The sequence below is a fragment of the Bacillus niameyensis genome, from assembly GCF_001375535.1.
GTDB lineage: Bacteria > Bacillota > Bacilli > Bacillales > Bacillaceae_C > Lederbergia > Lederbergia niameyensis.
In genome coordinates this window covers 2,998,493-3,056,163 of the sequence record NZ_LN831197.1, presented here as the reverse complement: position 1 = coordinate 3,056,163, position 57,671 = coordinate 2,998,493, and the positions used below count along the sequence as shown (strand labels likewise).

General features: G+C 39.6%; 46 protein-coding genes, 9 tRNA genes, 6 rRNA genes and 2 pseudogenes (1 of these 63 cut by a window edge). 32 read left to right on the top strand and 31 right to left on the bottom strand.

The features are described 5' to 3' along the window. From BN1243_RS14505 to rpsF, 12 genes are all read right to left on the bottom strand, one after another. A protein-coding gene (locus tag BN1243_RS14505) for a carbohydrate ABC transporter permease (protein ID WP_062107929.1) crosses the window boundary here: on the bottom strand, positions 1-824 show its 5' portion. Its footprint begins 73 nt before the window's first position; the window shows 824 of its 897 coding nt (coding positions 1-824); the start codon lies at positions 822-824; the stop codon falls past the left edge of the window. Positions 825-839: 15 nt separating this feature from the next. After that, the gene (locus BN1243_RS14500; protein ID WP_062107927.1) at positions 840-1,805 is read right to left on the bottom strand and encodes an ABC transporter permease; all 966 of its coding nucleotides are present in this window, start codon (positions 1,803-1,805) and stop codon (positions 840-842) included. A 282-nt stretch (positions 1,806-2,087) separates the two neighbouring features. Beyond that, positions 2,088-3,560, bottom strand: coding sequence for a gluconokinase (locus BN1243_RS14495; RefSeq protein WP_062107926.1), 1,473 nt, complete (start codon positions 3,558-3,560; stop codon positions 2,088-2,090). 63 nt (positions 3,561-3,623) lie between these two features. Continuing rightward, positions 3,624-4,424, bottom strand: coding sequence for an ATP-dependent sacrificial sulfur transferase LarE (gene larE / locus BN1243_RS14490; protein WP_062107923.1), 801 nt, complete (start codon positions 4,422-4,424; stop codon positions 3,624-3,626). A gap of 23 nt (positions 4,425-4,447) precedes the next feature. Beyond that, positions 4,448-5,218 (bottom strand): SDR family oxidoreductase, encoded by a 771-nt coding sequence (locus tag BN1243_RS14485; RefSeq protein WP_062107921.1) that lies wholly within the window; start codon positions 5,216-5,218, stop codon positions 4,448-4,450. 18 nt (positions 5,219-5,236) lie between these two features. After that, a complete protein-coding gene (locus BN1243_RS14480; RefSeq protein WP_062107919.1) occupies positions 5,237-6,505 on the bottom strand; it encodes a nickel pincer cofactor-dependent isomerase, group 22 in 1,269 nt (422 codons plus the stop codon). 238 nt (positions 6,506-6,743) lie between these two features. Beyond that, positions 6,744-7,193, bottom strand: a complete 450-nt coding sequence (gene rplI / locus BN1243_RS14475) for a 50S ribosomal protein L9 (protein WP_062107917.1) — start codon at positions 7,191-7,193, stop codon at positions 6,744-6,746. Further along, positions 7,190-9,163, bottom strand: a complete 1,974-nt coding sequence (locus tag BN1243_RS14470; protein ID WP_062107914.1) for a DHH family phosphoesterase — start codon at positions 9,161-9,163, stop codon at positions 7,190-7,192. The genes rplI and BN1243_RS14470 overlap by 4 nt, the downstream gene beginning before the upstream one ends. 61 nt (positions 9,164-9,224) lie before the next feature. Further along, entirely contained in the window at positions 9,225-10,163 is a 939-nt protein-coding gene (locus BN1243_RS14465) for a YybS family protein (protein WP_154669863.1), read from the bottom strand. A gap of 135 nt (positions 10,164-10,298) precedes the next feature. Then, the gene (gene rpsR / locus BN1243_RS14460) at positions 10,299-10,535 is read right to left on the bottom strand and encodes a 30S ribosomal protein S18 (RefSeq protein ID WP_062107912.1); all 237 of its coding nucleotides are present in this window, start codon (positions 10,533-10,535) and stop codon (positions 10,299-10,301) included. A gap of 110 nt (positions 10,536-10,645) precedes the next feature. Further along, positions 10,646-11,149 carry a single-stranded DNA-binding protein gene (gene ssb / locus BN1243_RS14455; protein ID WP_062107909.1) on the bottom strand — a complete coding sequence of 168 codons (504 nt, stop codon included), beginning with the start codon at positions 11,147-11,149 and terminating at the stop codon, positions 10,646-10,648. A 55-nt stretch (positions 11,150-11,204) separates the two neighbouring features. Beyond that, positions 11,205-11,492, bottom strand: coding sequence for a 30S ribosomal protein S6 (gene rpsF, locus BN1243_RS14450; RefSeq protein WP_062107907.1), 288 nt, complete (start codon positions 11,490-11,492; stop codon positions 11,205-11,207). 170 nt (positions 11,493-11,662) lie between these two features. Between rpsF and BN1243_RS22150 the strand changes: the two are divergent. After that, positions 11,663-11,791, top strand: a pseudogene (locus BN1243_RS22150) (IS3 family transposase); the annotation flags it as partial. 49 nt (positions 11,792-11,840) lie between these two features. On the opposite strand, the gene BN1243_RS14445 reads toward BN1243_RS22150, so the two are convergent. Together BN1243_RS14445 and ychF (BN1243_RS14440) are read right to left on the bottom strand one after the other, a co-directional pair. Continuing rightward, positions 11,841-12,179, bottom strand: coding sequence for a DUF378 domain-containing protein (locus BN1243_RS14445; protein WP_062107903.1), 339 nt, complete (start codon positions 12,177-12,179; stop codon positions 11,841-11,843). 243 nt (positions 12,180-12,422) lie between these two features. Next, a complete protein-coding gene (gene ychF, locus BN1243_RS14440) occupies positions 12,423-13,523 on the bottom strand; it encodes a redox-regulated ATPase YchF (protein ID WP_062107900.1) in 1,101 nt (366 codons plus the stop codon). Positions 13,524-13,836: 313 nt separating this feature from the next. On the opposite strand from ychF (BN1243_RS14440), the gene BN1243_RS14435 reads away from it, so the two are divergent. Together BN1243_RS14435 and BN1243_RS14430 are read left to right on the top strand one after the other, a co-directional pair. Further along, positions 13,837-14,406 (top strand): helix-turn-helix domain-containing protein, encoded by a 570-nt coding sequence (locus BN1243_RS14435; protein ID WP_062107905.1) that lies wholly within the window; start codon positions 13,837-13,839, stop codon positions 14,404-14,406. Next, a pseudogene (locus BN1243_RS14430) lies at positions 14,400-15,233 on the top strand (IS3 family transposase); the annotation flags it as partial. The gene BN1243_RS14435 and the pseudogene BN1243_RS14430, both read left to right, overlap by 7 nt. Positions 15,234-15,282: 49 nt before the next feature. On the opposite strand, the gene BN1243_RS14425 reads toward BN1243_RS14430, so the two are convergent. The 3 genes from BN1243_RS14425 to BN1243_RS14415 form a co-directional block, all read right to left on the bottom strand. Next, on the bottom strand, positions 15,283-15,621 hold the full coding sequence (locus tag BN1243_RS14425) for a DUF378 domain-containing protein (RefSeq protein ID WP_062107903.1): 339 nt from the start codon (positions 15,619-15,621) through the stop codon (positions 15,283-15,285). A 243-nt stretch (positions 15,622-15,864) separates the two neighbouring features. Further along, a complete protein-coding gene (gene ychF, locus BN1243_RS14420; RefSeq protein WP_062107900.1) occupies positions 15,865-16,965 on the bottom strand; it encodes a redox-regulated ATPase YchF in 1,101 nt (366 codons plus the stop codon). Between the two features lie 232 nt (positions 16,966-17,197). Next, on the bottom strand, positions 17,198-17,401 hold the full coding sequence (locus tag BN1243_RS14415; protein ID WP_407638861.1) for a DUF951 domain-containing protein: 204 nt from the start codon (positions 17,399-17,401) through the stop codon (positions 17,198-17,200). A gap of 257 nt (positions 17,402-17,658) precedes the next feature. On the opposite strand from BN1243_RS14415, the gene yyaC reads away from it, so the two are divergent. Next, positions 17,659-18,279, top strand: a complete 621-nt coding sequence (gene yyaC / locus BN1243_RS14410; protein ID WP_062107898.1) for a spore protease YyaC — start codon at positions 17,659-17,661, stop codon at positions 18,277-18,279. Between the two features lie 2 nt (positions 18,280-18,281). Here yyaC and BN1243_RS14405 read toward each other — a convergent pair whose 3' ends face one another. The 12 genes from BN1243_RS14405 to rpmH form a co-directional block, all read right to left on the bottom strand. Then, positions 18,282-19,130 carry a ParB/RepB/Spo0J family partition protein gene (locus tag BN1243_RS14405; protein WP_062107896.1) on the bottom strand — a complete coding sequence of 283 codons (849 nt, stop codon included), beginning with the start codon at positions 19,128-19,130 and terminating at the stop codon, positions 18,282-18,284. Beyond that, positions 19,123-19,884: a ParA family protein gene (locus tag BN1243_RS14400; RefSeq protein WP_062107894.1), complete on the bottom strand. Its 762-nt coding sequence runs from the start codon at positions 19,882-19,884 to the stop codon at positions 19,123-19,125. Before BN1243_RS14400 ends, BN1243_RS14405 begins: the two co-directional genes overlap by 8 nt. 274 nt (positions 19,885-20,158) lie before the next feature. Next, a complete protein-coding gene (gene noc, locus BN1243_RS14395) occupies positions 20,159-21,016 on the bottom strand; it encodes a nucleoid occlusion protein (protein WP_062107892.1) in 858 nt (285 codons plus the stop codon). A gap of 183 nt (positions 21,017-21,199) precedes the next feature. After that, positions 21,200-21,916 (bottom strand): 16S rRNA (guanine(527)-N(7))-methyltransferase RsmG, encoded by a 717-nt coding sequence (rsmG, locus tag BN1243_RS14390; RefSeq protein WP_062107889.1) that lies wholly within the window; start codon positions 21,914-21,916, stop codon positions 21,200-21,202. A 17-nt stretch (positions 21,917-21,933) separates the two neighbouring features. Further along, the gene (gene mnmG / locus BN1243_RS14385; RefSeq protein WP_062107887.1) at positions 21,934-23,823 is read right to left on the bottom strand and encodes a tRNA uridine-5-carboxymethylaminomethyl(34) synthesis enzyme MnmG; all 1,890 of its coding nucleotides are present in this window, start codon (positions 23,821-23,823) and stop codon (positions 21,934-21,936) included. Positions 23,824-24,010: 187 nt separating this feature from the next. Continuing rightward, positions 24,011-25,396 (bottom strand): tRNA uridine-5-carboxymethylaminomethyl(34) synthesis GTPase MnmE, encoded by a 1,386-nt coding sequence (gene mnmE, locus BN1243_RS14380; RefSeq protein WP_062107885.1) that lies wholly within the window; start codon positions 25,394-25,396, stop codon positions 24,011-24,013. Between the two features lie 277 nt (positions 25,397-25,673). After that, complete coding sequence (locus BN1243_RS14375) at positions 25,674-27,536, bottom strand: LTA synthase family protein (protein WP_062107883.1); 1,863 nt, start codon at positions 27,534-27,536, stop codon at positions 25,674-25,676. Beyond that, a complete protein-coding gene (locus BN1243_RS22145; protein ID WP_230200208.1) occupies positions 27,533-27,679 on the bottom strand; it encodes a hypothetical protein in 147 nt (48 codons plus the stop codon). Before BN1243_RS22145 ends, BN1243_RS14375 begins: the two co-directional genes overlap by 4 nt. Positions 27,680-27,873: 194 nt before the next feature. Next, the gene (jag, locus tag BN1243_RS14370) at positions 27,874-28,494 is read right to left on the bottom strand and encodes an RNA-binding cell elongation regulator Jag/EloR (RefSeq protein ID WP_062107881.1); all 621 of its coding nucleotides are present in this window, start codon (positions 28,492-28,494) and stop codon (positions 27,874-27,876) included. Continuing rightward, positions 28,491-29,282 (bottom strand): YidC family membrane integrase SpoIIIJ, encoded by a 792-nt coding sequence (gene spoIIIJ, locus BN1243_RS14365; RefSeq protein WP_062107879.1) that lies wholly within the window; start codon positions 29,280-29,282, stop codon positions 28,491-28,493. Before spoIIIJ ends, jag begins: the two co-directional genes overlap by 4 nt. 116 nt (positions 29,283-29,398) lie before the next feature. Further along, positions 29,399-29,737: a ribonuclease P protein component gene (gene rnpA, locus BN1243_RS14360; RefSeq protein WP_062110644.1), complete on the bottom strand. Its 339-nt coding sequence runs from the start codon at positions 29,735-29,737 to the stop codon at positions 29,399-29,401. 143 nt (positions 29,738-29,880) lie between these two features. Continuing rightward, positions 29,881-30,015: a 50S ribosomal protein L34 gene (rpmH, locus tag BN1243_RS14355; protein WP_062107878.1), complete on the bottom strand. Its 135-nt coding sequence runs from the start codon at positions 30,013-30,015 to the stop codon at positions 29,881-29,883. A gap of 563 nt (positions 30,016-30,578) precedes the next feature. On the opposite strand from rpmH, the gene dnaA reads away from it, so the two are divergent. The 10 genes from dnaA (at position 30,579) to perR (ending at position 42,371) form a co-directional block, all read left to right on the top strand. Continuing rightward, the gene (gene dnaA, locus BN1243_RS14350) at positions 30,579-31,922 is read left to right on the top strand and encodes a chromosomal replication initiator protein DnaA (RefSeq protein WP_062107876.1); all 1,344 of its coding nucleotides are present in this window, start codon (positions 30,579-30,581) and stop codon (positions 31,920-31,922) included. A 186-nt stretch (positions 31,923-32,108) separates the two neighbouring features. Continuing rightward, on the top strand, positions 32,109-33,245 hold the full coding sequence (dnaN, locus tag BN1243_RS14345) for a DNA polymerase III subunit beta (RefSeq protein WP_062107874.1): 1,137 nt from the start codon (positions 32,109-32,111) through the stop codon (positions 33,243-33,245). A gap of 119 nt (positions 33,246-33,364) precedes the next feature. Continuing rightward, positions 33,365-33,580: a S4 domain-containing protein YaaA gene (gene yaaA / locus BN1243_RS14340; protein ID WP_062107872.1), complete on the top strand. Its 216-nt coding sequence runs from the start codon at positions 33,365-33,367 to the stop codon at positions 33,578-33,580. 63 nt (positions 33,581-33,643) lie between these two features. Beyond that, positions 33,644-34,762 carry a DNA replication/repair protein RecF gene (gene recF / locus BN1243_RS14335; protein ID WP_062107870.1) on the top strand — a complete coding sequence of 373 codons (1,119 nt, stop codon included), beginning with the start codon at positions 33,644-33,646 and terminating at the stop codon, positions 34,760-34,762. 10 nt (positions 34,763-34,772) lie between these two features. Beyond that, positions 34,773-35,027: an extracellular matrix regulator RemB gene (gene remB / locus BN1243_RS14330; RefSeq protein WP_062107868.1), complete on the top strand. Its 255-nt coding sequence runs from the start codon at positions 34,773-34,775 to the stop codon at positions 35,025-35,027. A gap of 45 nt (positions 35,028-35,072) precedes the next feature. Continuing rightward, positions 35,073-36,995: a DNA topoisomerase (ATP-hydrolyzing) subunit B gene (gyrB, locus tag BN1243_RS14325; protein WP_062110642.1), complete on the top strand. Its 1,923-nt coding sequence runs from the start codon at positions 35,073-35,075 to the stop codon at positions 36,993-36,995. Positions 36,996-37,090: 95 nt separating this feature from the next. Beyond that, positions 37,091-39,586: a DNA gyrase subunit A gene (gene gyrA, locus BN1243_RS14320; protein ID WP_062107866.1), complete on the top strand. Its 2,496-nt coding sequence runs from the start codon at positions 37,091-37,093 to the stop codon at positions 39,584-39,586. Positions 39,587-39,783: 197 nt separating this feature from the next. Continuing rightward, positions 39,784-40,869, top strand: coding sequence for an HD-GYP domain-containing protein (locus BN1243_RS14315; protein WP_230200207.1), 1,086 nt, complete (start codon positions 39,784-39,786; stop codon positions 40,867-40,869). 424 nt (positions 40,870-41,293) lie between these two features. Next, positions 41,294-41,857 (top strand): cob(I)yrinic acid a,c-diamide adenosyltransferase, encoded by a 564-nt coding sequence (locus tag BN1243_RS14310; protein WP_062105441.1) that lies wholly within the window; start codon positions 41,294-41,296, stop codon positions 41,855-41,857. Positions 41,858-41,933: 76 nt separating this feature from the next. Next, entirely contained in the window at positions 41,934-42,371 is a 438-nt protein-coding gene (perR, locus tag BN1243_RS14305; RefSeq protein WP_154669812.1) for a peroxide-responsive transcriptional repressor PerR, read from the top strand. A gap of 79 nt (positions 42,372-42,450) precedes the next feature. Here perR and BN1243_RS14300 read toward each other — a convergent pair whose 3' ends face one another. Together BN1243_RS14300 and BN1243_RS14295 are read right to left on the bottom strand one after the other, a co-directional pair. Next, positions 42,451-43,071, bottom strand: coding sequence for a YesL family protein (locus tag BN1243_RS14300; RefSeq protein WP_062105439.1), 621 nt, complete (start codon positions 43,069-43,071; stop codon positions 42,451-42,453). A 162-nt stretch (positions 43,072-43,233) separates the two neighbouring features. Further along, complete coding sequence (locus tag BN1243_RS14295; RefSeq protein WP_062105438.1) at positions 43,234-43,587, bottom strand: YgzB family protein; 354 nt, start codon at positions 43,585-43,587, stop codon at positions 43,234-43,236. Positions 43,588-43,733: 146 nt separating this feature from the next. On the opposite strand from BN1243_RS14295, the gene BN1243_RS14290 reads away from it, so the two are divergent. From BN1243_RS14290 to BN1243_RS22360, 18 genes are all read left to right on the top strand, one after another. Further along, complete coding sequence (locus BN1243_RS14290; RefSeq protein ID WP_062105437.1) at positions 43,734-44,597, top strand: nucleotidyltransferase-like protein; 864 nt, start codon at positions 43,734-43,736, stop codon at positions 44,595-44,597. A 257-nt stretch (positions 44,598-44,854) separates the two neighbouring features. Continuing rightward, a 16S ribosomal RNA gene (locus BN1243_RS14285) occupies positions 44,855-46,402 on the top strand. Between the two features lie 90 nt (positions 46,403-46,492). Beyond that, positions 46,493-46,566 (top strand) — tRNA-Ile (locus BN1243_RS14280). Between the two features lie 43 nt (positions 46,567-46,609). Further along, positions 46,610-46,685: transfer RNA gene (locus BN1243_RS14275), tRNA-Ala, on the top strand. Between the two features lie 229 nt (positions 46,686-46,914). Next, positions 46,915-49,868, top strand: a 23S ribosomal RNA gene (locus tag BN1243_RS14270). A gap of 130 nt (positions 49,869-49,998) precedes the next feature. Then, positions 49,999-50,114: ribosomal RNA gene (gene rrf, locus BN1243_RS14265) — 5S ribosomal RNA — on the top strand. 12 nt (positions 50,115-50,126) lie between these two features. Beyond that, positions 50,127-50,202, top strand: a tRNA-Val gene (locus BN1243_RS14260). A gap of 9 nt (positions 50,203-50,211) precedes the next feature. Continuing rightward, positions 50,212-50,287 (top strand) — tRNA-Thr (locus BN1243_RS14255). Between the two features lie 6 nt (positions 50,288-50,293). After that, positions 50,294-50,369: transfer RNA gene (locus tag BN1243_RS14250), tRNA-Lys, on the top strand. Between the two features lie 37 nt (positions 50,370-50,406). Continuing rightward, positions 50,407-50,488: transfer RNA gene (locus tag BN1243_RS14245), tRNA-Leu, on the top strand. A gap of 35 nt (positions 50,489-50,523) precedes the next feature. Next, positions 50,524-50,598: transfer RNA gene (locus BN1243_RS14240), tRNA-Gly, on the top strand. A 39-nt stretch (positions 50,599-50,637) separates the two neighbouring features. Beyond that, positions 50,638-50,714: transfer RNA gene (locus BN1243_RS14235), tRNA-Pro, on the top strand. 16 nt (positions 50,715-50,730) lie between these two features. Beyond that, a tRNA-Ala gene (locus BN1243_RS14230) sits at positions 50,731-50,806 on the top strand. A gap of 171 nt (positions 50,807-50,977) precedes the next feature. Further along, positions 50,978-52,525, top strand: a 16S ribosomal RNA gene (locus BN1243_RS14225). Between the two features lie 437 nt (positions 52,526-52,962). Next, positions 52,963-55,916, top strand: a 23S ribosomal RNA gene (locus tag BN1243_RS14220). A 290-nt stretch (positions 55,917-56,206) separates the two neighbouring features. After that, positions 56,207-56,322, top strand: a 5S ribosomal RNA gene (gene rrf, locus BN1243_RS14215). Together the 16S, 23S and 5S rRNA genes with 9 tRNA genes alongside form the textbook arrangement of a ribosomal RNA operon. Positions 56,323-56,803: 481 nt before the next feature. Further along, positions 56,804-57,265 carry a CtsR family transcriptional regulator gene (locus tag BN1243_RS14210; protein WP_062107729.1) on the top strand — a complete coding sequence of 154 codons (462 nt, stop codon included), beginning with the start codon at positions 56,804-56,806 and terminating at the stop codon, positions 57,263-57,265. A 19-nt stretch (positions 57,266-57,284) separates the two neighbouring features. Then, positions 57,285-57,671, top strand: a 387-nt coding sequence (locus BN1243_RS22360; protein WP_062107862.1) for a hypothetical protein, incomplete at its 3' end; no start/stop codon positions are given.

Genomic DNA, 57,671 nt, shown 5'->3' with positions numbered 1-57,671 from the left:
GGTGCAGCTGAAACAATCATTACAGCGTATTTAATAATATCGGCTATACGAGCATGTTTACTAATCGCCTCGGCCGCTCCACTCTGTTGCAATAATTCAGCCGTGATTTTTTGTTGAACTAATATCTCCCTTAAAAAGAGTTGTAAAGGAAATAAGCTTCTTTCATGTAAATAAATCAATGCTCCGAAATATTGATTCCAATGACCAACACCATAAAATAAGGCCATTACAGCAATAATAGGTGCAGATAACGGAAGAACAATTTGGAGAAAGGTTCTAATTTGAGAAGCACCATCCATTTCAGCCGCTTCCTCCAATCCTCTTGGAATCGTTACTTTAAAAAATGACATCGTCACAATGATATTCCACATTGCAGCTGCACTTGGAATAACCATCGACCAAATTGTATTAATCATCCCAAGATCACGTACTAGTAGGTATGTTGGAATTAAGCCTCCATCAAAAAACATAGTAAATACAAATAGAGTCATGATTAATTTTTTCCCTATTAAATCTTGTCTTGATAAGGCGTACGCACATGGTAAAGTAACAACCAAATTAATGAATGTTCCTAGCAGTGTATAGAAGATCGTATTCCGATAGCCCACCCATATTTCGCTGCTTTGAAAAACCCGTTCAAATCCTTCAAACGTAATCCCCTTTGGAAATAACCACATGGCACCAGAATTTACATAAAAAGGGTCACTTATTGAGGCACTAACAATATAAATCAACGGATAGGAAATGATGATAATGAAAAACAAAACTAAAAGTTTATTACATAAATTAAATATTTGATCAGACCTAGTTTCCTTTATATTCATATGGGATACCCCTCTTTACCATAGACTTGTACCCGTCCTCCTTGCCAAGCGGTTAAAGAATATTAAAATAAGGAAATTTACAATCGAATTAAATAAACCAACAGCTGCAGAATAACTATATTGCCCATGTAGTAAACCCGCTTCATACACATATGTTTGGATGACTTGGGATGATTCTAGATTTAAAGGATTTTGCATTAATAATATTTTTTCAAATCCAATCGATAACATATTTCCCATATTTAAAATTAATAGAATAATAATCGTCGGTAAAATACTCGGAACATTCACATGCCAAATACGTTGCAGTCTAGTCGCACCATCCACTTTTGCTGCTTCATGCAGCTGTGGATCGACTCCTGCTAGTGCTGCTAAATAAATAATGGCTCCCCACCCGAGATTTTGCCATTCGTTGGACCATACAAAAATGGATTTAAACCAAGCTGGTATCGTCATAAAACTAATAGGTTCAATACCAAATTTTCCGAGCAGGTTATTAATAATTCCTGTTGAAGGATCCAAGAAAGCGATGATCATTCCAACAAATACAACAACGGAAATGAAATGTGGGGCATATGTTATCGTTTGTGCGGTTTTTTTAAATTTGCCATCTCGCAATTCGTTTAGAGAGAGAGCAACAATGATTGAAATTGGAAATAGCGCTAGAGCGTATAAATTAATTCCTAGAGTATTTTTTATTAAGTCCCAAAAATAATGAGTATTAAAAAAGCGAATAAAGTGCTCAAATCCTACCCATTTACTTCCTAAAATTCCATCTATCGCGCGAAAATCCTTAAAGGCAATTTGTACACCATACATTGGATAATATTTAAATATTAAAAAGTAAATAATAGCTGGAGTTAATAAAACGTATAGTTGCCAATTTATCTTTATTCTTCTCCAATTATAACGACGTTTTTTCCTTGAATTTGGTGAAGGATCTAATTTGTTAAGATGATGGGAAACACTATGATCTTCCATACTGAAACAACTCCTCTTGGAAAACTAGATCTTAACTTGAACAAAACAACCGAACCCATTAAACTTAACTCCCTTTTTCATCATCCTAGTCGAAATCACCTCGCTTTAAAAAAATTCCATCTGTATTGAAATAATGATCTTATAGAATCTATGGCGATATAAAACTTTAATTTATATAGTATATTATCCACTTGTACTAATATTTCGGGTAATCCCTTTATTGTCGAAAAAAAAATCTACCACAGTCTAAATGACTATGGTAGATCAGAGTATCTTCACTATTTAAAAATATGCAGCTAAACCTTTTGCGATCTTCTCATATTTAGAGAATAATTCTCGGTACTTTTTATGATTTTCTAGGTTAGGCTGGACAACTTTACCGACTGGGATGTTCTCTTTAATTTTGGAAAATGATTCTGCTGCACCGATTCCAACAAGCGATGTCCATGCAGCACCCCAAGCTGCACTATGATGTGATTCAGAAAGTTGAATTTCTCGCCCAAAAAGATCAGCCATAATTTGTACCCATAGATCAGATTTCGATAAACCGCCATTTATGCAAATCCTCTTTGGTTCCCCTGCTAATTGTTCTAAAGACTTTCCGATTTGGAATAAATTAAAGGCAATTCCTTCTAGAACAGCCCTCACAACATGTTCTCGCTTATGCCCGATTTTCAGGCCAAAAAAGTTTCCTCTCGCTTGTTGATTCCATAAAGGTGCCCTTTCTCCATTCACATATGGGAAAAATAAAATTCCCTCTGACCCAATTTCAATATTTTCAGCATCGGCAAGAAATTCCTCGTGCGAACCTTTGTATTCGAATAAATCCTTTATCCATTGCAAGACAATGCCGCCATTATTTGTAGCCCCTCCGATAATAGAAGTATCGTCCGTAAATAAATATGTAAAAGTTTCCTCGCTTTCGTTCACATTTGTTCCTTGAATAAATTGCCTTATCGCTCCACTTGTTCCAACGGAAATAGCGACTTCTCCAGGTAAGATCGCTCCGTCTCCAAGATTAGCTAATTGACCATCACATGCACTAAGAACAAACGGAATTGAATCAGATATCCCAATCTCCTCCGCAATTGTTTTTTTCAAACATGGTAATACCATTGTGGGAGGAACAATCTCCGATAACTGATTTCTTTTAACCCCTGCTAGCTTTAATACCTCTTCATCCCAGTCAAGTGTTTGTAAATTTAACAGTCCTGTCGCAGATGCCATTGAATAATCAATCCAATGCTGACCAAACCATTTTTTTATTACATATTCCTTAATCGACATAAAATAACTTGCTTTTTTATAAGGCTCATACTGATTTTCTTTCATCCATAACAACTTTACAAATGGATTCATTGGGTGAATAGGGGTACCTGTTTTTAAGAAGATTTCCTTTCCAATTGTCTTTTTAAGCTTATCAGCTTGATCACTACTTCTTCCATCTGACCAAATAAGCATATTTGATAATGTTGCTCCATTCTTATCAACACAAATAAGCGAGTGCATAGCCGAGGAAAAGCCAATTGACAGCAATTCTCCTTCTTTTACTTCAGCCTTCTTGATGACATCCTTAAGAACAAATCTACAAGACTGTTCAAGTTCGTTTGGATCCTGCTCAGCCCAATTTGATTCTGGATAAAATGTAGTAATTAATTTTTCTGCTTCTGCAATAAACTTTCCATTTTTGCTAAATACAACCGCTTTTACACTTGTTGTACCAATATCTAGTCCAATGACGAGTTCTCTTAACATGAGTTCACATCCTTCATCGAGTAAAAAGACTTTGGAGTATAATTCCCCAAAGTCCTTATATCCTTAAGATAAAACCTTATTCATACTTCCACTTTTATAACCCGCTAAATCTAATGTAATATATTGATAGCCGAACTCCTGTAATTTTTTGGAAATTTGCTCGTGATTCTCCATAATAATAGCCATATCATTAGGCTCTACTTCTATTCTAGCCATATCCTGGTGGGTTCTTACTCGAACTTGACGTATGCCTAATGATATTAAATAAGCTTCAGACTTATCGACCTTTGTTAGTTTTGCTTGCGTAATAGTCTCACCGTAAGCAATTCTTGAAGATAGACAAGCAAAGGATGGTTTATCCCAAGTAGGCAAATTTCGTTCCCGAGACAACTCCCTAATCTCTTCCTTAAATAAATTTGCCTCTTGTAATGGCCCGCGTACACCCTTCTCTTTTGCCGCCTTCATACCTGGACGATACTCATTGAGATCATCTGCAATTACACCGTAAACAACATTTTCAAATCCTTGCCTTTCCATAATAGGGATCAAATGTTCAAATAGACTATTTTTACAAAAATAACAACGGTTTCGATCATTTTCAATATACCCAGGTATAGCTAACTCAGAAGTTTCAACGACCAAATGTTGGGCACCTATTAATTTAGCAAGCTTTCGGGCTTCCTCTAATTCTCTGCTCGGATATGTTTCCGAATCAGCTGTAACAGCGAGTACATTTTCTTGCCCTAATGTATCGACTGCTGCTTTTAACAAAAAGGTGCTGTCTACTCCACCTGAAAAGGCCACAACTACTTTCTTTAGCTCGCGGAGAATCGATGTTAACTTTTCATATTTTTCGTTAAGCAAGATTCTTTCTCCTCTCTGAAACTTTAAATTGTCATACTGCCAAATCCGCCATCAACACGGAGCAATGTCCCTGTGACAAATCCCGACGCCTTATCTGACGCTAAATAAATAGCCGCTCCTTGCAGTTCTTCCGGCTCCCCAAATCGCTCCATTGGGGTATGATTCATAATCGATTCAATCCGATCCGGACTTAAAATTTTTCGATTTTGTTCTGCAGGGAAAAAGCCAGGAATAATCGCATTAACACGAATCCCGTAAGGAGCAAATTCTCTTGCCAAAAATTGTGTTACACTATTAACCCCCGCCTTTGATGCCGAGTATGTAAATACTTTTGATAAAGGTGTCGTAGATGAAACTGAGGAAATATTAATAATACTTCCCTTTCTTCCTTGCTCAACCATCCGTTTTGCAAAAATCTGTGTAGTAAAGACTAATCCTTTTAGGTTCACATCCATGATGTCATCCCACTCATCGGTTTCTAACTCAAAAAATGGTGTTGTACTGTTTTTTCCCGGTGCATTTAGGACGATGTCCCAACCGCCAGCCCACTCCTCAATGGCAACCGCTACCTGTTTAATAGACTCTAAATCACTTACATCAGCTTGAAAAGACTTTGCCACCCCACCACTATTCTCAATTTCCTTCGTTATAGCTTCAGCCTTCTCCATATTTCTCCCAACAACAGCTACCTTCGCTCCATGGGCTGCCAACCCTTTTGCCATTGCTCCACCTAAGACACTATTACCACCAACAGCAACGGCTGTCTTGCCTGTCAAATCAAATAAGTTCGTCATTTGTTTCTCCTCCCTACGCTAAAATAGATTACCTTGTTCATCAAATCTAAACTCGTATAAATCGGATGCTTGCTTAAGGTGTTCATGTTCTTTTACATATTCGAGAAGTGCTTCGGACACTTCTATTTCACCTATTTCTAATGTATTCTTGATTCGGACCAATTTGACCTTTGTAAAATCAAGAATATTACATGTTTTAATAGCTGCCTGAATGGCAAGCTGATCATTTGGTAGAGTAGTAGAAATATGAGTAGGACCAACAACAGTTGACGTTAATCCATTAGCATATGTAGCCTCTCTATCCATTTTGTCCACTAGACGCTGGGTTGTGAAATCAGCCGTCCCTACTCCATTTGCATTTCCTTCTGTTTCATCTGTTAAATCAAGTACAACCATTTTAGCCACATCTGGTCCACCATACGCATACGGGGTTGGATAACGGCCTGTTATATTGGGGTCCATCCCATCTCCACTAATGTTCTTCCCAATCTTATCAATGACAAGCACATCAATTTTGTCAAAATGCAGTTTTGGCAATAATTGCTTTGCTAGCTTTAAAAGTTCGATCTCCCTAGATTCTATATTTTCTGGTTTTAAAACTTCTATTTTAGCAACTTTATCAAAGGCATTTTCTACAGATGCTACCGCAAAAAGTATCGGCATTTTATCCATAATTAGCCTTGCCATCGCTGGCACATGTTCCGCCATATGTTTGAATCCTAACTGATGGCATGCCTCAGCACCCTTTTGCTTTCCAAGACCAATACTAATCATCTTCATAATGCCACTCTCAATCGATCCGCGAAATGCAGTATGTGGCTTCACACGATTGATCACAATAATACCATCTGCCTCTGATGCCATTTTATCAATATAAACGGGTAATCCATTGGACAGTTCCCCTAATTTGATAACATCCATTGACGAGCGTATTTCCGCATTTACACTTTCTTCCGTAATGCCTAAATGGGCTAAGACGGCTTTTTGCCCCTCAGCAGTTGCACCACCGTGGCTTCCCATACATGGGACAATAAAAGGCTTTGCTCCTAAACTCTGTAAAAATTGGATCGTCACCTTCGTCATTTCGACAACTCGATCCAATCCTCTACTGCCAACTGCAACAGCTATCTCCATTCCAGGTTGAATAATCGCTTTAATATCTTCTTTATTTAATTCCATTTGTAACGCATCAGAAGTGTTATCTATTTGAAAGCTATCAAACTTTTGCTCTACCTTTATTAATTTGGGAATTGGAATATCCTTTAATAATTCTTGGAGTATACCCATTCAATAAAACCTCTCCTTCTAAAAATCTTTAAGAAACCCCTTTCATTTCATTATACAAATATCAATCTAGTATATAAAGGAATTAATCTCCGAAATATTATAATAATTAAGTTTACAGTAAGGAAAGGAGTTTAATTACTCTAAAAAGACAAAAAACCGCCTATTCTAGCAAAATGGAGCTTGTCACTCCAATTTCACAGAAAAGACGATTTATCTTAATTGCTATTTAAAATCTTACTTATTTCCCTTCTTTTACATGAACATCCACTGTAGCAGTGACTTCATGGTGAAGCTTCATTGGTACTTTTGTAACACCTAATGAGCGAATGGCATCATCCAATAAAATTTTCCGTTTATCCATTTTAATGTTGTGAGTTTTTTTCAATTCATCTGCAATTTGCTTACTCGTAATCGAACCGAAAAGACGCCCACCTTCTCCTGCTTTAGCCGTTAACTCGATTGTTAAATTCTCTAATATTTTCTGAAGCTTTTTAGCCTCTTCCAACTCCTCATGGGCTGCTTGTTCTGCCTTCTTCTGTTGATTTTCCAGTGACTTCATATTTCCCGAAGTTGCCTCGATTGCCAAGCCTTGCTTGAATAAAAAGTTCTGAGCGTAACCAACTGCAACGTCCTTTACTTCGCCCTTTTTCCCTTTACCTTTTACATCTTTTAAGAAAATAACTTTCATGATTCCTCGCTCCCTTCCAAATATTGATCAATAACCTGTTTCAATTTTAACTCTGCCTCTACAACTTTATCTCCTTCAAGCTGTGCAGCAGCATTAGTTAAATGTCCTCCTCCACCTAAAGTTTCCATTATAAGTTGGACATTAACTTCTCCTAAAGACCTAGCACTAATACCGACAACATCATCATCTCTTCTAGAAATAACAAAAGAGGCTAAAACACCATTCATTGTGAGCAGTGTGTCTGCTGTTTGTGCAATCGTAACTGGATCATATAATTCATCTTCCAGCCCACTCGCAATAGCTATCCCATTTCGATATAATTCAGTTGTTTCAATCAACTTTGAACGCTTAATAAATTTATGAATATCCTCTTTTAAAAACTTTTGGACCATGATAGTATCTGCCCCTTGCGTCCTTAAATAAGAGGCAGCATCAAATGTTCTAGATCCTGTTCTAAGTGTAAAACTCTTTGTATCAACAATGATTCCTGAAAGCAATGCTGTAGCTTCTAATGCATTCAATTTTCCAGCCTTAGGTTGGTATTCCAATAATTCGGTTACAAGCTCAGCAGTTGACGACGCATACGGCTCCATATAGACTAACAGAGGCTTTTTAATAAAATCCTCACTCCTGCGGTGATGGTCAATGACAACCACCCGCTCTGTTTTCGTTAATAGTTTCTCTTCAATAACGAAAGATGGTTTATGAGTATCCACGACAACGACTAAAGAGTTTTCCGTCACAATTTCCAATGCTTCTTCTGGTGAAACCAACCTCGAATAAAGTTCAGGATATCCCTTCATTTCCTCTATTAGACGTTTTACAGATGTATCGATATTCGTAAAATCAACAACGATGTAACTTTCTTTATGATTTAACTCTGCTGTCTTTCGAATGCCTATTGATGCACCAATCGCGTCCATATCAGGAAACTTATGACCCATAACAATCACTTTGTCACTTTCCGTAATTAGATCCTTCAATGCATGAGAAATGACTCTAGCCCTTACTCTAGTCCGTTTCTCCATTGGATTCGTTTTACCACCATAAAATTTCAATTTACCATTTGGAAGTTTTATCGCAACCTGATCTCCTCCACGGCCAAGAGCCAAATCTAGACTGGATTGAGCAAGTGTCCCTAATTCTGGTAGAGTTTCAGCACCTAATCCAATCCCAATACTAAGAGTCAGTGGGAAATTATCTTTTGCCGTTGCTTCCCTTACCGCATCTAAAATGGAGAACTTATTCTTTTCCAACTCACGAAATATCTTTTCATTTAATATCGTGATAAACCGATCCGAAGAAGTTCGCTTTAAGAATATTCCATGTTCTAACGCCCAATCATTTAGAATAGAAGTAATAAGGTTATTTAACCCACTTCGAGCTTGGTCGTCCATTCCCTGCGTAGCATCATCATAATTGTCCATTAGAATAACGGCAAGAACATTTCTTTCATCCTCGTACCTTTTTTCCAACTCAATTTGCTCGGTTATATTGAAAAAGTAAAGTAACCTTTCTTCTGGCCTCAGAATAACACGAAACTTATGATTATGTATTGTAACAATTTCTGTTTCAATCTCTTGCTTAATAAGCGGAACAATTTGTTCTCCAACCTCGTATAAGGACTTGCCAATGAGATTACTTTCATTAAAACATGTTGCCATATATGGATTGGACCATTCTATATAGCCTTCATCATTAATGAGTAATATTCCAATTGGCATTTCTAGCAATGCCTCCTCACCCACCTTTTTTATTCGGTGGGAAAGGGTTGAAATGTATTCTTTTCTAGCCTTTATCGTCTCTCTCTCTAAATAAACCGTTATTAAGAACAATGCCAAGAGCAAGAAGGCACCAATCAAAGCTATCCATAGATTTTCAAAACCAATGTATATAAGTAAAACAGCTGTTAATGCTATTATACCATACAGCGGATAGTGCACTTTGTGCTCCTTTAAAAATGAAGGCATTCCTTCAGCTCCTTTTCCCTACATTTGCCAGTGTTTCTTTCCTTAATTATAGATGTTAATCTCAACTTTGACTAAGGCGCTGTCTTAAATTAAACCCTATATCAATTATACCCAACACACGAACAATTGAAAGGAAAAACGGTAGAAAAAGCGTTAATACAACAGCAATAATAGGAATAGCCTTTGACCATTTTTTCAAGTGAGCAAAGTAGAAAATGAATGATAATCCTTGAATAACAAGTAAGCTTTGCAAAATAAAACTAGCATTTAAAATAGCCATTTGCCAAAATGAACCTGAATCGTTATTTACGATAAACGATAATAGAATAACAAGTAAATAAATCCAGACTATACTTTTTGGAAAATTCAAGTTACGAAAAGGACTAAACTTTGGCACTTCAACTCCAAGACGTTTAGCAATCGGGAAATTCACAACTATAATTACAATGACATTTATGAAGGCCGTACCTACCATCAATGTCGGCGCCATCAAGCTCAAAATTTGGACCATTTCTCTTAATTGTTCTTGTAATTCAAGAGGTGGTGATTGCCCAAGCGTTTTCAATGCTTCTATATACTGATCAATAGATGTTTGAAAAATCCGCTGATATTCAGTAAGGAAATTCAAGTTAAAAAATAAAGCTGATATTACGAAAATTAGCACCAGACTAAAAAGAAATACTACACTGGAGGCTAAATAAATAGTCCGTTTACTTTCCTTCCTTTTAATACAATATCCCATCATTAACCCTGTTGTGCCATAAAGAAATGCAAAAAGCAAGCCAACAAAGGATCCTAATATAAAGGATAGAAGCATAGCACTGATTCCCAAAATAATGGAATACTTAACAGAATGTTTACTACTATATAGAAGGAACGGCAATATTAGAAACAGCTGTATAATAACTCCTAATATTGGAACAAATATCATCACAAGGATCATGACAATAAAAATGGCCAACATAAGGGCTCCTTCTGTCAACATTCGTGTTTTTCCCACTTTGTCACCTCTTTTTATTATCCGTATATCTTTCTCATTTTACAGAGGATTTAAGATACGTTCAACTTTACAATCTATATTTATAAAAAAAGAGCAGTAAGGATTACTCCCCTTCTGCTCTTTTTAAAGATCTAATTATTCACCCGAAACAAACGGAAGTAATGCCATTTGTCGAGCACGTTTAATAGCAACTGTTAATTTACGTTGATATTTCGCGCTAGTACCTGTTACACGTCTAGGTAAAATCTTTCCACGTTCAGAGATGAATTTTTTTAGTAATTCAATATCTTTGTAGTCGATATGTGTAATACCGTTTGCAGTAAAGTAACAAACTTTCCGACGTTTACGTCCGCCTCTGCGTCCACCTGCCATGATAACGACCTCCTATTCATTAATTTTTATCGTACTAGACATTAAAATCCGCTAATGGATTATCATTCTAGCTAATGTTTTCGTTCAATATAAAAGATGTCCTACCATTATTAAAACGGTAGATCATCATCCGATATATCAATAGGTTCCCCATTATTTGCAAATGGGTCATCATTTGTACGGGTGTATTCATGGTTGCTACGCTGATTCTGATTTGGGTCGAAAGAATGGCTTTGATTTCTTTGATTACCACCAAACCCTCCGAAGTCTCCTCCTCGATCAGTAGGTGCAGCATTTCTCGGTTCAAGAAATTGAACACTATCTGCAACGACTTCAGTCACGTATACGCGTTTTCCATCCTGTCCATCATAATTACGAGTTTGAATGCGGCCATCCACACCTGCAAGACTACCTTTTTTAAGGAAGTTGGCGACATTTTCCGCCGGACGGCGCCAAATAACGCAATTTATGAAGTCAGCCTCACGTTCACCCTGTTGATTTGTAAAAGTACGGTTAACAGCTAGAGTAAATGTTGCTACAGCAACTCCGTTTGGAGTATATCGCAAATCTGGATCTTTTGTTAATCGACCAACCAGCACAACCCGGTTCATCATCAGCATCAACCTCTTCCCGATTTACTTCTTTTTTTAAAATGTTTCACGTGAAACATTATTTTTCATCTTTAACAATAATATGACGAATAATATCATCACTGATTTTCGCAAGACGATCGAATTCCTGAACAGCTTCAGGAGTTGCATTTGTTTGGATAATCCGGTAGAAACCGTCACGGAAATCCTCAATTTCATATGCAAGACGTCGCTTACCCCAATCTTTTGATTCGATGACTTCCGCACCATTAGATGTAAGAATGCTATCAAAACGCTCGATTACAGCTTGCTTTGCTTCATCTTCAATGTTTGGGCGGATAATGTACATAACTTCGTACTTTTTCATCGTTTGGTCACCTCCTTATGGTCTATACGGCCCTTTTCGAAAAATAAAGGACAAGGAGCAATTTTCATTACTCACAATGATACATTTTACCATATAAACTTGTCCGTTGCAATGTTTCCCCCATTCTTTTTTTGCAATCAGAAAAAGTGCAACTGTCTTATACTATACACACATATGAGGAGCTCAAACGGACTATTGAAGCTTATATCGAGTACTACAACAACAAACGGATAAAACAGAAATTGGCTGGCATGAGCCCGGTTCAATACCGTCTTCACACCAGCCAGTTAGCTGCATAATATAAAACTCTAACTTTTAGGGGTCACATCACACTCGTTGGGATGTTTTTCACCATTCCTCTTCTTCATCTTCGCCCTCATATGCTTCTAAAGAAGGATTATATAATCGATCTATATCCGGCTCTTCTGCAAACTCTGTAGCGAAGTCGGCATGAGCTAAACTATGGTTATCTTCTAGCTCTGAGTGCTCCGCTTCATTTTGTTCAAAGAAAAGAGGTAGACAAAGTATGCTGCTTATACCGACTAATGTATAAATAATCCTTGAAATTAAAGATGCTTGTCCACCAAAAATAGAAGCGACCAAATCAAACTGAAATAAACCGATCAATCCCCAATTTATAGCCCCTATAATAACTAAAGCTAAAGCAATCCGGTGCATAGTCCTCATTTAATATGTGCACCCCTTTCTTCATCATTCATTTTCATTTTTTGAAGAAAAGGGTAGAAATATACATATGGAAAAAATAAGATATGCGTATGTCATGTAGAAATAGAAAATGGCTGTTGTGACAAAACCATTGTCACTAACATTCTAAAGTGCTCGCTACGGAAACGTTTATATTTAATTTGCAGCACTTAAAAATTGAAGAAATACCCTAATTACGTAATAAAAGACATCCAATTGGATGCCTTAAACATTAAAGCGAAAATGAATAACATCGCCATCTTGTACAATATAATCTTTACCTTCCAATCTTACCTTTCCTGCTTCACGTGCTGCTGTCATTGAACCTGCGCTTAGCAAATCTTCGTAAGAGACAGTTTCTGCCCGAATAAATCCACGTTCAAAATCTGTATGGATGATACCAGCACATTGCGGTGCCTTCATCCCCTTTTTAAATGTCCAAGCACGAACTTCCTGAACACCTGCTGTGAAGTATGTGGCAAGTCCCAAAAGGCTATAAGTCGCTCTGATCAATTGATCTAATCCTGATTCTTTAATTCCTAATTCTTCAAGAAACATCGCTTTTTCTTCATCATCAAGTTCAGCCATTTCTTCTTCAATTTTTGCACAAACAACGATCACTTCTGCTCGATCTTTTTCAGCAAATTCCCGAACTTTTTGAACATATGGGTTATTTTCAGAATCGGCAATGTTATCTTCATTGACATTTGCTACATATAAAACAGGCTTACTCGTTAATAGATGCAGCCCCTTCACAATTTTCATTTGTTCTTCTGAAAATTCGACTGATCTAGCTGGCTCTTCAGCTTCAAAAGCTGTTTTTAACTTCGATAATATCTCAAATTCAACCATCGATTCTTTATCTTTTTGTTTCGCCATTTTTTCTACTCGACCAATTCGCTTATCTACTGTTTCAAGATCAGCTAAAATTAATTCAAGATTAATTGTTTCTATATCGTCAATCGGGTCCACTTTCCCGGAAACATGGGTAATATCTTCACTAGCGAAACAACGGACAACATGACAAATGGCATCGACTTGACGAATATGGGAAAGAAATTTATTTCCTAGTCCCTCTCCCTTACTTGCACCCTTTACTATTCCTGCTATATCAGTAAACTCAAAAGCTGTTGGAACTGTTTTTTTAGGCTGAACTAACTCTGTCAATTGTTGAAGCCGATCATCAGGAACCTCAACAATTCCAACATTCGGATCGATCGTGCAGAATGGATAATTAGCCGCTTCTGCCCCTGCTTTTGTAATGGCATTAAATAAAGTCGACTTTCCGACATTTGGTAATCCTACAATTCCTGCTGTAAGTGCCATAGTATTCACTCCTCTTTCCTGCTATTACTTCTTCTATACTCGATATTTTATTTTACATTTATTTTGATAAATCCTTAACCAATTATAGTGACTAAGTTTTTAAAATACAAATTATAATTAAAGCGGAAGCTCATTGCCCAATGGTACAAAACTCCAGCTTCTTCCTACGATATGAGCTAGCAACTAAAAGCGCTCCCCACGTTGAACCAAGGCTAGAAGAAAAGCACGAGGGTCATTCCTCATGCTTTTCTAAAACCTNATGAAGTGCACCCCAAAAGTTAGAGTCAAAATCTAACTTTTGGGGTGTTTTATTATGGCTAAATATACAGATGATTTTAAGGTGATGGTGGTGCGTGAATATCTAGAAGGAAAAATAGGATATAAACGACTGGCAGAAAAACATGGCGTGAAGTCGAAGAAACAGGTCATCAATTGGGTCAACGCATACAAGAAATTTGGCATGGAGGGATTATTCCGAAAGAAAAAGAATGCATCTTATTCTGTTCATTTCAAGTTGGATGTATTAAGCTTTATGAAAAGAACAGGCGCTTCACAGACAGAAACAGCACTCCATTTCGGATTGACGAATCCTTCGATGCTCGCTGATTGGAAGAAGAAATTCCTCGAAGGCGGTACTGAAGCCCTGAGCAACCCGAAAGGACGACCGATTATGCCTGATAAAGTGAGGAACGTTAAGAAAATCCAAAAGCCAACAGCACAGGATAAAATGACACGTGAACAGAAATTAGAACGGGAAAATGAGCTACTCCGTTTGGAGGTGGAGTACCTAAAAAAGTTGCGAGCTTTTCAGATAGATCCGGACGGTTATCTCGAAAAGCACAAGCAGCGTTATCATTCGAACTCAAAGAAAAATTTCAATTGAAGGATGTACTTCAGATCGTGGGTATTCCCGAGTCATCTTATCACTATCATGTAAAACGATTGAAGCAGGGGAATCCTCATCAAGAGCTAGAGAACACAATTCAATCCATCTTTAACGAGCACAACGAGAACTATGGTTATCGTAGAATTCAACTAGAATTAAAAAATCGCAGCATCATAGTAAATCACAAAAAAGTGCAACGCATAATGGGAAAGCTGGGACTGAAAGGCAATAAGTTCACCCGAAAATCACGTCGTTACAGTTCGTACAAGGGGAGTATCGGTACAGTGGTGAAAAACCGAATTCACCGCAGATTCAATACTTCAATCCCCTATCAAAAACTAACTACAGATATTACAGAATTCAAATGTTCAGATGAGGTAAAACTCTATCTTAGTCCAATAATGGACATGTATAATGGGGAGATTCTATCGTATGGCATAAGTATGCGTCCGACACTTGACCTTGTGATGAAACCCCTGGAGGAAGCTCTTGACGTTGTAAAGAATGCCAAATACAGGACTACCATTCACTCAGATCAAGGCTGGCATTATCAGCATGGTAAATGGGTGTCGACCTTGAAAGAACACAAAGTATTTCAAAGTATGTCACGGAAGGGAAACTGTCTGGACAACGCTCCTATGGAGAATTTCTTTGGTTTATTGAAACAGGAAATGTATTATGGCGAATCACCACGCACATATGAGGAGCTCAAACGGACTATTGAAGCTTATATCGAGTACTACAACAACAAACGGATAAAACAGAAATTGGCTGGCATGAGCCCGGTTCAATACCGTCTTCACACCAGCCAGTTAGCTGCATAATATAAAACTCTAACTTTTAGGGGTCACATCACACTCGTTGGGATGTTTTTCACCATTCCTCTTCTTCATCTTCGCCCTCATATGCTTCTAAAGAAGGATTATATAATCGATCTATATCCGGCTCTTCTGCAAACTCTGTAGCGAAGTCGGCATGAGCTAAACTATGGTTATCTTCTAGCTCTGAGTGCTCCGCTTCATTTTGTTCAAAGAAAAGAGGTAGACAAAGTATGCTGCTTATACCGACTAATGTATAAATAATCCTTGAAATTAAAGATGCTTGTCCACCAAAAATAGAAGCGACCAAATCAAACTGAAATAAACCGATCAATCCCCAATTTATAGCCCCTATAATAACTAAAGCTAAAGCAATCCGGTGCATAGTCCTCATTTAATATGTGCACCCCTTTCTTCATCATTCATTTTCATTTTTTGAAGAAAAGGGTAGAAATATACATATGGAAAAAATAAGATATGCGTATGTCATGTAGAAATAGAAAATGGCTGTTGTGACAAAACCATTGTCACTAACATTCTAAAGTGCTCGCTACGGAAACGTTTATATTTAATTTGCAGCACTTAAAAATTGAAGAAATACCCTAATTACGTAATAAAAGACATCCAATTGGATGCCTTAAACATTAAAGCGAAAATGAATAACATCGCCATCTTGTACAATATAATCTTTACCTTCCAATCTTACCTTTCCTGCTTCACGTGCTGCTGTCATTGAACCTGCGCTTAGCAAATCTTCGTAAGAGACAGTTTCTGCCCGAATAAATCCACGTTCAAAATCTGTATGGATGATACCAGCACATTGCGGTGCCTTCATCCCCTTTTTAAATGTCCAAGCACGAACTTCCTGAACACCTGCTGTGAAGTATGTGGCAAGTCCCAAAAGGCTATAAGTCGCTCTGATCAATTGATCTAATCCTGATTCTTTAATTCCTAATTCTTCAAGAAACATCGCTTTTTCTTCATCATCAAGTTCAGCCATTTCTTCTTCAATTTTTGCACAAACAACGATCACTTCTGCTCGATCTTTTTCAGCAAATTCCCGAACTTTTTGAACATATGGGTTATTTTCAGAATCGGCAATGTTATCTTCATTGACATTTGCTACATATAAAACAGGCTTACTCGTTAATAGATGCAGCCCCTTCACAATTTTCATTTGTTCTTCTGAAAATTCGACTGATCTAGCTGGCTCTTCAGCTTCAAAAGCTGTTTTTAACTTCGATAATATCTCAAATTCAACCATCGATTCTTTATCTTTTTGTTTCGCCATTTTTTCTACTCGACCAATTCGCTTATCTACTGTTTCAAGATCAGCTAAAATTAATTCAAGATTAATTGTTTCTATATCGTCAATCGGGTCCACTTTCCCGGAAACATGGGTAATATCTTCACTAGCGAAACAACGGACAACATGACAAATGGCATCGACTTGACGAATATGGGAAAGAAATTTATTTCCTAGTCCCTCTCCCTTACTTGCACCCTTTACTATTCCTGCTATATCAGTAAACTCAAAAGCTGTTGGAACTGTTTTTTTAGGCTGAACTAACTCTGTCAATTGTTGAAGCCGATCATCAGGAACCTCAACAATTCCAACATTCGGATCGATCGTGCAGAATGGATAATTAGCCGCTTCTGCCCCTGCTTTTGTAATGGCATTAAATAAAGTCGACTTTCCGACATTTGGTAATCCTACAATTCCTGCTGTAAGTGCCATAGTATTCACTCCTCTTTCCTGCTATTACTTCTTCTATACTCGATATTTTATTTTACATTTATTTTGATAAATCCTTAACCAATTATAGTGACTAAGTTTTTAAAATACAAATTATAATTAAAGCGGAAGCTCATTGCCCAATGGTACAAAACTCCAGCTTCTTCCTACGATATGAGCTAGCAACTAAAAGCGCTCCCCACGTTGAACCAAGGCTAGAAGAAAAGCACGAGGGTCATTCCTCATGCTTTTCTAAAACCTTTTTCATTTTCCTTGCAAATTCCCTGCGTGGTAACAAAACACTATGTTCACAACCTTCACATTTTATTCGAATATCCATCCCCATTCGAATAATTTTCCAACGATTTGTCCCACATGGGTGCGATTTTTTCATTTCGACAACATCATGAAGATTGAATTCTTTATTTTCCAATTTCATTCCCCCTGATGACAAATTCCACATTTTTATATGATTATTTTATCAGTTGTATTGCATTTTTAATAGCTTTAGATATTTTCAGCTATTAGATGTATAGAAAGGAAAAGTCTTCCGTATAATGGTAAGGATAAGAAAAGCGAAGGTACTATTTAACGCTGTACGTATCGATTTACTTATTGTAGCCATAACCGGATGTTTGCAACACAACTTTCTGTTCGTCGAGCTGGATATATTTCTTCTAGAAAGGAGCCATACTCATGAAACTAGATCCACCCTTTAACTTTAATAAACAGAATGAAGTACACGTCAAATTTGATGATCCTTTATCAAGTTCAAAGGTTTCCAAAGGGATTTTAAGTTTTCTCCCCTTTGATACAGAAACACCCCTTGTTATCGTCTGTATCGGAACAGACCGTTCTACCGGGGATTCATTTGGCCCATTAATCGGCAGTTTCCTTCAAGAATCATCTTTAAATAACTTTCATGTGTTTGGTACTTTAGAAGATCCTATTCATGCTGTTAATATGCAAGAAAAAATCAGTTATATTACTGACCAATTTTCAAACCCTTTTATTATCGCAATTGACGCCTGTCTTGGCAGAGTCAAAAATATAGGTATGCTTAAGGTAGGAAAGGGACCTGTTAAACCTGGCGCCGGTGTAAAAAAGGAATTACCGTCTATCGGTCACATCCACCTTACAGGTGTTGTCAATGTTAGTGGATATATGGAGTTTTTTGTATTACAAAACACCAGACTAAACCTTGTTATGGCAATGGCCAAACAAGTAGCAGCTGGGATTATTAAGGCTGATCAACTTTTTTCTAAAAATCTACCGTATCATCTGGACTTGGATTATAAAAAAGAAACATTTTTATAATCTTATCGAGAATTCTCGAGCAACCCTAGAATTCTTTCAAGATCTTCATTAGATAAAAACTCAATTTCTATCTTGCCCTTTTTCTTAGTTTTCTTAATAGTAACAGTTGTTCCAAATTTTTCTCGGAGAGTATTTTCCCTCTCAACGAGAAATACATCCTTTTTAGTAGAAGCTCTCTTTGTTTCACGTGGAACATTTGAGTTTAATTGTTGCACTAATTGTTCAAGCTGTCTAACATTTAAACCTTCCTTGATAGCCTGTTCAGCTACTTTTTCTATTTGTTCTTTCCCTTTGAGTCCAAGTAGTGTACGACCATGCCCCATTGATAACTTTCCCTTTGTAATATGAGTTTGAATACTCTTTGGAAGCGCCAATAAACGAATATGATTCGCGATATAAGGCCGACTTTTCCCTAACCTTTTGGCTAATACTTCTTGGGTTAGTTCTAGCCTTTCCATTAATGTTTGATAAGCTGTTGCCTCTTCAATGGGCGTTAAATCTTCACGTTGCAGATTTTCAAGGACTGCTAATTCCATCATCTGTTGATCAGTAAGTTCTCTCACAACAGCAGGAATAGTCTTCAGCTTAGCTTCCTTCGAAGCACGATAGCGGCGCTCCCCTACCACTATTTCATAACCTTTTATGTTTTTCCTAACTATTATCGGCTGTAATACACCATGTTCCAATATTGATTCCTTTAATTCAGTAATAGCCTCTTCCGAAAATACCTTTCGAGGCTGATAGGGGTTTGGTGTAATTTCAATTAATTCAATTTCGCGTACCGTTTCATCGTTATTTATTTCCATATTTGCAAATAAAGCATTAATCCCTTTTCCGAGACCTTTAGCCATTGATAGCCACTTCCTTTGCAAGATCTAAATATACTTCCGCACCACGCGATTTTGGATCGTAGACAATGATCGGTTCACCATGACTTGGTGCCTCACTCAATCTAATATTACGCGGAATGATCGTTTTATAAACTTTGTTTTGAAAATATTTCTTTACTTCTTGGATGACTTGAAGGCCAAGATTCGTTCGTGCGTCGAGCATTGTTAAAAGTACACCTTCTATCATTAATTGATTATTTAAGTGTTTTTGCACGAGACGAACTGTATTTAATAATTGGCTTAGTCCCTCTAAAGCGTAATACTCACATTGAACGGGGATAATTACTGAATCTGAAGCGGTTAATGCATTAAGTGTCAGTAAGCCAAGCGATGGTGGACAGTCAATCAGAATATAATCATACTCGTCCCTCACTTGATCAACCGCTCGTTTTAAACGAACTTCCCTTGATATCGTAGGAACTAGTTCCACTTCAGCACCAGCAAGCTGAATCGTTGCTGGAACAGCAAAAAGGTTTTCAACAGCGGTTTGTTTAATTACCTTTTTAATCTCCATATCATCTACTAACACATCATATATACAGTTTTGGACATCTCCCTTATCAATGCCAGAACCACTTGTCGCATTTCCTTGGGGGTCTATATCTATAAGTAATACTTTTTTTCCTATATAAGCTAAACAAGCTCCCAGATTGACAGAGGTAGTCGTTTTTCCGACTCCTCCCTTTTGGTTGGCTATGGAAATTACTTTTCCCAACGATGTCACCTACCTTTTTCCATCAAAATAGCAATCATGTATTCTATTTTATCAAATTATCAACCGAAAAACTCTGTGAATGGAAAAAAGTTTTTTAAAAGAATCGTATGATCACATTTTATTCATACTTAAACACTATATGAGCGTTGAAAATGAAGCTGGGTGTTAACTATTACCAAAAAACTAACCCATGCTATTATTTGTTTCGCAAAAAAAAGAGAAACTTCTTTATAAGCTTCTCCGTTTCCTCATCTCATAATATAAACAGTAGTAATTAATTTTGGGCTTTCTTCTTCGGTATCTTGATAGTGATTTGATAGTATTCATCAAAATCCTCTTCTTCTGAATCTAATTTAATGCCACTATCAGTCACCATTGAAAGAGATTGACGAATTGTATTAACAGCAATTCTCATATCTTTACTAATTGCCTTTCGCCGCTTCTTAGGCTTATCAACTTTAGTTAATAATTTTACTACTTGTTCTTCAGTCTGCTTTACATTCAAATTCTTTTCTATGATAAGATTCATCAATTGAATTTGTTTCTCAAAATCCTTTAACGGTATTAAAGCTCTTGCATGGCGCTCCGTTATCTTTTTTTGCAGCAGACCTTCTTGGATTTCTTGCGGGAGCTTAAGTAACCGCAGCTTATTAGCAACAGTTGATTGCCCTTTACCGAGACGTTGAGCTAAAGCTTCCTGTGTTAAATTATGAATTTCTAATAACTTTCCGTATGCCATTGCTTCTTCAATCGGTGTTAATTCTTCACGTTGAAGATTTTCAATAAGTGCAACAGAGGCTGTTTCAGTGTCATTTAAATTCTTTATAATAGCTGGTACTTCTGTCCAGCCTAATGATTGAATCGCTCGATACCTACGTTCTCCTGCAATAATTTCAAATTGACTATTCTCTATTTCTCTAACTACGATCGGCTGAATTATTCCATGTGTATGGATTGTTCTAGCTAATTCTTCTATTTTCGTCTCATCAAAGATTGTTCTTGGCTGGAATCGATTAGGGACTATTCTCGAAACAGAAATATTTTTAACCTCTTCCGTCTCCTCTGCCATCTCTTTTTCTATCGGCAACTCTTTATCCCCCATGCCAAACAAACGAGAGAAAGGATGCTTCATCCTTCGACACCACCTTCTGAAAACTCCCCTATGTTTTGAAACAGTTGCAATATATAAATAAAGACTATCCAAGAAAGTAAATCAATTTAGAAAAATTTAATCTAATAAACATATTACTGTAATAATACTTACTATTACATTCTATCCTTTTTTTAAATATCCTGCTATCCCCTAAATTGTCTATCACTCAAGAGGTAATTTATTTGGTGTACCTGGCTTTCTTGGAAACCTTTTAGGAGTATTTTTCACTTTATTGAGAACAACAATATTCCGTTCACTCTCTTCAATTGGAAGTTCAAATGAATGAATGGAAGCCAATTCTCCTCCTAATTGATGAATAGCTTTATGAGCAGCTTTCAACTCATCTTCTGCATTGGCAGCCTTCATTGCAATAAATTGTCCACCTTTTTTAACAAGTGGAAGGCAAAGCTCACTTAACACTGACATTCTAGCTACCGCTCTTGCCGTCACAACATCAAACTGTTCTCTAAATTCTACTCTTTTTGCAAAAGTTTCTGCACGATCGTGATAAAAGTATGTATCCTTTAAGTTTAATTCATTTGATAGATGTTCGAGAAAACGAATTCGCTTTTGCAATGAATCAACAATCGTAATTGAAAGATTGGGAAAACAAATTTTTAAAGGAATGCTTGGAAATCCTGCTCCCGCGCCCACATCACAAATCTTCATTTCCCCTTTAAAATCAATGTAAAAAGCGGCACTTACCGAATCATAGAAGTGTTTAAGGTATACCTCCTCTTTTTCAGTAATCGCTGTCAAGTTCATTTTTTCGTTCCATTCAACCAATATTTGAAAATAACGTTCAAACATGTCAAGCTGAAGGGAATTCAGCTGAATTCCCTTCTCCTCTAACATGCCTTGAAACTGTTCAACATTCATATTATTCATTCCTTATCTCATCCAGATATTCTGGCGATTTTCCCTTGTTCGATATAGACAAGCAGAATAGAAATATCAGATGGATTAACTCCGGAAATCCGAGATGCTTGCGCAATCGATAATGGACGCACTTTATTCAGCTTTTGACGTGCCTCCGTAGCAATCCCGTTAATAGCATCATAATCAATATTTTCTGGGATCCTTTTATCCTCAAGTTTTTTCAACTTTTCTACTTGTTGTAAGGACTTCTCAATATATCCCTCATATTTGACTTGAATCTCAACCTGTTCAATTACTTCTTTAGGTGGTTTTACTTCTGTTGGAGCTAATTCCCAAATTTGTTGATAATTCATCTCAGGACGCTTTAACAAGTCAGATGCTCTAATACCATCTTTTAATGGGCTTCCCCCTGCTTCTTTAATCATTGCTTGTGTTTTTTCATTAGGCTTAATAATTGTGGAACGGAGACGGCCAATTTCTGTTTCAATTGCTGCCTTTTTATCCTTATACATTTCATACCGTTCCTCAGAGATTAAGCCAATTTGATGACCAAGCTCAGTCAAACGCAAATCTGCGTTATCATGACGAAGTAGCAGACGATATTCTGCTCTAGAAGTTAGCAAACGATATGGTTCATTCGTCCCTTTTGTTACAAGATCATCGATTAAAACCCCGATATAGGCATCAGAGCGACTTAAAATGACTTCTTCTTTTCCAAGTATTCTTCTTGCCGCATTAATTCCTGCCATAATCCCTTGAGCTGCTGCTTCCTCATATCCAGAAGTCCCGTTAATTTGACCAGCAGTATAAAGGTTTTTGATTGCCTTCGTTTCTAGTGTTGGCCATAGTTGTGTTGGAACCATCGCATCATATTCAATAGCATATCCAGGACGCATCATTTTAGCATTTTCAAGGCCTGGAACCGTTGCAATCAATTGATGTTGCACTTCTTCTGGAAGACTAGTAGATAGACCTTGTACATAAACTTCATTTGTATGACGTCCTTCAGGTTCAAGGAAAATTTGATGTCTTGGTTTATCGTTGAAACGGACAACCTTATCTTCAATCGATGGGCAGTAGCGGGCACCTGTTCCTTTGATCATGCCGGAAAACATAGGGGAGCGGTGCAAATTCTCATCGATAATTTGATGGGTGCGTAAATTTGTATACGTTAACCAGCATGGCAGCTGATCAGTTATAAATTCCGTCGTTTCATAACTGAATGCTCGCGGTTCTTCATCACCAGGCTGAATTTCCGTTTTACTATAATCAATCGTTTTGCTATTAATACGAGGTGGAGTGCCTGTTTTAAAGCGTTCCATTTCAAAGCCAAGTTTTTCAAGGGATTCCGCTAATTTAATAGATGGTTTTTGGTTATTCGGTCCGCTCGAATACTTTAGTTCACCTAAAATGATTTCCCCTCTTAGGAACGTTCCAGTTGTGATAACAACCGCCTTCCCACGGAAAATAGCACCCGTATTTGTTACGACCCCTTTACATTCTCCATCTTCCATTACTAAATCATCAACCATCGCTTGAAGCAATGTAAGATTAGGTTCACTTTCCAAAGTGTTTTTCATTTCTTGTTGATATAAAACTTTATCGGCTTGTGCCCGTAGAGCTTGCACAGCAGGACCCTTACCAGTATTAAGCATTCTCATTTGAATATACGTTTTATCGATATTTTTGGCCATTTCACCGCCGAGAGCATCAATTTCCCTTACTACTACACCTTTAGCTGGTCCTCCGAGTGAAGGATTGCAAGGCATAAAGGCAACCATGTCGAGGTTTAATGTTAGCATAAGTGTTTTAGCACCCATTCTAGCAGCTGCTAGACCCGCTTCACAGCCGGCATGGCCCGCTCCCACTACAATAACGTCATATTGGCCTGCCTCATATTGTTGCATGTTTTTAAACCTCCTAAAATATATTGTTAAATTAAACGAGCTTTATCACCTTTTGTCTATCCCCAGCCCGTTCTTTGCTGTGTTTCCTTTATCTTAGACCAACAGGACGTTGGTCTAAATGGCGCGTCTTAGCGGTTCATCTTTTTTATAAAAGTTTGGACGTCGCTATACGCCGCCTTCCGCTTTTCTATTTCCCTAAACAAAACTGGGAGAATAGTTGGTTGATAAGACTTTCTTGGACGGTATCGCCAATAATTTCACCAAGCAATTCCCATGTGCGAGTTAAATCAATTTGAATAATATCGATTGGTGTTCCAAAGTCAATTCCCGCAAGCACATCTTCAATAGCTTGGATAGCTTGGGTCAAGAGGGCGATATGGCGGCTGTTTGATACATATGTCATATCGTTCGCTTCAACCTGCCCTTGGAAGAACATCTCGCTTATCGCCTCTTCAAGATCATCAATTCCTTCCTCTTCCAATAAAGAAGTCGTTACGATCTGATGATCCCCGGCACTGACACGGACCTCTTCCATATCAATCTTTTGAGGTAAGTCTGTTTTATTAGCGATCACTATGACATCCATGCCTTCTACCGCAGCGAATAATTGTCTATCTTCTTCAGTAAACTGATCCGCAGCATTTAATACTAATAAAATTAAATCGGCCTTTTTTAGAACTTCCCTAGACCGCTCTACTCCGATTCTTTCCACTATATCTTCTGTTTCCCTAATTCCAGCTGTATCTACTAATCTGAGCGGGACACCACGGACATTGACATATTCTTCGATGACATCCCTTGTTGTTCCTGGTATATCTGTTACAATCGCCTTGTTTTCTTGGACAAGACTGTTTAATAATGATGACTTTCCGACATTCGGTCGCCCAATAATGACCGTTGACAAGCCTTCTCGCAAAATCTTCCCTTGCTGTGAAGTACGCAACAATTTTTGCAATTCTTCTCGAATATAACTAGCTTTCTCTAATAATAATCGATGGGTCATTTCTTCCACATCATCATATTCCGGATAGTCAATATTTACTTCAACATGGGCGACCACTTCCAAAATTTCTTGACGCAATTCTCCAATCAATTTTGAAAGGCGCCCTTCCATTTGTCCCAATGCCACATTCATAGCCCGATCTGTCTTCGCTCTAATCAAATCCATAACAGCTTCTGCTTGTGACAGATCAATGCGTCCATTTAAAAACGCCCGCTTCGTAAATTCACCGGGCTCAGCCATTCTTGCTCCTGCATTCAAAGCTAATTGCAGCACGCGATTAACAGAAACTAATCCACCATGACAATTAATTTCTACAACGTTCTCCCTAGTAAACGTTTTGGGGGCCTTCATCACACTTACCATAACCTCTTCTGCTATATCACCAGTGTTTGGATCGATGATATTTCCATAATGAATTGTATGGCTTACAACATTCGTTAATTTTTTTCCTGCTGGACTTTGAAATATTCGATCAGCAATCTCAATCGCTTCATCTCCGCTCAGACGAACAATAGCAATTGCTCCCTCACCCATTGGTGTCGATATGGCAACAATCGTATCAAACTCCATTGTTTCCCCTCCTCTCTATTTCAATTGATATATTTTCACGATCTAATAAGTCTTATATGAAATTATCCACAAAATAATAGAATATCAAAATTTTATAATCCACAAAAGGAATTTTTGACATTTAAAAAATTATCCACATACAAAAGCATTCGTACTCCTTATTTTAACTTATCCACATGTGAATAACAATAACCCAATTTCCTCCTATCATTATGAAAATTTTTCTAGGATGTCGGACATTAAAAAAAGAGACTTAGCTCTTTGAAAGCCAAGTCTCTTATTTATCGTTCTCTAGAAATCGAAATAGATCTCCAAATATAATTTGATCTGAATAATTTAATTCGGTCTGTACTTTTTCAAAATAAGGGGTGCAGTAGTTCCTTTTTACCCTCTTACCAGTTTCTTTGTTATAGCAAGTATTTTCAACAAATGTATAATCCTTTGTAGTAAAAGAACCATCTCTAAAAGCAACTACCCGATCTTCTTTATTCGCTAGTAAGCTAGTACCAAATGACAAAGATCCTTTAGGTTCCTCAATCCCTAATAAATCAAAAATTGTCGTACGTAAATCAACCTGGCCACCTACAGCATCTATTGTCATTCCAGTTACACCAGGTATATGAATAAATAACGGAACTTTTTGTAATTCCATTTCGTCATTTATCGTAATTTCATGGCCTAATACTTCCTCAAGGGCTTCATTATAGCTAGTTGAAATACCGTAATGATCCCCAAACAAGACAAAAATACTATTCTCATACAATTCTGTTTCTCTTATTTGTTCAAAAAAGGTTTTTATTGCTTCATCTTCATATCTAACTGTCGTAAAGTAACGATTCACTAGCCCTTGATCCGTTTTCGCTTCTTCAATCCATTGATCTTCAGGCTCTAACAAAAAAGGAAAATGATTCGTTAACGTCAAAAACTTTGCATAGAAGGGTTCTGGTAATTCATTAAGATATGGGAGTGATTGTTCAAAAAACGGAATATCCTTTAAGCCATAATTAATCGAGTTTTCCTCTGTAACCTTGAAATCATCTTTTGAAAAGAAACGATCATAGCCCATTGCCTCATAAGCCTTTTCGCGATTCCAAAAATAAGCATCGTTCCCATGAAAAGTAGCAGAATAATATTGATGCTCTTTCAATATCGTTGGCATGGCATAGTATTTATTATTAGGTTTTCTAACAAATAGGGATCCCCCAGATAATGGATACAAACTGTTATCTAAAATAAATTCCGCATCTGATGTCTTCCCTTGAGCTGTCTGATGATAAAAATTAGGGAAATACAAACTTTCACTTTTTAATTGATTTAAAAACGGAGTTACCTCTTGGTCATCTATCCGATGATCAATGACAAATCCTTGAGTCGATTCAAGAAAAATAACAATGACGTTTTTCCCTTTAGCAATTCCATGTAAGTTAGATGGCTTTACATTTTCATTTCGCTTTTGCAAATAATGTTCAATTTTTTTCACTTCACTGCCATCGGCCATTACTCGTTTAATTGAGGATCTTGAGTTTTCATAGATGTCAAAAATATGATAATAATAAAGACCAAGGGACTGTACAATCAATTCTTTATCATATGATTTATTCCAAAAACCTGCATTAACAATCCCAGTGATCAGCAATGGAACTACCATTATCGGTGCTAATACTCGGAATCCCATTCTTTTTGTAAACTGAAAACTAGTCTTTATTGCCCATTTATATTTAATGAGAATGAAAAGAATCAAGCAGTCAACAAAAAAAGATATATCATAAATCTTAAGTAATTCGATCGTGCTTTGACCTAAACCACCGACATTTTTAAATTGAAAAAGAATGGGCACCGTAACAAAATCAATATAAAACCGATAATAGAGAACATTTCCATATAAGATACCAGTTAAAATCAAATGAATAATAAAAAGGATAAGTGGCCGATTTTTTTGTTTAGCAAAAAATCCAGTTCCTAATATTAGTGCAGCTGAACTTAACGAAACTACTGCTAATAAAAGGGATTCCCCAAAGGTTTGGGTAGAAACATGAAAAACCCACCGATATAACACACACATTTTTATCCAAAGCAAGAAGACAGCAACGACATAAATAAGGCTTGAACGATTTCCTCCTGAGCGTACAACTCGAATCATTTAACCACTTCCACAATCAATAATAGTACTTCCATATTACCATTATTATCATGTTGAAAACATAAAAACTTCGATCTCTCTAAATTATCTATAAAGTATGCATCCAAAAATACGAGATCAAGTAGTGAATGGTAGATTTTCAAACCACCGATGAGAAGTATTCTCGTAAGCACTTTGTTCTGATCCTTTATGCGGATACGCCATAGTAGAGATGCTTTTCACTAACTTTTACATGTAAAAATGCCACGAGAGTGTTCTCGTGGCATTTTCATAGTTTATAAAATTTGGATGACTTGTTGGGGAAGCGTTCAGCTAACGGATAGCCTTCTCTAATTCATTATAATGGTTTAATAACAATGTACCGATTCGGCTCTTCCCCTTCCGAAGCCGTTTTAATATTTTTTTGTTCGGATAAAGCAGTGTGAATGATTTTTCTCTCATAGTTTGGCATCGGCTCGAGTTGAACAGGCCTTTTTAGCTGATTTGCTTTAGCTGCAAGCCGTTCAGCTAATTGAATTAGTGTTTGCGCGCGCCGCTCCCGGTAATTTTCGGGATTCAAAATAACTGTTACATAACGTTCTGAATGGCGATTAGCAGCAAGTTGTGTTAAATACTGCAAGGAATTAATGGTTTGTCCCCGTTTTCCTATCAAAAGGCCCATCTTTTCACCAGAAATATTAAACATAACTTGCCTTTCATTTTCTTTAACTACTTCAATGTTTGCTTCTATGTCCATATTCGATAAAACATTTCGTAAAAAATCCAATGCTCTTTCAGCAACGTCAGGCTTAACTATAACCTTGACGATAGCTGGCCTTGAACCAAATAAACCGAGTAAACCCCTTTTTCCTTCATCCACAATGCTAATATCAATGCGATCTCTAGTTGTGTTTAGTTGAGCCAATGCGGATTCTACTGCTTCTTCAACGGTTTGTCCCGTAGCAGTGATCTCTCTCACTTTTTAGCTCCCCTCACTTTAAGATTATTTGTCTTCTCAGTTTGAATGACCGGTGGCTTAATGAAATATGTTTGGACAATCATAAAAATATTTCCTACTACCCAGTATAAAGCAAGTGCTGCTGGAAAGTTAATAGCAAAAATTAAAATCATTACTGGCATAATATAAAGCATCATTTGCATTTGCGGATTGGCATTCCCCGTTCCAGCCATCATAATCTTCTGTTGAAGGAAAGTTGTGGCTCCTGCAATAATAGGTAAAAGGTAATATGGATCTGGAGAGCCAAGTTCAAACCAAAGAAAGCCACCAGATTTACCAATCTCCTCTGTTCTTATAATCGCTTGATAAAACCCAATTAAAATCGGCATTTGTATTAAAAGTGGAAAACAACCAGCAAGCGGATTCACATTATGTGTTTGGAAAATCTTCATCGTTTCTTCTTGAAGTTTCTGCTGTGTTTTAGCATCCTTAGAACTATATTTCTCTTTTAATTTCGCCATTTCAGGTTGAATTGCCTGCATTGCCTTCGAATTTTTTGTTTGTTTAATCATAAGAGGCAACATTGCAAGACGAATTAAGATCGTAACGACAATAATAGATAAACCATAACTATTTCCTAACCATCTTGCAAAGGATGTGATAAGCCATGAAAGTGGATAAACAATATACTTACTCCAGAAACCTGTAGTTTCAGAAGTAATATAATTGGGATTGTCAATAGTAGCGCATCCTGCCAAAATGGTCACTAAAAAAAGAATAGTCATTAACCATAATATTTTTTTATTCAAACGAAAAGTTCCTCCCTGCTCTTTAAAATCTAGTAGTATGTACATTATTCTTCGGCTATTTTACCATTTTTCTTCCAAGAAAGTTAGCAAAAAAAGAATTCTATTTACTCTTATATTTATTTTAAAATTTTTCCAAGGCGAAGTACGTGTTGTAAACTCTTTTTCACTTGATGAAAGTCCATTTCAGCGACAGGCTTTCTGGCAATAATAACATAGTCCTTCCCGCATTTGATCTCATCATGAAGTTCATGGAAAACTTGCCGTATGTAACGTTTAATTTGATTTCGAGTTACAGCATTCCCAATCTTCTTACTAACGGATAATCCAATCCGAAAGTTCCCTTGCTGCTCCTTTTTTAATATGTAAATCACAAATTGTCTATTTGCAACTGAATATCCTCTTTTAAAAGCAGCTTGAAATTCAACATTTTTTTTTATTCTATATCCCTTTTTCATACTATTCACCTTGTATGGATCATTATATTTATCATCGTTTACTACCGTGGCTATCATCTAGCAAATTTCTACGTTTCCTCCTACGATAAGTCAACGTTTTCTAATTTCTTGTTAAAAAAAGACCACTGAGACGTTTCAGTGGTCTACGCTGATAACACTTTTCTTCCTTTGCGACGACGTGCAGCCAGAATTCTTCGGCCTGTTTTTGTGCTCATGCGCTTACGGAAACCGTGTACTTTGCTTCTCTTACGTGTATTTGGTTGAAATGTTCTTTTCATGTACGACACCTCCCTGAGGTCAAAACAAAATTTCCAATAGACATACTCATTAATTATAAGGAGCTGTCTTTCTAATGTCAAGAGTCCTTCATATTTGTATTATCCCCAATTAAAGGAATTTATAGGCCAATTTGGTACTTTTTTATCCGCGACACCTTATTGTGGATAATTTCGACAGCCTTTTTTATTATCCACAATATTTATCGACAGGTTTTTCACAAATAAACGGCATGTTTATAACTTTTCTAGTTAATTAATTGATATTGTGGATATTTTAGGTATACGTTGATAAGTTAATCTTTATCTGATATGATTATGTTGTTTTCACTCTGAATACTTTCTGTTGATAACAGCTTTATCCACAGATGTGGATATCTTGTGGGTAACTTATCCACTTAAGGAAGAATAACCTTGTCCACATATAGTGGATAATGTCGAAATCTGCCTTTCTTCCTATTATATAGTTTTCCACATTCATAGGTATGTATATTTATAAATTTCCATCAAATTAAACCTAAACTGTTATATAACTGTTTAAAATTAAAGGGTAAGGAGGTAAGAACTTGGAGAAATTAGCTGATCTTTGGGACCAAGTTTTGATACAAGTCGAAAAAAAGGTCAGTAAGCCCAGTTTCGATACATGGCTTAAATCTACAAAAGCGCACGCTCTACAAAAAGACACAATGTTTGTAACAGCTCCAAATGAATTCGCTAGAGACTGGCTAGAAGGACACTATACAGGCTTAATATCTGGAATTTTGTACGAGATTCTTGGTGAAGAACTATCAGTGAAATTTATTATTCCCCCCGAACAAGAGGAACTTGAAAATCCAGCTACAACTCCTCCAAAAAAGGAGAAGAAAAATCTTGGGGATTTCCATCAAAATATGCTAAATCCAAAATATACGTTTGAAACATTTGTCATCGGAGCCGGTAACCGTTTTGCGCACGCGGCTTCTTTAGCTGTGGCTGAAGCACCAGCCAATGCCTATAACCCGCTATTTATTTATGGTGGAGTAGGGATGGGAAAAACACATTTGATGCATGCAATCGGACATTATGTCGTTGAACATAATCCTGATGCCAAAGTCGTTTACTTGTCCTCAGAAAAGTTCACTAATGAGTTTATTAACGCCATTCGTGACAATAAAGCTGTTGATTTTCGCAATAAATATCGGAGTGTAGATATCCTACTAATTGATGATATTCAATTTTTAGCTGGGAAAGAATCTACACAGGAAGAATTCTTCCATACATTCAATACTTTGCATGAAGAAAGTAAGCAAATTGTTATCGCTAGTGATCGCCCTCCGAAGGAAATTCCTACATTGGAGGATCGCTTAAGATCTCGTTTTGAATGGGGCTTAATAACAGATATTACTCCTCCGGATCTAGAAACTAGAATTGCCATTTTAAGAAAAAAGGCAAAAGCAGATGGCCTAGATATTCCTAACGAAGTGATGCTTTATATTGCAAATCAAATTGATACGAATATAAGAGAGCTAGAAGGTGCACTTATTCGGGTCGTAGCCTTCTCATCCTTAACGAATAAAGATATTAATGCTGACTTAGCTGCAGAAGCATTAAAAAATATCATCCCAGGTTCAAAACCAAAGGAAATCACAATTTTTGATATTCAAAAAACAGTTGGAACCGAATATAACATTAAATTAGAGGATTTTAAGGCTAAAAAGAGGACAAAATCAATTGCCTTCCCTAGACAAATCGCCATGTACTTATCACGTGAACTAACTGATTTTTCATTGCCTAAAATAGGGGAAGAATTTGGTGGTCGTGACCACACAACTGTGATCCATGCCCACGAAAAAATATCTAAACTTATTGAAACCGATCAGGATTTTAAAAGTAAAATTGAAGATATTCGTGAGGTTCTAAAAAATTCATAATGGGGATTTTGTGTATAACATGTACGCACTCGCACACAGGATGTCCACATGTTCATAACTTGAGTTTCCAGTCATGCACAGACTTATCCACATATTAACAGGCACTACTACTATTATTACTATTTTTTATTCTTTAATTATATAAATATAACCTCAAATCTATAACATTTTTTAAGGAGGTCCAAAATGAAATTTATTGTTCAGCGTAGTCGGCTAATTGATAGTGTTCAAGATGTTATGAAAGCTGTATCTTCAAGAACAACTATTCCCATTCTTACTGGGATTAAAATAATTGCATCAGAAGAGGGTTTAACATTTACAGGTAGCGATTCTGATATTTCCATTGAATCTTTCATTCCTAAAGAAGAAAATGGTGATGAAATTGTTGAAATCAAACAAACAGGTGGAATCGTATTAAATGCAAAGTTTTTCTCAGAAATTGTAAAAAAATTACCAATGGACTCAGTGGAATTAGAGGTTATTAATCTTCAACAAACTATTATTCGCTCAGGAATGGCTGAATTTAATTTAAATGGTCTAGATCCCGATGAGTACCCGCATTTACCTCAAATTGCTGAAGAAAATGTATTTTCACTACCTGCCAATTTATTAAAGTCATTGATTAGACAAACTGTTTTCGCTGTGTCCACCTCAGAAACACGGCCGATCTTGACAGGTGTAAACTGGCAAGTAGAAGGAGAGAAGTTAATTTGTACTGCGACAGATAGTCATAGATTAGCAATGCGAACCACTTCTATAGAAATTGCCAATACTGATATAGTAAATGCTGTTATTCCAGGAAAAAGCCTTATAGAGTTAAGTAAAACACTTGATGACTCAAGCGACCCTGTAAATATTGTTATTACTGGAAATCAAATTCTCTTCAGATTTAAACACTTATTATTTTTCTCGCGACTGTTAGAAGGAAATTATCCAGATACGTCAAGACTTATACCAGCTGAACATAAGACCCAGATTATTTTACACTCAAAGGACTTCCTTCATGCTATTGATCGGGCCTCTCTTTTAACAAGAGGAGAGAGAAATAACGTCGTCAAATTAGCGAGTTTAGAAAATCGCAAAATTGAAATCTCATCTACAACACCAGAAATTGGAACTGTAGTTGAACAATTACATTGTGAATCCATCGAAGGTGAGGATTTGAAAATTTCCTTCAGTGCTAAATACATGATGGACGCTTTAAAAGCGTTAGAAGGTACACAAATAGTTGTTCACTTCACTGGTGCAATGCGCCCATTCATTATTCGTTCAGTTGAGGATGACTCCATCTTGCAGCTTATACTGCCGGTTAGAACGTTTTAAACGATTCATCAAGCTTTATAATCCAATAGATCCTGCCCTTTTATGGCGGGGTTTTCTTTGTTTAAATTGCAATTATTTAGTAAAATAAAGAGAATGACTTATTAGAAAAGAGTGAGAACGTGGAAACAAGAATTAAAATTGAGACTGACACGATTACCCTCGGTCAATTTTTGAAACTAGCTGACCTTATTCCATCTGGTGGAATGGCCAAATGGTTTTTAAGTGAGCATGAGGTTTTCGTTAATGATGAACAGGATCAACGTAGAGGGCGGAAACTCACTATTCATGATAAAATAGAGATAAAAGGAATCGGTACATTTATCATTGAAGGATAGATAAGATATTTCGGGATGCGAACACAAGTTTCTACCTTCTTATCATAAAAGGATGTTGACTTCATGTACATTGAAGATTTAGAACTGGTAAACTTTAGGAATTACGAAAAACTTAATATTTCCTTCGAAAATAATGTAAATGTTATATTGGGGGAAAATGCCCAAGGTAAAACAAATGTCATGGAGTCTATTTATGTATTAGGATTGGCAAAATCCCATCGGAGCTCAAATGATAAAGATTTAATCCGTTGGGACTCAGAATATGCTAAAATAAAGGGTAGGCTACAAAATTCGCGCGGAGAAGTACCGCTAGAGCTGACTATTTCAAAAAAGGGAAAAAAAGCTAAATTTAACCATATTGAACAACAAAAGTTGAGTGGGTACGTAGGTAATATGAATGTTGTTATGTTCGCACCTGAAGATCTCCATCTTGTTAAAGGGAGTCCTCAAATAAGGCGGCGATTTATTGATATGGAAATAGGGCAGGTGTCACCTGTTTATTTGCATGATATGAATCGATTTCAAAAGATATTACAACAAAGAAACCATTATCTAAAGCAGCTCCAGTCAAGAAGGCAAGATGATGTAACATTTCTCCAAGTCTTAACGGAACAATTTATTGAAGTGGCAGTCAAAGTTATGAAAAAACGCTTTGAATTTATTCGTATGCTTGAGAAATGGGCTAGTCCGATTCATTCTGGCATTTCTAGAGGTTTGGAAACTTTAGAAATTCAATATAAACCGTCAATAGAGGTATCGAAAGAACTGGATTGGTCGAAGATGATAAAAGAATTAGAGGAGAAATTTCACTCGCTACAGGATCGGGAAATTGACCGTGGAGTTACATTAATTGGCCCCCATCGTGATGAAATAGCCTTTTATGTTAATGGCAAGGATGTGCAAACATTTGGCTCTCAAGGACAACAACGGACAACTGCTCTTTCTGTCAAATTGGCTGAAATTGACCTGATTTATACAGAAGTTGGTGAATATCCTATTTTACTTCTTGATGATGTCTTGTCTGAATTAGATGATTATCGTCAATCTCATTTACTTAATACGATCCAAGGTAAAGTCCAAACATTTGTGACAACGACAACGGTAGATGGTATTGATCATCAAACTTTGAGAGAGGCAACAACCTTTATTGTACAAAATGGGGAAATGGAAAGAGTGAAATGAGGTGAATCCCATGTACGTCCATGCTGGAGAAGATGTAATGATCCGTTCGAGTAAAATTATTGCCATCATAGAGAGAGAAACGGTTGAGTCATCTTTGGAAATTCAATCATTTCTAGATCGAAAAAAAGAATGGTTAACGAATTTAACTAATGATGATTATAAATCGTTGATCATTACGGATCCTCATATTTATCTCTCCCCTATTGCTCCGGCAACCTTAAAAAGACGCTTACTAACTCTAAAGGATTATGAATTAAATTTATAAATATCGCAAAAAAACGATTGAAAGAGCAGGTGAGTTTTTTTGACAATGGATCATAAAGAAATGCAGGATCAATTATATGATGAACACCAAATACAGGTGCTTGAAGGATTGGAAGCAGTTCGTAAAAGACCTGGGATGTATATAGGCTCTACCAGCTCGAAAGGACTCCATCATTTAGTTTGGGAAATTGTCGATAATAGTATTGATGAAGCTTTAGCGGGTTATTGTGATGAGATTAATGTCACAATTGAACCTGATAATAGTATTACTGTAAAAGACAATGGTCGCGGAATCCCAGTTGGTATCCAAGAAAAGATGGGCAGACCAGCTGTAGAAGTTATTTTGACTGTGTTACATGCTGGAGGAAAGTTCGGTGGTGGAGGATATAAAGTTTCTGGTGGCCTTCACGGCGTAGGTGCTTCTGTAGTAAACGCCCTTTCATCAGAACTGGAAGTATATGTTCACCTTAACGGCCAAGTTCATTATCAGAAATATGAACGTGGAGTACCTAGTTTCGATTTGAAAATTATCGGTGAAACAGACCACACTGGAACGATTATTCATTTTAATCCTGATCCGGAAATTTTTACTGAAACGACGGAATTTGTTTTTGAAACTTTAGCTACTCGAATGAGAGAACTCGCCTTCCTTAATCGCGGCTTAAAATTAACACTAGAGGACAAGCGAGCTGAAGAAAAGAAAGTAGAATACCACTATGAGGGCGGGATTAAATCATATGTGGAATATTTGAATCATTCGAAAGAAGTTATCCATGAGGAGCCAATTTATGTTGAAGGCGAAAAAGAAGATATTTTAGTGGAAATTGCTCTTCAATATAATGATGGATTTGCAAGTAATATTTATACATTTGCTAATAATATCAACACTTATGAAGGTGGTGCCCATGAAGCGGGCTTTAAATCTGCTTTAACGAGGGTAATCAATGATTATGCACGCCGAAATAATATTTTCAAAGATAATGATAGCAATCTTTCAGGAGAAGATGTTCGAGAAGGATTAACAGCTATCGTCTCTATAAAACATCCAGATCCACAGTTTGAAGGACAAACAAAAACAAAGCTGGGGAATTCTGAAGTAAGGACGATTACAGATTCAGTGTTTTCAGAGCACTTCGAGAAATGTTTGTTAGAAAATCCTTCTTTAGCAAGAAAAATTGTTGATAAAGGGTTAATGGCTGCGAGAGCTCGCTTAGCTGCCAAAAAGGCCCGTGAATTAACTAGAAGAAAAAATGCATTGGAAATTTCCAATCTCCCTGGTAAATTAGCCGATTGTTCGTCTAGGGATCCACAAATCAGCGAATTGTTTATTGTTGAGGGTGATTCAGCTGGTGGGTCTGCTAAACAAGGACGTGACCGATTATTTCAAGCAATTTTGCCATTGAGAGGGAAAATTATAAATGTTGAGAAAGCTCGTCTTGATCGAATTCTCTCCAATAATGAAATTAGGACCATTATTACCGCGTTAGGTACAGGTATTGGAGAAGACTTTGATATTGTCAAAGCGCGCTATCACAAAATTGTGACGATGACAGATGCAGATGTTGATGGAGCACATATACGAACATTATTGCTGACCTTTTTCTATCGATATATGAGACCTTTAGTTGAAGCTGGGTATGTTTATATCGCTCAACCACCTCTCTATAAGATTTCTCAAGGAAAAAAGGACCACTATGTTTACTCAGATAAAGAACTTGAAGATTATTTAGCTCAAATTCCTCAAGTACCAAAACCAGGAATTCAACGGTATAAAGGTCTTGGAGAAATGAACCCTGAACAATTATGGGAGACGACAATGAATCCTGAATCCCGTACATTGCTTCAAGTTAGCTTAGAGGATGCGATTGAAGCGGACCGCACGTTTGACATGCTTATGGGTGAAAAGGTTGAACCTCGACGTATATTTATCGAGGAAAATGCACAATACGTGAAAAATTTAGATATATAGGAACAGAATTTAAGTTAGAGCAAATTTGCCATTGAGTATGAGTTTATTTTCTCTTCTCGAGGTATTTGCCCTTTTAAAGAGGGAGGTTGCTAGTATTGGCAGATTTACCCAATTCTAATATAAAAGAAATTAATTTAAGCCAAGAAATGCGTACATCATTTTTGGACTATGCAATGAGCGTTATCGTTTCGCGTGCACTGCCTGACGTACGAGATGGCTTAAAACCTGTTCACCGGAGAATTTTATATGCTATGAATGATCTGGGGATGACGAGTGACAAAGCCTTTAAAAAGTCAGCTAGGATTGTCGGAGAAGTAATCGGTAAGTATCACCCACACGGTGATTCTGCGGTCTATGAAACGATGGTTAGAATGGCTCAGGACTTTAGCTATCGAAATATGTTAGTAGATGGACATGGGAATTTCGGTTCCGTAGATGGAGATTCTGCAGCTGCAATGCGTTATACGGAAGCGAGAATGTCCAAAATTTCAATGGAACTCGTCCGTGATATCAATAAAGATACGATTGATTATAAAGATAACTATGATGGATCTGAAAGAGAACCTGCAGTCTTACCAGCTCGATTTCCTAATTTACTTGTGAATGGCTCCTCCGGAATTGCTGTTGGAATGGCGACTAACATTCCTCCGCACCAATTAGGAGAAGTTATTAATGCTCTGCTTGCACTTAGCAAGGAACCCGATATCACTATCCAGGAACTAATGGAATATATTCCAGGACCTGATTTTCCTACAGCGGGTATTATCGTAGGAAGAAGTGGGATTCGAAGAGCATATGAAACTGGTAGAGGGTCTATTATTTTACGAGCAAAAGTTGAAATAGAGACGAAATCGAATGATAGGGAAACGATTATTGTTAATGAACTTCCTTATCAAGTTAATAAAGCAAAACTCATTGAACGGATCGCGGAACTTGTTCGAGAAAAGAAAATTGAAGGTATAACTAGCTTGAATGACGAATCGGACCGAAATGGTATGCGAATCGTCATTGAAGTGCGCAGAGATGCGAATGCTAATGTGATTTTAAATAACCTCTATAAATTAACTGCAATGCAAACGAGTTTTGGTATTAATATGTTGGCATTGGTTGACGGCCAACCTAAAGTTCTAAACTTAAAGCAATGTCTCTATTACTATCTTGAACATCAAAAGGTTATTATTCGTAGAAGAACTGAATTTGAATTAAGAAAAGCCGAGGCAAGAGCGCATATTTTAGAAGGATTAAGAATTGCACTTGATCACATTGATGCGATTATTAGTTTGATTAGAGGGTCTGAAACGACTGATATTGCACGTACTGGTTTGATGGAGCAGTTCCAGCTTTCTGAAAAACAAGCTCAGGCTATTCTTGATATGCGTCTCCAACGCTTAACGGGTTTAGAGCGCGATAAAATTGAAGAAGAATATCAAAATCTTCGTAAATTGATCGAGGAGTTAAAAGCAGTTTTAGCAAATGAAGAAAAAATTCTCGAGATTATTAGAGAAGAGTTATTGGAAATTAAAGAACGTTTTGATGACGGAAGAAGAACAGAAATTGTTGCTGGTGGCATTGAACAAATAGAAGACGAAGATTTAATCCCAAGGGAAAATATTGTTGTTACATTAACGCATAATGGGTATATAAAACGTCTTCCTATTTCCACTTACAGAAGTCAGAAACGTGGTGGCCGCGGTGTCCAGGGAATGGGGACAAATGATGATGATTTTGTTCAGCATTTAATTACGAGTTCGACCCATGATACCATTCTGTTTTTTACTAATAAAGGGAAGGTTTATCGTGCAAAAGGCTATGAAATTCCTGAATTTAGTAGAACTGCAAAAGGTTTACCAATTATCAATTTATTGGATATTGAAAAAGATGAATGGATTAATACGGTTATATGTGTTGAAGAATTCCTTGATGAATCGTATTTATTTTTCGCTACAAAACAAGGTGTCGTAAAACGTACTCCATTATCAGCGTTTGCCAATATTCGTACGAATGGTCTCATTGCCCTCGGTTTAAGAGAAAATGATGAACTTATTTCTGTTCAGTTAACTGATGGGGAAAAGGATATTGTTTTGGGTACGAAAAATGGATTGCTCATTCGTTTCCATGAAGAAGATGTTAGGTCAATGGGAAGAACAGCAACTGGTGTAAAGGGAATTACTTTATCTGACGAAGATGAAGCTGTTGGAATGGAAATTCTTGATGAGAATGATGATGTTCTAGTAGTTACGAAAAATGGCTATGGAAAGCGAACTTCTGCGGCCGAATATCGGATACAAAGTCGCGGTGGAAAAGGATTAATCACTTGTAAAATTACAGAGCGGACTGGCACTGTAGTAGCAGTTGAGACTGTACAAGGCGATGAAGATATTATGCTTATTACAGATAGTGGTATAATTATTCGAATGGATGTCCAGGGCATTTCGGTTATTGGACGAAATACACAAGGTGTTAAACTAATGACTCTTGGAGAAGATTCGTCTGTTTCAACAGTAGCGAAAGTAGAAAAGGAAGAAGAACAAGTGTCTGAAGATGTCGAAGATGAAGATCAGACGCCTGAAATAGAAGAGAAAGAAGAGTAATAAAGACTAAGGAGGCGTCACCTTTTGACGCCTTTTTAGTAAATTTAAGTCTATAAAGTTTTGCTGAGCATGTTATACGCTTAAGTGATTGAGTTCTTACAGCGAGATGATGTAGAGTAAAGTATTCCATTAATCTAAATATAATTGCTTGTCCCTTAGCGACAGGCACCTACACTTTTTATATTATTCATACGGAAGTGATCAATGTGAAGGTAAAAGTAGAAGAACTTAAAGAAGGTAGTGTATTACTAAAAGATGTTATGGGTTCCACGAGTTCCCCGATTATACCTGCCAACACTGTTTTAACAGAAGAGCATCTTAATGTATTAAGGGCTTTTTTAATTAAAGAAGTTGAAGTTGGAAATAGGTTAAATAGCGGTAAACCCTTTGAGGAAATGAAAACGAATACAGACACATATAAGGGTAATGGCGAAGATTTATCCTTTTTAGAATTGTACTCGAGTGCAGTTACTCAATATAAAAAAGAATTTCAGTCGTGGCGATCAGGTTCGGCAATAAATATTTCTAAAATACGTTCCTTTTTAATCCCTTTATTTAAAAAGTCACATGAAAACAAAGATTGGTTACAGCGCATTGATCAATTCTCCAATAAACAAGATTACTTGTATCATCATGCTATTGCCGTCAGTTTGATTGCTAGTTTTATTGCAAAAGAAATGGGGTATGATAATGGCCAATGTTTGCAAATTGCTATGGCGGGATGTCTCGCTGATTGTGGGATGTCAAAGATTGATGAAGGTACAATTATAAGTACAAGATCATTAAGAGACCATGAATGGAATGAAATAAAAAAGCACCCAATATATAGCTACCAAATGCTTAAAGATATTTCTTTATTAAAACCTGAAAGCAAATTAGCAATTGTTCAACATCACGAAAGGTTGGATGGAACAGGATACCCATTGGGAGAGTCAGGGGCGAAAATACAAATGCAATCTCAAATGATTGCTATAGCAGATATTTATCATGCAATGACAGCAAATAGATTATATATGAATAAAAGGTCTCCATTTAAAACACTTCAAATGATGAAAGAAGACCAATTTGGTAAACTTCATATTTCTATTTTACAAGTATTAATATCCGCAATTGCTGAGCTTCCAGTTGGAACAAATGTAATATTATCAGATGGACGTGTAGGTGAAATTATCTTTAATAAACCGAATGCTAAAACTAGGCCGTTAATTAAAATCAAGGAAAACAACGAAATGGTTGATCTTGAAAAGCACAGACAACTCTACGTACAACAAGTAATGAACTAATATAGATTATAATTTAGCTTTGTTTTATTTATTTTTCTCAAAAAAACTCTTGCATAATTTAAAAGAAGTTGGTATATTAGAACATGTGCTTGAGAGAGCAATTGAATAAAATAAAAAAACACTTGACACTATGACTTTTAAGTGATAATATATAAAAGTCGCAGTTAAGAGCGATTGAAAGTTTGATCTTTGAAAACTGAACGAAACAAACGTCAATAATAAATTTTAGATGATCTTTTGATCATCGCCAGCTTTATATGAGCTNTGTTACAGTAGGGCATACCTCCTCAATGCATATAGATTAATTTTAGGGCTGAGTTATTCAGCCTTTTTTTATTTTAGCGGAGAGAGTGTCGGACCTGCGCCAATGATTATTTCCGTGATACAATATTTGGCATGAGTCTGAATAATTGGAGGGAGCTTAATGAAGATTTACACAAAAACAGGTGATAAGGGGACAACATCCCTTGTCTATGGGCAAAGAATAGCCAAAAACGATTTGCGTGTTGAAGCGTATGGAAGTTGTGATGAAGCAAATTCGATGATTGGACTAGCTGTTAGTTATTTGAAGCAAGAAGATAGAAAAGAATTTCAAGAGCTGCAACAACTTTTTCATCAAGTACAAACAGCTCTTTTCCATGTAGGGGCAGAATTGTCTACTCCTAATGATAAAGAAGTGAAATGGAAATTAAAAGAAAGTGATGTAAAGCTATTAGAAGAAGCAATTGATCGTTTAGATGAACAGCTTACACCATTGCAGAATTTTATTCTTCCTGGTGGACATCCTGCTGGAGCTGCATTTCACGTAGCGAGAACGGTTGTGCGCAGAGTGGAAAGAATCGTAGTTGGTCTTGAAACAAATAATCCACTTGTTTTATCTTATCTAAATCGACTTTCTGACCTTTTATTTGTCGTAGCACGATATGTCCATCATATATTAGGAGAAGAAGAAGTAAATCTGCATGAAGGAGACAAGATTGACAGCTAAACCCATTTTTTAGTACACTATTTATAAGAATTATAAATAGATAATCAATTTTATGTTAGAAAAGAGGTGCATGGCGGTGTCAGAACATCAATTAAAAGATGCGATTCAAACATTGAAGCAGACAGGAGTTCGAATTACACCCCAACGTCATGCGATTTTGGAGTATTTAGTTCAGAGTATGTCACATCCAACTGCAGACGATATTTATAAATCACTCGAAGATAAATTTCCGAACATGAGTGTTGCAACTGTTTATAATAATTTACGCGTTTTTCGGGAAGTGGGCTTAGTAAAGGAACTTACCTATGGTGATGCTTCTAGCAGATTTGATTTTGTGACATCAGACCATTATCACATTATTTGCGAGAACTGTGGGAAGATTGTTGACTTTCATTATCCAGGCTTAGATGAAGTTGAACAGTTGGCAGCCCATGTAACGGGATTCCAAGTTGGCCACCATCGCATGGAAATTTATGGTGTATGTCCTGATTGCGGAAATAAAGAAACACATTAAAAATAGCCTAACTTTTATAGGCTATTTTACTTTATTCAAAAATGGCAAACTGCTTATAACAGCAGTTTGCCATTTTAAATTAAGCTTGTTCCAGATTACTCGCCTTAATGACCTCTTCTTCTTTGTAGAATCGGCTATAACAGATCATAAAGACTAGATAAGCAACAAAACTAAAGATTAATAGAAATGTTACAGGTAAATAGTTTAGGAAAACAAACATTAATACTAATAAAATAATAGATAAGAGTGTTGATGGAAAATACTTAATAGCAAAAAAGAAGGAGTTTTTTACTACTCTCCATAATGTTAACTTATAGTGAACCATCATTGGGAAAATATATATAGAAGTTAGTAACCCAATGGATGCAATTAAAAACAACGAGGCTAGCAGTAGGTTTTGCATGACTTTCCCTAAAGTACCGATCAGCATAAAGTCAATATAAAGGATGTAACCAAAGATAGAGACTAGAATGCCAAGTAAAAAACTTTGTTTGAAATTTTCCTTGAAAAAGCGAAAAAAGGGAAGGAAGACAGCTGAATCCTTTTTAATAACATATTGTCTGATCACCCCGAACATAGCAGCAGTAGCTGGAAAGATAGTAATGATCGGCAGACACATGACGAACCAAAGGATATTTAATAAAAAGAAAAAAGACACCGTTTCCAAAATAGTATATAACCTGCTGTTTAAGATATTCATAGTTAACCACCATTTAATCTATTTTTGAGAATGACGATGCAGAGCAACATTGCACTTGACCGAAAAGGAATTCGGAAGCATATTTTAAACTTGCTCAGCATCGTTCCCTTTTTGATATAGTAATTATAACATATATCAATAAATTTAAAAAAGCGAAATTTTTTAAAGATTTTTCTTGCGATTGTATTTTTCATCAAATTCCTTGCCTTCAAGATTTGGATCCAAGGTAAGTGGTTCCCTACAATACATGCACATATCTACTTTACCTAACACTTTAGTAGGTTTGTTACAATTTGGACAAATTACTTGTACTGCCTTTGTTGAAAGCATTCCAATCCAAAAATAAACTAATGTACTAGAAAGAATAGCTAATACTCCTAAAATCATAAAAATCGTCATAACAATAGGATGATTTTTGAAGAATATTCCCCCATACATAATAATAAACCCAGCAAAGATTAAACCAAGAGCAAAGGACCGGATCTTATTTATTTTACTTGAATATTTTTTTGCCATAGTGAGCCCTCCTGAAAGTAAATATATCATATGGAAGAAAAACTTCCTACTATATATTCCGTTAAATAACGTATGTGGAGAAAGGAAGAAGGAGATTTCGAATTACTGTCGAAAGAAAAGGGTAATAAGGAATTGGAGGAATTGCCATGGAAGAAATCCTCAAAAGCATCTGTGTAGAAAAAGAAGATAGTGAAAACACATTAGGTATTTTAGTAATTGAAAAGAAACAGCAACTATCCCCTTCGACAAATACGTTTGATTTCATCTTGCTTGTTATAGTACGTCAACGAACTGATTCGACATCTATTATGCATTATCAATATAATGATAAAAGAATCGCTCTTCATAATGTAACAGAACAGCAAATAAAAGAATGGATTCTTTTTGGATCGAATAACAAAATTATAGAATGGATACATGAAGGTGAAGTTTTATTTGATAAGAACGAGTTTGTATTAAATTTAAGAAATGAGTTACGAGACTTTCCATTTTATGATCGTAAATTGAAAATAGGAGTCGAGTTTGCAAAGCTTATCCGTAGATATTTAAACGGGAAATCGTTTTTTGAAACGGGCCAATTTTTAGATGCATATAATCATATGATTCATTGTTTACACCATCTAGCTCGTCTAGCCATTATCGAAAAGGGCTTTTATCCTGAATTAACGGTATGGAGTCAGGTTAAGCAGATGGATCCAGAAATCTACAAGTTATATGAGGAACTCGTTAACAGCGAGGAATCTATTGAAAAAAGATTAGACTTACTTTTTATAGCTAGTGAATTTTTAATCTTTTCTAGAACGAAAATTGGTGCTGGGCATCTTTTGGAAACTTTAGAAATGCAAACCCAATGGTCGATTGGTGAGTTGAAATCTCATCCTGAACTTCATTATTATGGTGTTGATTTAGATCTACTAGTGGAATACCTAATCGATAAAGACTTTATTACAGTAGTCGAAGTTCCTATAAACACACTGGGACTAAGCGATAGATTTTATTTCAAGAAATAGTTTACCTTTTTTTGAAAAAAGGTATTGACCAATTCTAATAAACTTGTTATAGTAATAAACGTCGCTGCTGACGTTAAGTTCGGCGGTCGAAAAAAAAGATAAAAAACTTCTTGACTTTCCAGACTGAAAGTTGTATGATAATAAAGTCGCTGTTAAGAAGCAAGCAAGTTTGATCTTTGAAAACTGAACGAAACGAACGTCAATAATAAATAGATGATCATTTGATCATCGCCAGCTTTATATGAGCTAAACAAACTTTAAATGAGAGTTTGATCCTGGCTCAGGACGAACGCTGGCGGCGTGCCTAATACATGCAAGTCGAGCGAATGGATGGGAGCTTGCTCCCTGAAGTTAGCGGCGGACGGGTGAGTAACACGTGGGCAACCTGCCTGTAAGACTGGGATAACTCGCGGAAACGTGAGCTAATACCGGATAATTTCTTTCTTCACATGGAGAAAGGTTGAAAGACGGTTATGCTGTCACTTACAGATGGGCCCGCGGCGCATTAGCTAGTTGGTGAGGTAACGGCTCACCAAGGCGACGATGCGTAGCCGACCTGAGAGGGTGATCGGCCACACTGGGACTGAGACACGGCCCAGACTCCTACGGGAGGCAGCAGTAGGGAATCTTCCGCAATGGACGAAAGTCTGACGGAGCAACGCCGCGTGAGTGAAGAAGGTTTTCGGATCGTAAAACTCTGTTATCAGGGAAGAACAAGTACCGTTTAACTGACGGTACCTTGACGGTACCTGACCAGAAAGCCACGGCTAACTACGTGCCAGCAGCCGCGGTAATACGTAGGTGGCAAGCGTTGTCCGGAATTATTGGGCGTAAAGCGCGCGCAGGCGGTCTCTTAAGTCTGATGTGAAATCTCGCGGCTCAACCGTGAGCGGTCATTGGAAACTGGGGGACTTGAGTGCAGAAGAGAAGAGCGGAATTCCACGTGTAGCGGTGAAATGCGTAGAGATGTGGAGGAACACCAGTGGCGAAGGCGGCTCTTTGGTCTGTAACTGACGCTGAGGCGCGAAAGCGTGGGGAGCGAACAGGATTAGATACCCTGGTAGTCCACGCCGTAAACGATGAGTGCTAAGTGTTAGAGGGTTTCCGCCCTTTAGTGCTGCAGCAAACGCATTAAGCACTCCGCCTGGGGAGTACGGCCGCAAGGCTGAAACTCAAAGGAATTGACGGGGGCCCGCACAAGCGGTGGAGCATGTGGTTTAATTCGAAGCAACGCGAAGAACCTTACCAGGTCTTGACATCCCGCTGACCGGTCTGGAGACAGGCCTTTCCCTTCGGGGACAGCGGTGACAGGTGGTGCATGGTTGTCGTCAGCTCGTGTCGTGAGATGTTGGGTTAAGTCCCGCAACGAGCGCAACCCTTGAAATTAGTTGCCAGCATTTAGTTGGGCACTCTAATTTGACTGCCGGTGACAAACCGGAGGAAGGTGGGGATGACGTCAAATCATCATGCCCCTTATGACCTGGGCTACACACGTGCTACAATGGATGGTACAGAGGGTTGCGAGACCGCGAGGTTTAGCCAATCCCTTAAAACCATTCTCAGTTCGGATTGTAGGCTGCAACTCGCCTACATGAAGCCGGAATCGCTAGTAATCGCGGATCAGCATGCCGCGGTGAATACGTTCCCGGGCCTTGTACACACCGCCCGTCACACCACGAGAGTTTGTAACACCCGAAGTCGGTGGGGTAACCTTTTGGAGCCAGCCGCCGAAGGTGGGACAGATGATTGGGGTGAAGTCGTAACAAGGTAGCCGTATCGGAAGGTGCGGCTGGATCACCTCCTTTCTAAGGAATATATATTGACTGCGAGTCAATATTAATAAAGACGTTTCGTTTCGTTCAGTTTTGAGGGATCAAACCTTCATTTATTGATGGGGGCCTGTAGCTCAGCCGGTTAGAGCGCACGCCTGATAAGCGTGAGGTCGGTGGTTCGAGTCCACTCAGGCCCATCATCCTACTCTATTTTGAAATTTAAATAGAGTTTTATTTAATGGGGCCTTAGCTCAGCTGGGAGAGCGCCTGCTTTGCACGCAGGAGGTCAGCGGTTCGATCCCGCTAGGCTCCACCAAAAGGTATATTCGTTCTTTGAAAACCAGATAAAATGAGAAGATATAAACCGAGAAACATTCACCTTACGGAGAATTCCGTAAGAAAACTAGTAAGACCTTATTAAGGTCGAGCAAGGAGAAGTGAGAAGATCAAGGAAGCAAATGAGTGAGCGCCGGAGCGTATATAATACGTGAGGATGCGAATGAATGAAGCTGACGCAGAGATTCGAAGCTTATCATTGCACGAACGATTAAGTTAGTAAGGGCGCACGGTGGATGCCTTGGCACTAGGAGCCGATGAAGGACGGGACTAACACCGAAATGCTTCGGGGAGCTGTAAGTAAGCTTCGATCCGGAGATTTCCGAATGGGGAAACCCTCTGCTCGTAATGGGGCAGAATCCATTTCTGAATACATAGGAAATGGAAGGCAGACCCGGGGAACTGAAACATCTCAGTACCCGGAGGAAGAGAAAGAAAAATCGATTCCCCGAGTAGCGGCGAGCGAAACGGGAAAAGCCCAAACCAAGAGGCTTGCCTCTTGGGGTTGTAGGACACTCTATACGGAGTTACAAAAGGATGATGTAGACGAAGCGGTCTGGAAAGGCCGGCCACAGAAGGTAACAGCCCTGTAGTCGAAATGTCATCCCCTCCTGAGTGGATCCTGAGTACGGCGGGACACGTGAAATCCCGTCGGAAGCTGGGAGGACCATCTCCCAAGGCTAAATACTCCCTAGTGACCGATAGTGAACCAGTACCGTGAGGGAAAGGTGAAAAGCACCCCGGAAGGGGAGTGAAATAGATCCTGAAACCGTGTGCCTACAAATAGTCAAAGCATGGATGCGTATTTCCCTATGGGAAAACGCTGTGTGATGGCGTGCCTTTTGTAGAATGAACCGGCGAGTTACGATTTCATGCAAGGTTAAGTTGAAGAGACGGAGCCGCAGCGAAAGCGAGTCTGAATAGGGCGTATATAGTATGAGGTCGTAGACCCGAAACCAGGTGATCTACCCATGTCCAGGGTGAAGGTAAGGTAACACTTACTGGAGGCCCGAACCCACGTACGTTGAAAAGTGCGGGGATGAGGTGTGGGTAGCGGTGAAATTCCAATCGAACCTGGAGATAGCTGGTTCTCTCCGAAATAGCTTTAGGGCTAGCCTTGAGAAAGAGTCTTGGAGGTAGAGCACTGTTTGGACGAGGGGCCCTCATCGGGTTACCGAATTCAGACAAACTCCGAATGCCAAAGACTTGATTCTCAGGAGTCAGACTGCGAGTGATAAGATCCGTAGTCGAGAGGGAAACAGCCCAGACCGCCAGCTAAGGTCCCCAAGTATCCGTTAAGTGGAAAAGGATGTGGAGTTGCTTAGACAACCAGGATGTTGGCTTAGAAGCAGCCACCATTTAAAGAGTGCGTAATAGCTCACTGGTCGAGTGACTCTGCGCCGAAAATGTATCGGGGCTAAACGGATCACCGAAGCTGCGGACTGACACCGTAGGTGTCAGTGGTAGGAGAGCGTTCCAAGGGCTGTGAAGCCAGACCGGAAGGACTGGTGGAGCGCTTGGAAGTGAGAATGCCGGTATGAGTAGCGAAAGAAGGGTGAGAATCCCTTCCACCGAATGCCTAAGGTTTCCTGAGGAAGGCTCGTCCGCTCAGGGTTAGTCGGGACCTAAGCCGAGGCTGAAAAGCGTAGGCGATGGATAACAGGTCGATATTCCTGTACCACCTCCCCGCCGTTTGAGTAATGGGGGGACGCAGGAGGATAGGGTAAGCGCGCTGCTGGATATGCGCGTCCAAGCCGTTAGGCTGAAGAGGAGGCAAATCCTTCTCTTTAAAGCGGAGCGGTGATGGCGAGGGAAATATAGTACCGAAGTTCCTGATTCCACACTGCCAAGAAAAGCCTCTAGCGAGGCGGGAGGTGCCCGTACCGCAAACCGACACAGGTAGGCGAGGAGAGAATCCTAAGGTGATCGAGAGAACTCTCGTTAAGGAACTCGGCAAAATGACCCCGTAACTTCGGGAGAAGGGGTGCTCTTTTGGGTGAAAGCCCGAGAGAGCCGCAGTGAATAGGCCCAGGCGACTGTTTAGCAAAAACACAGGTCTCTGCGAAGCCGCAAGGCGAAGTATAGGGGCTGACGCCTGCCCGGTGCTGGAAGGTTAAGAGGAGTGCTTAGGCGCAAGCCGAAGGTACGAATTGAAGCCCCAGTAAACGGCGGCCGTAACTATAACGGTCCTAAGGTAGCGAAATTCCTTGTCGGGTAAGTTCCGACCCGCACGAAAGGCGCAACGATCTGGGCACTGTCTCAACGAGAGACTCGGTGAAATTATAGTACCTGTGAAGATGCAGGTTACCCGCGACAGGACGGAAAGACCCCGTGGAGCTTTACTGCAGCCTGATATGGAATGTTGGTGCAGCTTGTACAGGATAGGTAGGAGCCGTCGAAGCAGGAGCGCCAGCTTCTGTGGAGGCATCGGTGGGATACTACCCTTGCTGTACTGACATTCTAACCCGCACCCGTGATCCGGGTGGGAGACAGTGTCAGGCAGGCAGTTTGACTGGGGCGGTCGCCTCCTAAAGAGTAACGGAGGCGCCCAAAGGTTCCCTCAGAATGGTTGGAAATCATTCGCAGAGTGTAAAGGCACAAGGGAGCTTGACTGCGAGACCTACAAGTCGAGCAGGGACGAAAGTCGGGCTTAGTGATCCGGTGGTTCCGCATGGAAGGGCCATCGCTCAACGGATAAAAGCTACCCCGGGGATAACAGGCTTATCTCCCCCAAGAGTTCACATCGACGGGGAGGTTTGGCACCTCGATGTCGGCTCATCGCATCCTGGGGCTGTAGTCGGTCCCAAGGGTTGGGCTGTTCGCCCATTAAAGCGGTACGCGAGCTGGGTTCAGAACGTCGTGAGACAGTTCGGTCCCTATCCGTCGCGGGCGCAGGAAATTTGAGAGGAGCTGTCCTTAGTACGAGAGGACCGGGATGGACGCACCGCTGGTGTACCAGTTGTCTCGCCAGAGGCATAGCTGGGTAGCTATGTGCGGAAGGGATAAGTGCTGAAAGCATCTAAGCATGAAGCCCCCCTCAAGATGAGATTTCCCTTGGTTTATACCATAAGACCCCTGAAAGATGATCAGGTTGATAGGTCCGAGGTGGAAGTGTGGCGACACATGGAGCTGACGGATACTAATCGGTCAAGGGCTTAATCAAACAAATGTTTTTCGATTACTACTTCTCTTTTATCTGGTTTTGAGGGAATGAACCTCATTAAAAGGATCTTCTGCTAAGATCGCTCACGTCCTGTGAGCAACGCAGAAGTCAGCACATCCTGTGCAAGTAGTCTGGTGACGATAGCGAAGAGGTCACACCCGTTCCCATCTCGAACACGGCAGTTAAGCTCTTCAGCGCCGATGGTAGTAAGGGGCTTCCCCTTGTGAGAGCAGGACGTTGCCAGGCTACCTAATAATTGGAGGATTAGCTCAGCTGGGAGAGCATCTGCCTTACAAGCAGAGGGTCGGCGGTTCGATCCCGTCATCCTCCACCATACTTATTTGCCGGCCTAGCTCAATTGGTAGAGCAACTGACTTGTAATCAGTAGGTTGGGGGTTCAAGTCCTCTGGCCGGCACCATGGTATGAGCCATTAGCTCAGTTGGTAGAGCATCTGACTTTTAATCAGAGGGTCGCAGGTTCGAATCCTGCATGGCTCACCATTTTTAATTATAATATTTATTTAAGAACTTTATATTTGCGGGTGTGGTGGAACTGGCAGACACGCTAGACTTAGGATCTAGTGCCGCAAGGCGTGGGGGTTCGACTCCCTTCACCCGCATCATTTCCTTTCGTAATAAATAACGATTATTATTTGCGGAAGTAGTTCAGTGGTAGAACATCACCTTGCCAAGGTGGGGGTCGCGGGTTCGAATCCCGTCTTCCGCTCCAAGGGAATATTTACACATGTTTGGCGGAAATGGGTATACCCGGGAAGTAGCTCAGCTTGGTAGAGCACTTGGTTTGGGACCAAGGGGTCGCAGGTTCGAATCCTGTCTTCCCGACCAGTTAATATATTTATTTGGGGCCTTAGCTCAGCTGGGAGAGCGCCTGCTTTGCACGCAGGAGGTCAGCGGTTCGATCCCGCTAGGCTCCACCAAAAAATAAAACAAAAAAGTGTTGACATTATATTACATACGTAATATAATAGAAAAGTCGCCAAAAGAGGCGGAGAGAAATTTGATCTTTGAAAACTGAACGAAACGAATGTCAATAATAAATTTTAGATGATCTTTTGATCATCGCCAGCTTTATATGAGCTAAACAAACTTTAAATGAGAGTTTGATCCTGGCTCAGGACGAACGCTGGCGGCGTGCCTAATACATGCAAGTCGAGCGAATGGATGGGAGCTTGCTCCCTGAAGTTAGCGGCGGACGGGTGAGTAACACGTGGGCAACCTGCCTGTAAGACTGGGATAACTCGCGGAAACGCGAGCTAATACCGGATAATTTCTTTCTTCACATGGAGAAAGGTTGAAAGACGGTTATGCTGTCACTTACAGATGGGCCCGCGGCGCATTAGCTAGTTGGTGAGGTAACGGCTCACCAAGGCGACGATGCGTAGCCGACCTGAGAGGGTGATCGGCCACACTGGGACTGAGACACGGCCCAGACTCCTACGGGAGGCAGCAGTAGGGAATCTTCCGCAATGGACGAAAGTCTGACGGAGCAACGCCGCGTGAGTGAAGAAGGTTTTCGGATCGTAAAACTCTGTTATCAGGGAAGAACAAGTACCGTTTAACTGACGGTACCTTGACGGTACCTGACCAGAAAGCCACGGCTAACTACGTGCCAGCAGCCGCGGTAATACGTAGGTGGCAAGCGTTGTCCGGAATTATTGGGCGTAAAGCGCGCGCAGGCGGTCTCTTAAGTCTGATGTGAAATCTCGCGGCTCAACCGTGAGCGGTCATTGGAAACTGGGGGACTTGAGTGCAGAAGAGAAGAGCGGAATTCCACGTGTAGCGGTGAAATGCGTAGAGATGTGGAGGAACACCAGTGGCGAAGGCGGCTCTTTGGTCTGTAACTGACGCTGAGGCGCGAAAGCGTGGGGAGCGAACAGGATTAGATACCCTGGTAGTCCACGCCGTAAACGATGAGTGCTAAGTGTTAGAGGGTTTCCGCCCTTTAGTGCTGCAGCAAACGCATTAAGCACTCCGCCTGGGGAGTACGGCCGCAAGGCTGAAACTCAAAGGAATTGACGGGGGCCCGCACAAGCGGTGGAGCATGTGGTTTAATTCGAAGCAACGCGAAGAACCTTACCAGGTCTTGACATCCCGCTGACCGGTCTGGAGACAGGCCTTTCCCTTCGGGGACAGCGGTGACAGGTGGTGCATGGTTGTCGTCAGCTCGTGTCGTGAGATGTTGGGTTAAGTCCCGCAACGAGCGCAACCCTTGAAATTAGTTGCCAGCATTTAGTTGGGCACTCTAATTTGACTGCCGGTGACAAACCGGAGGAAGGTGGGGATGACGTCAAATCATCATGCCCCTTATGACCTGGGCTACACACGTGCTACAATGGATGGTACAGAGGGTTGCGAGACCGCGAGGTTTAGCCAATCCCTTAAAACCATTCTCAGTTCGGATTGTAGGCTGCAACTCGCCTACATGAAGCCGGAATCGCTAGTAATCGCGGATCAGCATGCCGCGGTGAATACGTTCCCGGGCCTTGTACACACCGCCCGTCACACCACGAGAGTTTGTAACACCCGAAGTCGGTGGGGTAACCTTTTGGAGCCAGCCGCCGAAGGTGGGACAGATGATTGGGGTGAAGTCGTAACAAGGTAGCCGTATCGGAAGGTGCGGCTGGATCACCTCCTTTCTAAGGAATAAACGAAAAGCGGAGGCGCCTGTCCATCGACGTACAAATATCATAGATTCTGACGAGATAAAGGAAACACGATGAGCCATTAGGCGAATCGATGTTGACTTATCGTAGGAAGAAGCGTAGATATTTGCTAGTCGATAGGCGCCAGAGCTAGACATCGTAAAAAAGACGTTTCGTTTCGTTCAGTTTTGAGAGTTCAAACTCTCAAAAGTTTGTTCTTTGAAAACCAGATAAAATGAGAAGATATAAACCGAGAAACATTCACCTTACGGAGAATTCCGTAAGAAAACTAGTAAGACCTTATTAAGGTCGAGCAAGGAGAAGCGAGAAGATCAAGGAAGCAAATGAGTGAGCGCCGGAGCGTATATAATACGTGAGGATGCGAATGAATGAAGCTGACGCAGAGATTCGAAGCTTATCATTGCACGAACGATTAAGTTAGTAAGGGCGCACGGTGGATGCCTTGGCACTAGGAGCCGATGAAGGACGGGACTAACACCGAAATGCTTCGGGGAGCTGTAAGTAAGCTTCGATCCGGAGATTTCCGAATGGGGAAACCCTCTGCTCGTAATGGGGCAGAATCCATTTCTGAATACATAGGAAATGGAAGGCAGACCCGGGGAACTGAAACATCTCAGTACCCGGAGGAAGAGAAAGAAAAATCGATTCCCCGAGTAGCGGCGAGCGAAACGGGAAAAGCCCAAACCAAGAGGCTTGCCTCTTGGGGTTGTAGGACACTCTATACGGAGTTACAAAAGGATGATGTAGACGAAGCGGTCTGGAAAGGCCGGCCACAGAAGGTAACAGCCCTGTAGTCGAAATGTCATCCCCTCCTGAGTGGATCCTGAGTACGGCGGGACACGTGAAATCCCGTCGGAAGCTGGGAGGACCATCTCCCAAGGCTAAATACTCCCTAGTGACCGATAGTGAACCAGTACCGTGAGGGAAAGGTGAAAAGCACCCCGGAAGGGGAGTGAAATAGATCCTGAAACCGTGTGCCTACAAATAGTCAAAGCATGGATGCGTATTTCCCTATGGGAAAACGCTGTGTGATGGCGTGCCTTTTGTAGAATGAACCGGCGAGTTACGATTTCATGCAAGGTTAAGTTGAAGAGACGGAGCCGCAGCGAAAGCGAGTCTGAATAGGGCGCATATAGTATGAGGTCGTAGACCCGAAACCAGGTGATCTACCCATGTCCAGGGTGAAGGTAAGGTAACACTTACTGGAGGCCCGAACCCACGTACGTTGAAAAGTGCGGGGATGAGGTGTGGGTAGCGGTGAAATTCCAATCGAACCTGGAGATAGCTGGTTCTCTCCGAAATAGCTTTAGGGCTAGCCTTGAGAAAGAGTCTTGGAGGTAGAGCACTGTTTGGACGAGGGGCCCTCATCGGGTTACCGAATTCAGACAAACTCCGAATGCCAAAGACTTGATTCTCAGGAGTCAGACTGCGAGTGATAAGATCCGTAGTCGAGAGGGAAACAGCCCAGACCGCCAGCTAAGGTCCCCAAGTATCCGTTAAGTGGAAAAGGATGTGGAGTTGCTTAGACAACCAGGATGTTGGCTTAGAAGCAGCCACCATTTAAAGAGTGCGTAATAGCTCACTGGTCGAGTGACTCTGCGCCGAAAATGTATCGGGGCTAAACGGATCACCGAAGCTGCGGATTGACACCGTAGGTGTCAGTGGTAGGAGAGCGTTCCAAGGGCTGTGAAGCCAGACCGGAAGGACTGGTGGAGCGCTTGGAAGTGAGAATGCCGGTATGAGTAGCGAAAGAAGGGTGAGAATCCCTTCCACCGAATGCCTAAGGTTTCCTGAGGAAGGCTCGTCCGCTCAGGGTTAGTCGGGACCTAAGCCGAGGCTGAAAAGCGTAGGCGATGGATAACAGGTCGATATTCCTGTACCACCTCCCCGCCGTTTGAGTAATGGGGGGACGCAGGAGGATAGGGTAAGCGCGCTGCTGGATATGCGCGTCCAAGCCGTTAGGCTGAAGAGGAGGCAAATCCTTCTCTTTAAAGCGGAGCGGTGATGGCGAGGGAAATATAGTACCGAAGTTCCTGATTCCACACTGCCAAGAAAAGCCTCTAGCGAGGCGGGAGGTGCCCGTACCGCAAACCGACACAGGTAGGCGAGGAGAGAATCCTAAGGTGATCGAGAGAACTCTCGTTAAGGAACTCGGCAAAATGACCCCGTAACTTCGGGAGAAGGGGTGCTCTTTTGGGTGAAAGCCCGAGAGAGCCGCAGTGAATAGGCCCAGGCGACTGTTTAGCAAAAACACAGGTCTCTGCGAAGCCGCAAGGCGAAGTATAGGGGCTGACGCCTGCCCGGTGCTGGAAGGTTAAGAGGAGTGCTTAGGCGCAAGCCGAAGGTACGAATTGAAGCCCCAGTAAACGGCGGCCGTAACTATAACGGTCCTAAGGTAGCGAAATTCCTTGTCGGGTAAGTTCCGACCCGCACGAAAGGCGCAACGATCTGGGCACTGTCTCAACGAGAGACTCGGTGAAATTATAGTACCTGTGAAGATGCAGGTTACCCGCGACAGGACGGAAAGACCCCGTGGAGCTTTACTGCAGCCTGATATGGAATGTTGGTGCAGCTTGTACAGGATAGGTAGGAGCCGTCGAAGCAGGAGCGCCAGCTTCTGTGGAGGCATCGGTGGGATACTACCCTTGCTGTACTGACATTCTAACCCGCACCCGTGATCCGGGTGGGAGACAGTGTCAGGCAGGCAGTTTGACTGGGGCGGTCGCCTCCTAAAGAGTAACGGAGGCGCCCAAAGGTTCCCTCAGAATGGTTGGAAATCATTCGCAGAGTGTAAAGGCACAAGGGAGCTTGACTGCGAGACCTACAAGTCGAGCAGGGACGAAAGTCGGGCTTAGTGATCCGGTGGTTCCGCATGGAAGGGCCATCGCTCAACGGATAAAAGCTACCCCGGGGATAACAGGCTTATCTCCCCCAAGAGTTCACATCGACGGGGAGGTTTGGCACCTCGATGTCGGCTCATCGCATCCTGGGGCTGTAGTCGGTCCCAAGGGTTGGGCTGTTCGCCCATTAAAGCGGTACGCGAGCTGGGTTCAGAACGTCGTGAGACAGTTCGGTCCCTATCCGTCGCGGGCGCAGGAAATTTGAGAGGAGCTGTCCTTAGTACGAGAGGACCGGGATGGACGCACCGCTGGTGTACCAGTTGTCTCGCCAGAGGCATAGCTGGGTAGCTATGTGCGGAAGGGATAAGTGCTGAAAGCATCTAAGCATGAAGCCCCCCTCAAGATGAGATTTCCCTTGGTTTATACCATAAGACCCCTGAAAGATGATCAGGTTGATAGGTCCGAGGTGGAAGTGTGGCGACACATGGAGCTGACGGATACTAATCGGTCAAGGGCTTAATCAAACAAAAAGCGGAAGCGCCTGTAACATCGGCGTATAAATATCCTAGCTTCTGACGAGATAAAGGAAACACGATGAAGTCCAACAGGACAAATCGATGTTGACTTATCGTAGGAAGAAGCGTAGATATTTACTAGCCGATAGGCGCTGGAGCTGGATTAGGAAAGAATGTTTTTCGATGACTACTTCTCTTTTATCTGGTTTTGAGGGAATGAACCTCATTAAAAGGATCTTCTGCTAAGATCACTCACGTCCTGTGAGCAACGCAGAAGTCAGCACATCCTGTGCAAGTAGTCTGGTGACGATAGCGAAGAGGTCACACCCGTTCCCATCTCGAACACGGCAGTTAAGCTCTTCAGCGCCGATGGTAGTAAGGGGCTTCCCCTTGTGAGAGCAGGACGTTGCCAGGCGATCAAGACATCCAAATGTGGGTGTCTTTTTTGTTTATTTAAACCGAAGGTTTTGTACATAATGAAGAGGTTCTCTTTTTAAACAAGCGAGGATCAGAGAGAGATCCGGACTATGCCTATGAGATTGAGGAAGTGAAACGGGTCATCCTGATCCACAACACGCAGTTAAGTTTTTCAGTGTCGATGGCAGGAAGGGACTTCCTCCTTGAGAGAACAAGACGTTGTAAGGAAAATCAAAGACATTCAAAATTGGATGTCTTTTTTAATGCATTAAACATAATAGTTTCAGACTGAATCCCCCTGCATATCTAATTTGTTATTTTGAAAGTTAACTTCTATGGTTTCAATTTTGTTGTTCATGGATAAAATATTCCTATGGTCATTAAGTAGATAATTGATTTTTATTTACCCTTTTGTGTATAATTAAGTCAAATATAGTCAAAGTCAGTTGTTGAAAATTTTATGAGAGGAGGTTGGAGTGTTGAGAAATATATCGGACATCATAGAAAATTATTTAAAAAGGGTACTTGAATTAAGTGATACTGAAATTGTGGAGATTAAAAGAAGTGAAGTGGCCGATAAATTTCAATGTGTCCCCTCTCAAATTAACTATGTCATTAATACTCGTTTTACAATCGAAAGAGGTTATTTAGTAGAAAGTAAGCGAGGGGGCGGGGGCTATATCCGAATCACCAAGGTTAGATCACATGATAAGGTCCATTTAATTGACCAATTGTCCGCTTTAACCGGAAATAAAATATCTCAAGCTAGTGCTCAGGATATTATATTGCGCTTAGTTGAGGAAGAAGTTATCTCAAATAGGGAAGCTAGGTTAATGTTAAGCGTGATGGATCGGTCCGTTATATATATAGAATTACCACAAAGAGATGAGTTGCGTGCACGAATATTGAAAGCTATGCTTTACGCTATTAAATACGAATAAAAAGGTAAGGTGAAATCGGATGATCTGTCAAAAGTGCAATGAAAGACCAGCGGCTGTTCATTTTACACAGGTAGTCAATGGGGAAAAGACGACGATACAGCTATGTGAAAAGTGCGCTCATGAAAAAGGGGAATTATTTATGTCGGAAGGTAGCACTGGTTTCTCCTTCAATGATCTACTAGCAGGTCTGCTTAATTGGGATTCAACAGCTTTTCAGCAAAGTAAATCATCGCAGTCTTCTCAACCACAAGCCCCCGTTCAATGTGATGTTTGTAAGATGACATATCAACAATTTGTAAATATTGGACGCTTCGGTTGTACAAATTGTTATAAAACTTTCCATAACAAGATTACTCCAATTTTAAAAAGGCTACACAGTGGAAATGTAAAGCATGGCGGGAAAGTT

Coding starts and splice junctions, on each gene's coding strand:
- BN1243_RS14500 (WP_062107927.1), bottom strand. CDS start 1,805: ATGGAAGATCATAGTGTTTCCCATCATCTTAACAAATTAGATCCTTCA.
- BN1243_RS14495 (WP_062107926.1), bottom strand. CDS start 3,560: ATGTTAAGAGAACTCGTCATTGGACTAGATATTGGTACAACAAGTGTA.
- BN1243_RS14485 (WP_062107921.1), bottom strand. CDS start 5,218: ATGACGAACTTATTTGATTTGACAGGCAAGACAGCCGTTGCTGTTGGT.
- BN1243_RS14480 (WP_062107919.1), bottom strand. CDS start 6,505: ATGGGTATACTCCAAGAATTATTAAAGGATATTCCAATTCCCAAATTA.
- rplI (WP_062107917.1), bottom strand. CDS start 7,193: ATGAAAGTTATTTTCTTAAAAGATGTAAAAGGTAAAGGGAAAAAGGGC.
- BN1243_RS14470 (WP_062107914.1), bottom strand. CDS start 9,163: ATGCCTTCATTTTTAAAGGAGCACAAAGTGCACTATCCGCTGTATGGT.
- rpsR (WP_062107912.1), bottom strand. CDS start 10,535: ATGGCAGGTGGACGCAGAGGCGGACGTAAACGTCGGAAAGTTTGTTAC.
- ssb (WP_062107909.1), bottom strand. CDS start 11,149: ATGATGAACCGGGTTGTGCTGGTTGGTCGATTAACAAAAGATCCAGAT.
- rpsF (WP_062107907.1), bottom strand. CDS start 11,492: ATGAAAAAGTACGAAGTTATGTACATTATCCGCCCAAACATTGAAGAT.
- BN1243_RS14445 (WP_062107903.1), bottom strand. CDS start 12,179: ATGAGGACTATGCACCGGATTGCTTTAGCTTTAGTTATTATAGGGGCT.
- ychF (WP_062107900.1), bottom strand. CDS start 13,523: ATGGCACTTACAGCAGGAATTGTAGGATTACCAAATGTCGGAAAGTCG.
- BN1243_RS14435 (WP_062107905.1), top strand. CDS start 13,837: ATGGCTAAATATACAGATGATTTTAAGGTGATGGTGGTGCGTGAATAT.
- BN1243_RS14425 (WP_062107903.1), bottom strand. CDS start 15,621: ATGAGGACTATGCACCGGATTGCTTTAGCTTTAGTTATTATAGGGGCT.
- ychF (WP_062107900.1), bottom strand. CDS start 16,965: ATGGCACTTACAGCAGGAATTGTAGGATTACCAAATGTCGGAAAGTCG.
- BN1243_RS14415 (WP_407638861.1), bottom strand. CDS start 17,401: ATGAAATTGGAAAATAAAGAATTCAATCTTCATGATGTTGTCGAAATG.
- yyaC (WP_062107898.1), top strand. CDS start 17,659: ATGAAACTAGATCCACCCTTTAACTTTAATAAACAGAATGAAGTACAC.
- BN1243_RS14405 (WP_062107896.1), bottom strand. CDS start 19,130: ATGGCTAAAGGTCTCGGAAAAGGGATTAATGCTTTATTTGCAAATATG.
- noc (WP_062107892.1), bottom strand. CDS start 21,016: ATGAAGCATCCTTTCTCTCGTTTGTTTGGCATGGGGGATAAAGAGTTG.
- rsmG (WP_062107889.1), bottom strand. CDS start 21,916: ATGAATGTTGAACAGTTTCAAGGCATGTTAGAGGAGAAGGGAATTCAG.
- mnmG (WP_062107887.1), bottom strand. CDS start 23,823: ATGCAACAATATGAGGCAGGCCAATATGACGTTATTGTAGTGGGAGCG.
- mnmE (WP_062107885.1), bottom strand. CDS start 25,396: ATGGAGTTTGATACGATTGTTGCCATATCGACACCAATGGGTGAGGGA.
- BN1243_RS14375 (WP_062107883.1), bottom strand. CDS start 27,536: ATGATTCGAGTTGTACGCTCAGGAGGAAATCGTTCAAGCCTTATTTAT.
- rnpA (WP_062110644.1), bottom strand. CDS start 29,737: ATGAAAAAGGGATATAGAATAAAAAAAAATGTTGAATTTCAAGCTGCT.
- rpmH (WP_062107878.1), bottom strand. CDS start 30,015: ATGAAAAGAACATTTCAACCAAATACACGTAAGAGAAGCAAAGTACAC.
- dnaN (WP_062107874.1), top strand. CDS start 32,109: ATGAAATTTATTGTTCAGCGTAGTCGGCTAATTGATAGTGTTCAAGAT.
- recF (WP_062107870.1), top strand. CDS start 33,644: ATGTACATTGAAGATTTAGAACTGGTAAACTTTAGGAATTACGAAAAA.
- remB (WP_062107868.1), top strand. CDS start 34,773: ATGTACGTCCATGCTGGAGAAGATGTAATGATCCGTTCGAGTAAAATT.
- gyrB (WP_062110642.1), top strand. CDS start 35,073: ATGGATCATAAAGAAATGCAGGATCAATTATATGATGAACACCAAATA.
- BN1243_RS14310 (WP_062105441.1), top strand. CDS start 41,294: ATGAAGATTTACACAAAAACAGGTGATAAGGGGACAACATCCCTTGTC.
- BN1243_RS14300 (WP_062105439.1), bottom strand. CDS start 43,071: ATGAATATCTTAAACAGCAGGTTATATACTATTTTGGAAACGGTGTCT.
- BN1243_RS14295 (WP_062105438.1), bottom strand. CDS start 43,587: ATGGCAAAAAAATATTCAAGTAAAATAAATAAGATCCGGTCCTTTGCT.
- BN1243_RS14290 (WP_062105437.1), top strand. CDS start 43,734: ATGGAAGAAATCCTCAAAAGCATCTGTGTAGAAAAAGAAGATAGTGAA.